Raw genomic sequence first — 56629 nt, forward strand, 5'->3', positions numbered from 1 at the left:
GCCGACCGCCGGACTCGATCCAAAGCAGATCATCGAAACGCGTGAGCTCATCAAGCAGCTCGCCGGAAAGCTGGCGATTAAGGAAAAATCAATTGAGGGCGGGCTCATCGCAGAAACTGCTGACGGAACCGTCAGCGTTAATTACACCTATGAGCATTTCCTCGCAGAAATTCAGGAAAAAAACTTGCAAGAGCTGAACACAATACTGTTCGGGTGAACGAGACACGCATGGTATTTGACAAACTGTTTATCGGCGACCATCCGTACACGTACGCACGCGTGTGCGCGATGAAGGGAAAGCTCATCGGTACTGAACAGTATCATCGGATGCTGAAAATGCGCACCAATGAAATCCTCAAATTCCTGCAAGAAACCACATACAAGCGGGAAATTGATGAGATGACCGTCACCCATCTTGGGCTGCGTTCCGCCGAAGCAGTACTCGACAAAAATTTGGTGAGAACGCTGCGCAAGCTCAAGCGCATTTCAGACGGCAACCTCGCCAGTGTTATTACCAAATATCTTGAACGGTACGACATCTACAATCTCAAGACCGTGCTGCGCGGCAAGTTCACCGGAAGTGGAGAAGAAAAAATTGAGCCCATGCTCCTCAACGTGGGAAAAATCAACAAAGCAGTGCTGCTGAACCTCATCAAGCGTGACCATATTGATGATATGATAGGCGAGATTCCGCACATCCTCGGCGCAGGACTCAGTCCTGAATCTGCGCGCGAACTCAGCATACACGTCAAGGCAGCGCGCGATGCATTCAAAAAACACAACAACCTGTTTGAGATTGAAAACGTGCTCGATCACCATTATTATGCAACCATGCTTGAGTTCAGCAAACGCATCGCCGGGCAGGGCGACGTGTTCAAAACATTTTTGCTCCACGAGATTGATGTGCTCAACATCAAAACACTCCTTCGGCTGAAACGCGAAAAAATGCACCCCGCAGAAATTGAAAAGTATCTGATTTTTTCCGGCGCGACGCTGTCACGAGAAACCCTGCGACGCTTGCTGAAAATAAATTCACTTGAAGAACTGGTTGAAGAAATAAAAAAACGAGGATATTGCAAGCGTGTGGACATGGATCGCCTGAAAAAAGAAGGGTCGCTGATAGATATCGAGACACACCTGCAGCATTACCTGCTTGAAAAAGCAAATCTCCTGCTCCATCAGCATCTCCTCACGGTTAACGTGATTTTGGGGTACATGCTGGCTAAGGAAATCGAAGTGAGAAACCTGAAAATACTCATCAAAGGAAAAGGATTGGGCCTGCCTGAAGAATACCTCGGGCGCGAGCTCATCGCGCGGTGAATGATACAATGGACATCAGTGTTGTGGGCGGAAGCGGATTCACCCTTGGATTCATGCTGGCCGGCATCAAAAAAGTGGTGACGGTTGAAGCAGACGAACACGAACCCGGATTCGCTGTGCAGGCAGAAAAAATAGTTGATGACGCGCTGCTGGAGAAAGACACGGGCATTGTCATCATTGATGAAGCGCTCCTGCGCACGCTGAATGAGCGCATGCGCGAAAAAGTGGAGCGCAGTGTGCGCCCGGTTTTTGTGCCGGTGTCAACCGAAGCATCGCAGGAAACCCTGCGCCGGATGATTATCAAGTCGATTGGCGTGGACCTTATGCGCGAATAACAGGGTAACACTCAAAAAAAGACACAACAAAATACCAAATGAATAACAAACAAAACAACATGACACTCAAGGTGAGATAATGGCAAAAATAACCAAGAAAAAAACAAAACAAAAATCATCCTCAACAGCAGCTACGGCAACTACGCGCGTGGTAAGCAGAGGCGTGCTCCAGCGCATTGCCGGACCAGTGGTTGTAGCAAAAAATCTGGCTGCCAGAATGTATGACGTCGTGCGCGTCGGCAACCAGCGCCTGATGGGTGAAGTCATCCAGATTAACAGAGACAAAACAACGATTCAGGTCTATGAAGATACGTCAGGCATCAAGCCCGGCGAACCCGTTGAAAACACCGGCGAACAGCTCTCAGTTGAGCTCGGCCCAGGACTCCTCACGAGCATTTACGACGGCATCCAACGCCCACTTCCGGTGCTCCAGCGTGAGCAAGGCGACTTTATTGAGCGCGGCGTGCACGCACCCGGCCTTGACCACCAGAAGAAGTGGGATTTCAAGCCGACAAAAAAGAAAGGCGACAAAGTCCACGGCGGCGAAGTCATCGGCGAGGTTGAAGAAACTCCCGGCAATATCCACCGCATCATGATTCCACCGAACGTGCTCGGCGCTGACGAAGAAGCGACGATTACTGACATACAGTCAGGAAACCACACGATTGACGAAACCGTGTGCGTCATCGAAAGCCACGGAAAAAAGAAAAATATCCTCATGCATCACCGCTGGCCCGTCCGAAAGGCACGACCGGTTGCAAAAAAACTGGCGCCAACCATTCCCCTTATTACCGGACAGCGCGTGTTTGACGTCTTGTTCCCGTTGGCAAAAGGCGGCACCGGCGCGATTCCCGGGCCGTTCGGCGCAGGAAAAACCGTGTCGCAGCAGCAAATCGCAAAATGGTGCGACGCAAACTTTATTGTCTATGTCGGCTGCGGCGAACGCGGCAATGAAATGACGGAAGTTCTGGTCGAATTCCCGCATCTGAATGACCCGCGCAGCGGCCATCCGCTGATGAACCGCACGGTGCTCATCGCAAACACATCGAATATGCCGGTTGCTGCGCGTGAAGCATCGATTTACGTCGGCGCAACGATTGCGGAATATTTCAGAGACATGGGATATTCCGTTGCAATGATGGCGGACTCAACCAGCAGATGGGCAGAAGCCATGCGTGAAATTTCATCGCGGCTTGAGGAAATGCCCGGAGAAGAAGGATACCCTGCGTACTTATCAACAAGGCTCGCGGAATTTTACGAGCGCGCCGGACGCGTCATTCCCTTATCCGCGCGAAATAGAAAAGACAAAGAGGAAAAAAAGGAAGACAAAGGAAAAGGACGTGGGAAAACAAAAGAAACCGGCGAAGGATCCGTTACCATGATTGGAGCCGTCAGCCCGCCGGGCGGCGACTTTTCAGAGCCCGTCACCCAAAGTACACTGCGTGTCACCAAAACATTCTGGGCGCTGGATGCGAAACTCTCCCAGCGGCGGCATTTCCCGTCGATAAACTGGCTCACGAGTTACAGCTTATATCTTGACACGCTCGAGCCGTGGTTTGCCCAGAATGTGGCAAGCGACTGGAAAAGCATTGTGAGCACCATGATGGGGATTCTCCAAGAAGAGGAAAAGCTCATGGAAATCGTGCAGCTCGTCGGCTCGGATTCATTGCCGGACAAGCAGCAGCTCACGCTTGAAGTCGCGCGCATGATTCGCGAATTTTTGCTGCAGCAAAACGCGTTCCACGAAATCGACACGTTCTGCACGCTCGAAAAGAGTTATCTTATCATGAAGACCGTGCTCCATTTCAACACGCTCGCAAAAGCGGCGCTTGACCAAGGCACGCGCATGAAGGATATCATTCGAATGAAGTCAAAGGACAAAATTTCAGAAGCGAAATTCACCAAAGAATATGACAAGCTTCTGAAAAGCGTCCAGAAGGACATGGAATCAGAATTCAAACTGGTGTAGGTGAGTCACAATGAAAGAATACAAAACAATCACTCGTATTGCAGGGCCGCTGATTTTCGTCGAAAAAACCGACCCGGTCGGCTACAACGACCTTGTCCAGATTACCATGCCAAATGGCGACGTGAAAAACGGCCAAGTGCTTGACACCAGCGACGAGATTGCCGTCGTGCAGGTGTTTGAAGGCACGAGCGGCATTGACCGCGAAAGCAAAGTCAAATTTTTGGGCGAAAACATCAAGCTGTCGGTTTCCAAGGATATGCTTGGCAGAATCCTCAACGGCGCCGCAAAGCCGATTGACGGCGGGCCGGAAATCATTCCGGAAAAGAGATTGGACATTACCGGCGCGGCAATTAATCCGTACGCGCGCGGCAGCCCGTCAGACTTTATCCAGACCGGCATCTCAACCATTGACGCGATGAACACGCTCGTTCGTGGACAAAAGCTTCCGCTCTTTTCAGGCAGCGGCCTGCCGCACAACGAAATTGCGCTTCAAATCGCACGGCAGGCGAAAGTCGTCGGGCAAGAAAGCAATTTTGTCGTCGTATTTGCCGCCATGGGCATCACGAACGAGGAGGCGCAGTATTTCATCAAGGACTTTGAAGAAACCGGCGCGCTACAGAGAAGCGTCGTGTTCCTCAACCTCGCTGACGACCCGGCAGTTGAAAGACTTGTCACGCCGAGAATGGCGCTGACCGCTGCAGAATATTTCGCGTATGAAAAAGACATGCACGTCCTTGTTATTCTGACGGACATGACGAACTACTGCGAATCACTGCGTGAGATTGGCTCGGCGCGTGAAGAAGTCCCCGGTCGACGGGGATATCCGGGATACATGTACACTGACCTTGCCATGCTCTACGAGCGTGCCGGAATGATTCGCGGGCGAAAAGGCTCGGTTACCCAGATTCCGATTTTGACCATGGTGGGCGACGACATCACTCACCCGATTCCGGATTTGACTGGTTACATAACTGAAGGGCAGATTGTGTTGTCGAGAGAACTCCACCGCAAAAACAATTATCCGCCGGTTGACGTCCTGCCGTCGTTGTCGCGGCTCATGAATTTGGGCATTGGCGAGGGCAAGGGAAAAACGCGCGAAGACCACAAGCAAGTGTCTGACCAGATGTACGCAAACTATGCTGAAGGGCGCGACCTGCGCGGCCTTGTCGCGATTGTCGGCGAGGAAGCACTGTCTGACCGAGATAAGAAACTGCTGCGGTTTGCAGAAGATTTCGAAAGCCAATTTGTCAAGCAGTCACGCAATGAGGATAGAACCATTGCCCAGACGCTGAACCTCGGCTGGAAATTGTTGGGACGCTTTGAGAAGCGCGAGCTCACGAGAATCAGCCCGGCGCTGAAAGAGAAGTACCACAAAGAGACTAAGGAAGAGAAATAACAATGGCCGACATCAAGCCCACGCGGAGTGAGCTCATCAAGCTCAAGATAAGGATTAAACTGGCAAAGTCAGGCCACAAGCTGCTGAAAAAAAAGCGTGACGGCCTGATTCTTGACTTCTTTGAGATACTCAAAAAAGCAAAAACCCTCCGGCAGGAACTCGCGCAAGAATACCGCGCAGCGCTCGAAAAAATAAACATCGCGCGCACGCTGGAAACTGACTTGAAGATTACGTCGCTTGCGATGGCCATCAAGAACAACCCGCAGATTACGGTTGAGACAAAAAATATCATGGGCGTTGTGGTCCCAAAAATTGGGGCTGCCCACCGCACCACCACGCTGCTTGAGCGCGGCTATGGTTTTATGGACAGCACCTCTTCTATTGATGAGGCAACAACGTCGTATGAACGGGTTGTTGCAAAAGTTATTCAGGCAGCAGAGACCGAGACCGCGATGAAAAAAATTCTGGCTGAAATTGAGAAGACGAAACGCCGCGTTAATGCGCTTGAATTTTCAGTGATTCCCAGCATGGAAAAGAGCGGAAAGTTCATTAAATTGCGGCTGGAAGAGATGGAGAGAGAAAACGTCTTCCGACTTAAACGGATAAAGAAATAGCGAAAATAGTTTCACCACAATTTTTTCCCATCTGCGCATTTCGCAACAATAATGCTAATGCGCTTTGTTTTTGTCTCTGGCCGTTTCGCCCGCTCAACAAAGTAGATGAGCGTGCGCCGATATGAAGGGGCAATCCTGCTGAAAAATTCTTCGGCTTTTTTGTTTTTTTGAAGAGAAGCAGTTAAATCAGCCGGCGTATTTGGATTTCGTGGAAGGTTATGGTCTATCGTCGGCTTGGTCAAGCCATGTTTGTATGCAGCAAGCCCTGCCTTGGTCATTTTTCGTTGTTCTATCATCTCGCGCGCGTAGCGCTGCGTATTCCGGCTCCACCTGCTGTTGCTGTTTCTTCTGACAAAACACTGCTGATACCGCTCATCATCAAGGCGCTTGACCGTTGTGTCAATCCAGCCAAAACAGATTGCTTCCTCGAGCGCTTCCTTGTTGGTGACCGTTGGCTTTCCCGTGTGTTTTTTATATTTGATAAGATAGACTTTTGTTTCAGTTGTGTGGTTTTTCTTCAGCCAGTTTCTCCAGTCTTTTCTGGTGGAGGGATGAAAATTGAGTTGGGATGGTTGGTTGGGCATGGTGATGGGATTACTTGTTTTGTGGTTATTAAAGGTTTGTGGATGTTGAAGAGGATAAAGAGATAGAGAGAGTTTTCTAATGGTGATTAGTTCGTTCGTTTCACCAGCGTCCGTATCTCTTCATTTTCGAGCAATCGCACCAACCCGTAGTTTATATTTCCAATAATAGTTGGTATGTTCGCTCCTAATAATAGTTCAGCGGCTTCTAATTTGGTTCTCATGCTACCGGTACCCGTGCCGCCAGTTCTTATCAAGCCTTTCACGTACCCGTTTACTTCAGTGACACGTTGTACGAGTTTATCTTCTTGATCCAACAAACCATCAACGTCAGTCATTATGACTAGTCGATCAGCAACCAGTGCCCGCGTGAGTCGTGCTGCTATGTTGTCGTTGTCTCGAGTAACTTCGGTGGGATCTACCCCATCATTATAATTCACCAGAGGCACTATTTTTCCACCAACATCCAGTCGTATTCCGTCAACAATGTTTCTCATTTCGATGGTGTCGTCTAAATTATGGTAGGTTATTAAATATTGTCCGGTCAATAGTTTGATTTTAGGAGTTGCTTCTCCAGTAGCGTATGTTTCATAGCCTTGGCGTAAACCACGGGTGTATGCCTCCATTAATAACGGTTGCCCGACTCGTGCGCAACTCTGCAAATCTGGCGACTCTTTTGGTTTTTCGGTGAGGCCTTTATCTTTCATCCCTAAGCGGATGGCACCCGAAACAACCAATACGGAGTCGGTGGCTTTCTCAAGAGTGAGTTGAGCGAGATCATAGCCGAGACGGGATAATCTCTCGTAGTCAATTGAACCGTTATGGAACATCGAACTCGTGCCTATCTTAACAACTTGTAATTGCCTCATAGAAAATCACCTGATAAGAGAAATGAAACCGATACCAATGAGGTCATGTCAATTAGGGTATGGAAAAGTAAGAGTTGTATAGAGGTATAATTAGAAAGACAATTACCGACGAGGAATGCAACCAACTCTATTCAGTTTCATAGAAACAGGAATAGTAATCTGTTATATAAACCTTTTGGTTAATGTACCGTGTGCCTCCGCACCTCTCACTCCCATCCACAAACAATTTATAAATCCCAGCCATTCTGGGGGTATATGCTCTCACAAAAAACACTGGATAAATTCAGGCAGGAACTCGATGAGTGCCAGCGCCCACTCTACTTCTTTGATGATGATCCAGACGGTTTCTGCGCGTTCCTGCTCCTGTATCGGTACAAGCGCGAAGGCAGGGGCATTCCGGTCAAAAGCTCGAGTTTGAACACCAAGTTCATCAACCCTATCAAGCATTATGAGCCAGACAAGATATTTGTGCTGGATGTGCCGGTCATTGAGCAGGAGTTTCTTGAACAGATGCGGGAACGGAAAATGCCGGTCGTATGGCTGGACCATCATGGGCCGGCGGAAAAAGAAAAGAGCAGTTTGACACGCTATTTCAATCCAAAAAATGAAGACATGAAAGATACGAGCTCAACAACGGTGAATGCGTACGGCGCAACAAGAAACGAGAAGGATTTATGGATTGGTATGGTCGGCGCAGTGGGTGACTGGCAGCTGCCGGAATATGCCGAAGAATTCACCAAACAACACCCTGAACTTTTGCCAGCGGGGATTACCCAGCCAGAAGTGGCATTGTTCAAAACCCCCCTCGGCAAACTGGTGAAGCGAATCTCATTCATGCTGAAAGGCAGCACCACGGCGGTGCACAAGTGCATCAAAATCATGACGCGTATCGAGCATCCGGATGAATTGATGAAAGAGACAACGGCGCGTGGAAAATTTCTGATGAACCACGCCGGAAGAATTGAGAAACAATACGACGAGTTGTTTGCGCAGGCGCATGAGGCAATCAAAAAAACCAAGGAACATGTTGCTGTCTTTACCTATGAAGATGACCGCACCAGCTTCACGAAAGAGCTGTCAAATGAGTTTATCTTTTTGTATCCAAAAAAGGTTATCATCATTGGCCGCCGGCGCGGCGATGAGATGAAAATGAGCATGCGCACAGCCAAAGAAGACCTTCCGTCACTCCTGCCGAAGGCATTCGAAGGGATTGAGGGATATGGCGGCGGCCACCTGCACGCCTGCGGCGCCTGCGTCAAGATACGCGATTTTGAAACATTCCTGAAACAATTTAAAGAAGCAGTTGAGAAAAAGTAGAAAAGAAAAAAAGAGGCGGAACAATGCGTGAGCGCGTACTGCACCAGAGTGCGGTCTTGACAACCATGCTCTGTTTGAGCTTTATCGGCATCTTTGTCAAGCTCATCAACGGTGGCGTACCGGGCATGACCGTTGGCTTTTTGCGCACGGCAATCGGATTTGTCTTTCTGCTTTCGTTCGTGCCATGGATTGACGCTTCCTGTTTTCATAATTTCAAAAAAGAGATGAAGCACTACGCCTGCATCGGCCTGCTGATGGCAATCGGCTTTACGCTCACTATTTTTGCATTGAATTACGCGCCGGTTTCTAATGTGGTGCTGGTTATGACGACGAATGTTATTTTTGTCTCCCTGCTTGCCTCGCATTTTTTGCATGAGAAGCTCTCGGGCCGCGAAAAAGGGGCGTTGGCGCTTGGCCTTGTGGGTGTGGTGGTCATGAATCCGTTTCAGGGCGGCTATATTGTGGGAAATGTGCTTGCGCTGTTGGTTGCCATTACCGGCGCGCTCCTCGTGGTGTTTATGCGTGCGGAAGAGAAAAACCACACCGCAGGAGCCAGCATGTGGTTCCTGTTTTTTGCCATGCTTTTTTTGTCGCCGGCGCCATTTATCTGGGGCTGGGGAAACCTCCCACAGAATTGGTTCTGGCTGCTCATGCTCGGCGTCTTATGCACTGGACTTGCGTACCTGCTGTTGAGTTATGGAATTCAAAAAGTAAAGGCAGATGATGTATCAATTATCAGTATGCTCACCCAGCCGATTTTTTCGATTACGCTTGCCTATTTTTTGCTGGGCGAAGTGCCAACGGGCAGGATGCTCCTTGGTGGAGGAGTGCTGATTATTGCCGGAATTATTCTTGAGATGAAAAGAATGCCGCCGCCAAACATCATGGTGCACAGCGATTGATTTTCTGTTAATTGTTGTTTTGTTAATTTTCTTCTTTGACTTCCTGCAGAATTCGGTCGAGATTGCTCATGATGTGTGTGAGAACGTCATTGTCTGAAAGCGTTGGATTTCTTGATTTATGCACCAAGGCCTTGTTTGCCGCAGAAAGCATGGCTTGCTTGGTTACCTGCGCGTTTCGCAGCGGGTCAACGCCATTCTGGGGCTTTTTATTGAGCATACGACTCTTTTGGAGAGGGTGCATAAAAAGTTTTTGGTGGTGGAGAAGCATTGCCGAGCCTAAGAAAACTTTATAAAGTTAGTCAAAACCCAATCACTCAACGCACCGGTAGTCTAACGGTAGGATGCCTTCCCCGCATAAGGGCTACCGCCCTTATCAACCCGCGTGCGGCCTACGCGCTTCGCGCTCGGCCACACAAAAACTATAAATAACAAAAAAAGAATACTCCTGAAAAACGCACCGGTAGTCTAACGGTAGGATCTCGGCCTTCCAAGCCGATAGTCCGGGTTCGAATCCCGGCCGGTGCATATTATGGTCCGCGTCAACATCATCCGCCCAAGCCATCTTGCTGACCAGCATCTTGTTGCGGAGTACGCCGAGATTTTGATGATTTTCACGTATGCAAAAAAGCATCCGGACATTGAAGGGATTCCAAAAAAATACTGTCTCGGCACAGGCCACATCAAGTTCTTCAAGAACAAGCTTGCTTATTTGAAACAACGGCACGAGGCGCTGAAGAAAGAGATGCGCAAACGCGGATTCACTCCTCAATTTTCTGTTTCCTATGCTGGCATCAAAAAAGGCCTTATCAAAAACTGGAAACCAACAGCGGCAGACAAGCGAATCATCAAGCAGCGGCTTATCTGGAAACTGAAAAAGAAAAAAGGATTCTACAAATACTACGGCAAAAACAAGGCGACCGCCTTTTTCTTACAGATGATAAAGACTGCATGAACAGGAGGTATTTAAATAGAAAACTATAAATACCCTCCTGATGGCAGGAGCCTCATGGCAGCCAAAGAATCCATCCTCGTGCTCTGCGCCCATTCCGACGACCAAGTCTTCGGCGTTGGCGGCACGCTTGCAAAATATGCTGAAGAGGGAAAAACAAGCAACGTTATTGTTTTTTCATTCGGCGAGAACTCGCACCCATGGCTTAAGAAGCACATCATTGTCGAAACACGGGTGCAGGAAACAGACGAAGCAGGAAAAATTCTGGGCATACAAGAAAATATATTTCTCGGATTGAAAGAAGGAAAATTTAAATCCCAACTCAACCAGGAGGGGATTGAACAACAGATGAAGGCCTATTTCAAAAGGTTTAAACCGACAAAAATTTTCACGCATTCGCCCGACGACCCGCATATTGATCATCGCGAAGCAAGCGCGTGGGTAATCGGTTTTTGCGAACGGAATAAATTTCGCGGGCATGTCTATGGATTTAACGTCTGGACACCGGTAACGATTAAAACCAGAAAACTGCCGGAGATGGTGGTTGACATCAGCGCCACCTTCGGCAAGAAAATTAAGGCGCTTCGCTGTTTCAGAAGCCAGTGGATGGCCATGCTCTCTCTTTTGTGGAGCGTGTACTGGAAGGCAATCAACAATGGCCGGAAACACCGGATGAAATACGCAGAAGTTTTTTACAAGCTTAGATGAGACCATGGAAAAAACAAAGAAAAAAATCGTCATTGTAACAGACAACTTTGCGCCCAAGAAAGACGGCGTCACCCGCTTTTTGGAAATGGTGGTGCAGGAACTTGGCCACCGGTACGAGATTGTTATTCTGGCGCCGTCATATAGCAGTAACGCGTACGAAGAACAGTTTCACGGCGCGAGAGTCATTCGTTTTCCTTCGTCGCGCTTTTTCCGGCTGGGAGGGTATGGTGCAGTACTGGCGCGGCCCGGGCGAATTGCACCGCATATCAAGGACGCCGACATTGTCTGGCTCAACAGCATGTCACCCTTTGCCATTGCTGCACTCCGCGCAGCACACCGGTGCCACAAGCCAGTCGTTGCATACAAGCACTCGGTTGAATGGGAACTCGTCTCGCACATGATGGTGCGGTCGTCAGCATTCACCAAAAAAATAATTTCTTCAATCGTGGCGCACATGGTTAGGTATTTTTACAACCAGTGCGACCTGATTATGGTATCGTCGAGAAACGTGGCAAAAACACTCGAGGAACACAAAATCACCGCACGAAAAGTGATTGTGCCGCTCGGTGTGGAGTGTGACAAGTTCATGCCGCCGCTGTCCAAAGCAACGGCAAAACAAAAGATTGACATTCCGCCACGAAAAATAGTCATCGGCTACTGCGGCAGAATCAGCAAGGAAAAAGACATTCCAACCTTGGCAAAGGCGTTTGCCGGACTGCAGCAGAAGCACCTGAATTTGTTTTTGCTGATTGTTGGTGATGGAACGAGAACTGATGTTACTAACTATGTAAAGAGGGATTTCCGTATCACCGGCTTTGTTGATGACGTCGTACCCTGCTTGCAAGCAATGGATATTTTTGTGATTCCCTCGCAAACTGAGACATCATCCCTTGCCACGCTTGAGGCAATGGGCTGCGGCGTGCCGCCGGTTGCAACGCCCGTTGGCCACATTGTTGAGTATATCGAACACAACTTTAACGGCATGCTATTCCCACGTGAAAATATTGATGTGCTTGAAGCGCGGCTTGAGCGGCTTATTACCCGCCCGGAAATTCGCGAGCAGCTCGGCAAGCTGGCGCGGAAGACGATTACCACGCGGTATAGCTGGGAGAAGACGATTGTCCAGATTGATCGGGTGTTGAGCAGGTATTAAATGAGAGATATTAATTTATAGTACTTCGTGTTTCAGAAACAAAACGGGGCTGTGGTCTAACTTGGTATGATTGGCGGTTCGGGGCCGCCCGATCGGGGTTCAAATCCCCGCAGCCCCATACAACAGTTTTTTGCTTCGCAAAAAACTGTTGTGCAGCGTACGACTCCTCACTTCGTTCGGAGTCGTTGCGCTACGCGCAAAACGAGGAAAAACTTAAAAGAACTACATAAAGTCAGGTGAAACAATGAAACAAATCCACGCATCGCACATTTTAGTGAAAACAGAACAAGAGGCGCAAGCGCTTCTGTATGACGTTACGCACGGCAAGACGTTTGAAGAGGTTGCCAAGGAAAAATCTATGTGCCCGTCAGGAAAAAAGGGCGGCGACCTCGGCTGGTTTGGCAAAGGCCAAATGGTGCCGGAGTTTGAAAACGCCGCGTTCACGCTCAAAACAGGTGAGATTTCAAAGCCTGTAAAGACACAGTTCGGCTGGCACCTTATACGAGTGACTGAAGCACGATGATGCAGACGTTAATTGCTGAAAACGAAATCATCGGAGAGGATTTCAGCGAGGTTGTAGAATTACTTCCGCGCGCACAAAAAATATTCGCCCAGCGTTTTCCGGCTATCACTAATTTCGAGCGCGCGATTTTCTTCAGCTGGGGCTGCACTATTGGCGACTGCCAGTTCTGTTATATGAGTGCCCAGCCAACGTGGAAGAAACCATCTGAAACAAAACGAAGCAGGGAGTCTATTTTTGCTGAAGTGATTCTTGCCAAGCAGCTCGGCTGGGACATCGGCTTTTTTACTGGCGGCATTGGCGTGTTTACACCGAATGAGATTGAGGACATGCTCAAGGTGATGAGCGAAATTGCTGGCGAAAAAATCTGGCTCTCCGTCGGCCCGGTGCCCAAGCCACTTCTTCTCAAATATCTGCCGTATCTCAAGGGAATTGTCGGCTCAACTGAAACAATAAATCCGGAGCTTCACAAAAAAGTATGCCCCTCAAAGCCGCTCGAACCGTATGAGAAAATGTTTTCTGCTGCTCAAGAGATGGACATCCGGCGCGCTATGACTTTTATCGTCGGCATGGGTGAGAAAAAGAGCGACCTTTCACTGTTGGTTGCGTTTATCAAAAAATATGACATCAGCAAAATCCACCTCTACGGCCTTATTCCCACCAAAGGCACGGCCATGGAACACTATCCTGTGCCGAGCGCCGACCAGCAGGCATGGTGGATTGCGCAGCTGCGCATCGCATGCCCAACGCTGGACATCCAATGCGGCATTTGGGAAGACCGCACCGAGCGAATTTCTTATTTGCTCCAAGCAGGCGCCAATTCAATTTCCAAGTTTCAGGCGATAAAATTCTTCGGCACGTCGATTGCGCAGGAGATTGAAGCGCAGGCACACAACGCAGGGCGGGAATTTAAGGGAACGCTGACGAAACTGCCTGATATTGACTGGGAGAATGAAGTGAAACGGCTGTCAGTTGATGAAGCGTTAAAAAAGGGCATACAAGAAAAACTGAGCCAGTATCTGCGTCAGATTGAAAAGAGTGAAAAAAAGAGAAAGAAATAAAAAATTTATTTTTTAATTCTGACATCAGACACATAGGGTACAATTGTATTCATGCTATCACCTGACGAACCTGATCCTGCCACCAGAATTTTACTCACGGAAGGATAACGGGCAAATGATTTTCGGCAGGTGGTATCGGCCCGCACCATGCAGAATTCGCCAAATTGCCAGCTACCGGCCGAGTAGTAATAAAAGTTTATGCGTGCAGATTCAGTGCCCGTAAAGCTTGGATCCCGATACTGCTTTAGGTCAACGGCAATTTCACGTACATTTTGCTGTGCCCCTTGAGAAAAGTCAACAATGAGCGAACGGCCAATGCGCTTCGGTGTGTTTGCGCGCTGGGCACCGCTGAATTCACAGCGATAGGTAGCTTCAGCACCACCTCGAGGATTAGCGGGGCGAGAAAATCCAGGCTCGCATACTGGTGGTTGGCCGTGAAGAACTGCTGTGCTTTGAGTATTTGCAGGCTGTGCATTCAAAGGAAGAGCAATTGCCGCGCCGCCAACGATTCGATTAGCATGCACCGTGACAATAGCTGGTGCTGCAGCAACAAAGCCAGTAGTGCCATCTCCTCCCGTATCTGAAAAGAGCGGAGCTAACATACCAGTTGTGTACATTCCAGTCACCGCAACAGCGGCAAGCAGAAGAAGTATAAAACGATTTGAATCCATGGTATCACCTTTTTTATTTGAGATATTTTAGGTATGAATATAGAATAATTTGGTATCAGACTTTATAAATTTTTTTAAATTGGCGCAACCCATCACACTTTCAAGCTCGTCACTTGGCTCACACCATGCTCGTCCATTGAAATGCCGTACAGCCGGTCTGCTTCAGCGATAATATTATCGTTGTGGGTGATGACGACGTACTGCGCGCTGCTGGTGTATTTTTTGATGAGCTGTGCAAAGCGCTCTGAATTGCGCTTGTCGAGCGCAGCATCAACTTCGTCGAGAATATAGAACGACGCCGGCTCGTGCTCTTGGATGGCAAAGATGAATGATAACGCAGTCATAGTCTTCTCGCCGCCGGAGAGGCTTCTTATGTCGAGGAATCGGGTACCTGAAATGCGCACCTTGACAAACAATCCACCGTCGAAGGGGCTCTCGGGGTTTTCAAGCACCAGCGACGCCTCGCCTTTGGTCGAGAGCGCAGAGAAGAGTGTCTTGAAATTTTCATTGACCACGTCAAAGGTTTTGGTGAACATTGATTTTTTCTTGGTCTCAATCTCATTCATGAGCATGAGCACGTCTTCTTTTTCCCGTACGAGCTTGTCCTTTTTCTTGATCAGCTCACTGTACTCGTGCTCAATGGTGGAATAGATTTCAAGCGCTTTCATGTTGATGCTACCGAGACGAATGAGGGTTGCTTCCCACGAGGTTATCTGCCGCTTCAGCTCGCCGGCCGGCTTGTCGACAACCGCAATGCCTTCGTACTGCTTGAACTCATGCTCAACCGCCGCCAACTCGGCACTGATGCGGGAGATTTCAATGGAAACACTGTTGACCTTAAGCTCGATTTTGCGTGCCCGTTCGCCGACGTCTTCAATTTTTTCTTCCTCTTTTTTGATGCTGTCATCGAGTTTTGCGCGCTTGGTGAAAAGCTCTTTGAACTGCTCGTGGAATTTGCGCTGGTGCTCTTCTTTTTGTTTCAGGTCAACGCCGGTTTCGGTAATAAGTTTTTCAACGGACAGCAGCTCTTGTTTGAAGTCTTCCTCTTCCTTGTCGTGCTGTTTGATTATCTTCGCCATGTTGTCCCGCTCCGGCGCAAGGACGTTGCTAATTTGCGAGTCGGTTGTTTTAATGTCAGATTCCTTTTTGAGTGATGCATCGACGAGCTGCTTGCGCTTTTCCTCAAAGGCATTGAGCTCGGCAACCAGCGCCGGGTTGCGCAGGTCAGCAATTCGGGAGCGAAGCTCCTGTTTGCGAATGCGGTTTTTGGTGAGAGTTTCATTTTCTTTTTCAATTGTTGATTCAACGCTGCGCAGGCTTTTTTGCACATCGTCAAGCGTTTTTTCAAACTCCTTGCGCACCTTGCGTGATGCATCCATGTCCGTGGTGTCAAGGTGGAGAATTTTTTCAAGTGTGATGATGCCGCCTTCAAGGTCGGCTTTGAATTGGCGGAGCCGGGTGATTTGTTCTTCAAGCTTTTTCCGCTCGCCTTCAAGCCGCGCAATGACCAGCTCTTGCTCGCGCATTGTTTTTTCCCATTGTTCCAACTCGGCGGCAACTTCTTTTTCCTGGAAGCCCAGCCCACGGCCTTGCCTGCCACGGTAGCCGCCCTGCAGTGCGCCGGATAATTCTGCGAGGTCGCCGTCGAGTGTCACCATCTTGACGCGGCCAATGCCAATCCGGCGCGCAACATCAATATCATCAACGACAAGTGTGTTGCCAAAAACATAGCTGAACACATTTTTGTACTGCGGCTTGAACTGGAGCAGGTCAATGGCAAGGCCGGCAGCGCCGTTGGTTTTTTTCAGCTCTCCCATTTCCGCCAGAGGCGTGGGACCCTTGATTTTGCTCATCGGGATAAAGCTGGCAATGCCGAACTTGTTTTCCTTGAGGAACTTGATGCAGGTAACCGCTGTTTTGTCGGTGTCAACAACAATGCTCTTGAGCCGGCTTCCGGCGGCAATTTCGAGCGCGAGCGCGTATTTTGACTCGGCAACACCGAGCTCGGACACCGTGCCGTGAATGCCGGGAATTTTGTTTTTCTGCCCCAAGACTTTCTGCACGGCCGTGTCTGCTTCAAGTGATTCTTGGATTGAAATTGTTCGTGCCTGCAGCTTGGAAAGGTGCTCTTGCGCAACACCTATTTTTCCTTTTGCGGTTGCGAGATTTGCCGCGAGCGCGCTGTCGTTGTTGACGAGGGTGGAGAGTTCCATGGTTGCTTTTTTGAACTCCTGCTTTTTCTGCTTCAGCTCATTGACCTGCGCCTGATTTTCTTTTTCAACCTCGAGAATTTTCTGGAGCTGGTCGTCAACTGCTTGGATTTGGAATTCGAGCTTGTCTTTTTCGCGCAGCCCTTCCTGCTGTTTCTGGCGCAGGTCAAGAATTTCTTTTTGCTTTGCCTCGGCTTCCTTGTCCAGCAGGTCAACTTCTTTTTCAACATCCGCGATGCTGTCGAGCTTGTTTTTTTTCTTGAATTCGCCTACGCGCTTTTCAATCTGGCTTTTTTCTTTTTCGATAGATGCGAGCTCCCCTCGGGCGGTTGCTTTTTCCTGCTCGTGCGCTTTGATTTTTTGCTCGAGTTCGCCGAGGCTGGTACGAAGCTGTTCCTTGCGCTGCTTAATTTTCACGATTTCATTTTTGACGGCCTCAATCCTGTTTTTCGACGAGGCAATGTCCACCTTAAGTTTTTCCACGTCTTTGTGAATCTGCACTTGGTCTTTCTCGCCGCGCTGCTCAACTTCCTTGTTGATGCCGTCGATATCAGTTCTGAACTGCCGGATTTTTTCTTTTGAGCCGAGAATCATGCCTTGTTTTTCCTGCAGCTCTTTTTTTTCGCCGGCGATGGCTTGGTCGAGCTTTTCCTTTTCCGTATTTTTTTCAGCCATCTGCTGGTGCAGCAGCGAGGCCTTGTTTATTTTAACTTTGTGCTGAAGGTCGCTGTATTCCTGCGCCTGCTCTTTTTCCTTCTTGAGGTCACGCAGCCGACTGTCACGCTCTTTCATGACAATCTCTGACTCCTTCATTTTTTCGTCAACCTTGCCGAGCTCGTTGAGGGCTTTTTGTTTTTTTTCTTCATACACTGAAATGCCGGCAATCTGCTCGACAATCATTCTCCGCTCTTCTGGCGGCATCTCGACAAAGCGCACGATGTCTCCTTGAAGGATGACATTGTAGCCGTCCGGATTTATTTTTGCGAGGGAGAGAAGCTCGAGAATTTGCTGGCGCGTGCGCACCTCGTCATTGATTTTGTACACGCTGCTGCCGTTCGCCTTGACAATTCTGCTGATTTTCACTTCTTTTTCCGGCGTGGGAAATGTTTTTTTTGTGTTGTCGAAGAACAGCGAGACTTCACCATTTTTCGCCGGCGCCTTGGACTTGCCGCCGTTGTAGAGCAAGTTCGCAGATTTTTCACTGCGCAGGGCTTTTGCCGAGCTTTTGCCGAGCACAAAGCATAAGGCATCAAGAATGTTTGATTTTCCCGAGCCGTTCGGGCCCAGCACCACATTGAACGTGTCGCCAAACGGAATCTCGGTACGCTTGGCAAAGGACTTGAAACCGTGCAAAACAAGCTTGTTTATTTTAGTCATAGTCGCCCCTTTTACTGTGCTCGACTGTCCCGTCCCGGACTGTGCTGGTGCTGCTCTGGGATGAGGAGAAAAACATCGCGGCAAATATATAAAGGTGTTGATTTCGGCAAAGGTTGAGCAAAAATAGAAATATTTATATATAAAAAGCCCTTGAATCGACATAACCTTTTGTTAATAAAGAATCGACAAAAATAACAACAGTTAACGAAAGAATCAAAATTGAGGTGACGAAATGGCTGATGATACTAATCGATACCTGCTTTCTATCGTGGCAGTGGTCGCAATAACCGGACTGTTTCTTTTGTATGGTCAGGATACTCCTACAAGTGCAGATGGCACAACCGGCCTTGCAGTAGGATACAACCCAGCATTAGGAGATGGGCCAACATTTGACGAAGAGGGCAACAAAATTTGCACCGGTCGCGTCAATGGAAATGAAATTGTCCCTGATTATATTAAGGGATGCCACGGCACGCACATGCGAATTAAGGATTGGGCAATGCTCCCCCCCGCAGTGAAGGCGTACTACAACCACAAGCAGGTGGCGTACAAGCAAGTTGCACAAGGCAACCCTGCGTACGACTGGCCTACCGATGTAAAAGGTGCGGGCATCCGTACGGTGAAGGCATCAAAGGAAACCGGCGGTTCAGGACTGCCTGATCAAACCACAACCAACGAAGTTGAGATTGTCGAAGTGTTCGGCGCTGCCGGACAAGGACGATCAGTTTCAACGCTGGTTTAAATTTTTATTTTTTAATTCTCTTTTTTTATCTCTTTGTTGATTGCAGCATAATAAAAAAGAACACTAATTAGAAATCTGCCAGCAGTTTCTGCTTTTTCTTGCTTATTTCACGAGTATATGATGCCCAGCTCTTTCGCATGATGCTGCCGTGCTGCGTGACATAGTCCCTGATGAAATGCTGAGTGAGCGGATCGGCCATGTAGCCGCTGCCAAAATCAATGCCAATTTTCGCCTTGAGTTTTTCAACTTCATCGTCGCGGATAACCTTGGCAAGGATTGACGCAGCGGAGACAATAGGATAATTTACATCCGCCTTATGCTCGGCAATGAGTGGGATTTTCCGCAGCGGCGCATCAAGATTATTCTGCACATACTCTTTGTAGGCACGGCAATTTGGGCTGGGGCAATCAAGAATGATTTTTTCTGGCTTCAGCTCGTTAATCATTTTTGCTGATTTGAGAGCTTCAAGCCAGTTGAGGTTGATGGATGAAGACAAAACCGCTGCGTCAACTTCTTCCGGTGGAATAACCAGCACGCGCAAATCCTTGACAATGGCCCGAATCTGCACACTCAGTTTGTCACGCTGTGCCGCAGTAAGCAGTTTCGAATCCTTAACGCCTATCTGTCTCAGTTTCGCTTCGTCACGGTCATCGACCAGCACGCCCACCATGACCAGCGGGCCGATCACCGGGCCGCGGCCTGCTTCTTCAATGCCGCAAACAAGAACCATACGACAGGCGATTGAACAGCGTTTTATATAGTTTATGGTACGTCTGCCACTATGGCCGGTTATGACGTTGTTTAAGGTTTTTGGCCTGAAGTGATTGCACTAATTCAACCATTACGAAAACGGGTTTTGCAAAACAGGCAAGAACCGAGCAAGATTCGGTGACGTTGCACCTTCTGTTTTTCCCGCGCAGCGAAAACGTGTCGCCACGTTTTCGCCTCTGATAGGCTGGTGCATGGTGCCGCGGCACCGCCCTATTTCCTCAACAGTTCGCTTCTTGCCGTTCCCGTTTGGGGTAGTGGCTCACACAAAAACAGACCAAGGGTGAAAATAGTTTAATCCAGAACAGCTCCTGCTCATCATCACCGACCTACAACAAACTTTAAATACACCGGCGCCACCGCATTAATGAGGTGAGACAATGGAACAAATCCAATACAGTGGACTGCACGATGTTGAAGAGGGTGACCGAAGAATTCTTGACAAGCTGTCAGCGGAATACTACGACAAAATCGCGCGCGAACTGAAAAATGAGACCGCGCTGCAGGTGCATATCAAGAGCTACAAGAAAATTGGCAAGCCAAAATTCTCAATCCATGTCAAGGCAATTGCGCCGACGCGCATTTTTGTCTCAACCAAGGCGCACGACTTTGATTTTGCAACGTGCCTGCACATGGCGTTTCGGGATTTGGAAACACAGATACATCACCGCCTGCACACTGATGACCAGAAACCAAAAAACATTTTCAAGCGCGGAGAAAAACCACTAACGCCTGAATTCGCACGGCGGATTGGGCTGCACGTGAAGAATTTTTTTAGGAGATGAATAACCCAGAACCAAGTCGGAAGCTTTATAAATAAACACCTTCTTTGGTAAATCTTAGAGCGGGGTGGGGCAGCCAGGAGTGCCCGCAGGGCTCATAACCCTGAGGTCGGAGGTTCAAATCCTCCCTCCGCTATTTATTTTTTTATAAGTTGAGAAACAGGGTTATAGTTGCGCGAAGCGCGGTTTTCTCCGGAGGAGAAAACACGTTCGTCGTTCGCAACAGTTTTTTGCGAAGCAAAAAAATGTTGGTTTACATCCTCCCTCCGCTATTTTTATTTTAAGAGTATATGAATCAACACACGAAAAAACTGGATATGGGTACATGGCTGTACATAGGGCTCTTTTTATTGTTGATAGTCTATTATTTGGCTGATCTCCTTCTGTTTTTTAAACTCTTGAGTGCAGGGCATACTCGAAGTGCACTCATACTAAAAGGGGGATTTCATGTCACATGGCTCGTGGTCTTTGGAGTAGCAATAAAAAAAAGTATGAGCGACTATTATAAAAAAAGAAAGTGGGAAAAAATAGTGACCGCAGGATTGTGTAGTTTTTTCTTGGTTGTAGCTCTCGTACTAAGCATAGACCTGTTCTTAGATGGGATAGATGGTAAAAAAGTATGTATGGAGGGTATGGTAACCGAGAGTACGCATGGATGGAAATACGCTCCATCAAAAATAGTTATTAATGGAGAGCTGCTCTACCCGGGCAGAGATATTCAAGAAGGTGGGCAGTATCATGTTTGTTTTTTACCGCACAGCAAATATGTCGTTGAGATCCAGCCGATTGGGTGAGATACGCTCGATTCAACCAAAACATTGATAAAACAAATTCTTTTAAGTTGAATGATGGCAGAGCAGCATTTTTATTTTGATACCTCAATCTGGATGGACATATATGACGAACGAGGGCATAATGGAGAAGTTGCGAGAAAGTTGATGGAAAAAATTGTGATGGACGATGATATTGTTCTATATTCAGATGCTATTGTTGCCGAATTGAAAAAGCTTGGCTTCTCAGAATATGAGATTAATCAGATGTTTAGTATCGCAAAGCCAGACCACATCAGGAGAGTTCAGTCAACAAAAAATCAAATTGAAGAGGCACAACGAGTTGCACAACAGAGAGATGTTCCGCGCCGTGATGCGCTTCACGCAATTCTTGCACGCGACCATGAGGCACAGCTGATCTCTCGTGACTGGGATTTTGAGAAATTGAGAGACATTACGAAAGCGAAAAAACCGGAGGATTTAATTTGACGAAAGACCAAGATTTTTTGCAAGTTCTTTGAATGTTTCTTCTCCCGCGCGGTGTATATCCGCATCCGTAATTTTTCTTCCTTTGTGTTTACCGGCACCGTATGCCCGTTCAAGCCGAAGGAGCGCTGCCCGCTTTTCGATGTCCTTGATTTTGTCTCGAACAGCTTCGCGAATGAATTCTGTTTTTGTCGCATACCGATTTTCTTTCATGACTTTTTCTATGTCGTGGATGAAGCTCTCTTCGAAGCGGAGTGAAACGGTTTCCATTGTATTACATAGTAATGCATAGTAATATATAAAGATTTCGGGAATTATCTCGATTTTGATTTAAAATTGCCGAAGCCCTTCTCTCGGCGGCTGTTCTTTTTTCTCGAACACTGACTTTATTTTGTCCCACACGTCAGAGAGTTTTTGCTTGAAGCCGCCTGCGGCCACTGCACTGGCAGTAGTGTTCGCTGCCGGTTTTTGGACAATCCCCATCTCGCTGAATGTTTTCTCAATCAACTTTGATGGAACATCATACTGTGCAAGGTGTTTCGCCAACATCTCTTTGGAATAGCCGCGCTGGCCGTAGTATTTGATGTAGTCAATCATCTTTTGTTTTTTGTAATCAGGAATTGCCTCGAGCTTTTTGTTTTCGTAATAGTTGTAGCCGGCAAATCCGCCGCCACCGAGCACCGCAAGTGCCGCGAGTGTTATCAAAATATACAGCCAGATGTTGGGCCCTTCTTTTAATTCAGGAAGCGGCTGTTCGCTCGGCCGCGCAGGATAGGGTGATTCTGGCGCAACTTCTTCAACTGGCTGAACCGGAAGTGGTGCATATTCTTGCAACGGCATTGATGGCGCGCCGCTCGGTGCGAGAGCGACACCACTTGTATCAAGGGGGGATGACGCTACGGGTGTTTGGCCGCAATCCTGCGGGCAGTTGAGCTGGTTTTCAGCGAATGCAGATTGGCAGAGTCCGTCGCCACAGATGACTTGTCGACTGGCACGTCTACGACCGCCTCCACTTCCTCCACCACCGCCACCGCTTCCTCCGCCGCCTCCACCACCGCCTCCTCCACTGCTACTGCTTCCGGTGTCTCCACTTGTTGCAGCGGCTGAAGCAGCAGTTTCTGTGACGCAGCGTCCGGCAGCAGCATCGCAGCCGCGCGGACAGACAACTGGCTCTTGCCGGTAGCCCTCGGGCTGCGCAGCATCGCACGTAAACGTAAACAAAATATCAGTGCTCTGGTCACTGCATCGCGGAGTTAATGACTGTATCTGGCCAGTGGAATCCCGCGCCATGACTGAGCCAATAGAAGGAGATGAACATTGTTGGTCTGGTGGAAGAACTGCACTTGCTCCAGCACTGCCTCCTCCGCCTGCAGGCTGGCCAGCAGCCCCTGGACTAACTGCGCACGCGCCATTCTGACAACCGTTCGGGCATTGGAACGGCTGGAGCGCAGCAGCAGTTGCACTGACACATTCGTATTGAGTAAGGCCAGTGGAATCACAGGTGTCGCGCTGCGTCGCAAGCTGGAAGGTGGCAGTATCAAAATAAATAGCGCGCCCTTTTTTCTCAGGAACATTTTGAGCGTCGCTGTCGTAACAGTAGGATGGATTAAACACCGCGTCAAAGCAGGCTGCATTTTCTGGAGCGCCGAGCGCTGCTTTTGCCGCAGCATCGTCGAGGTTGCGTAGTGATTCAACTTTTGCCTGACACTCTGCATCAAGTCCCGCTGGGATGCAGCTGCCGAGGAATGAGCGAATGTGATCGAGGATAGGGCGTGAGGAATGTTGTGCAAGACGGATGTTGAAGGTAATTTGTTTGCATTCTTCGAGTGCAGGGTCTTCAGCATCAGCGCAGACGGAATCGGTGCATACCTGATCGCCAGGACATTCGAAGTCGGTGGCGCACGACTGGCCACCTGCTGCAGGAACAACAGGTGCACCTGCACTGCCAGCAACACACGCGCCGGCTTGGCATTGGTCGCATACTGCTGCTGCTTCACTCATCGCACCAAGTGCATCACACGTGTAGCTCACGGTGCGGCAATTTTCTCCGGTGCACGCCGCGGTTGGAGTAAATGAAGCAATAGTTCCCGAGAGGAGGAATTGTTTGAGCGCAAGGGGAACGAGTTCAGGTTCTGCAAGCCGCGCTGCCTGACACTGTCCGTTGACGCAGCCATTCGCACATTCCAGTGCTTGCTCTTCAACAAAGTTTAATTGCGCGTTGCACGCGTACTGAACAGCCCTGCAATTTCCTGCAGCACAGTTTTCAACAGGAGTGAATGAGGGAAGATTGCCAAGAAGTAATTGTTTCACGTCGTCAGGAAGCAGGACGGGAGCAGGGAGAAGCAATGCAGCAACGGCATTGGCACAATGGTTATTGACACAAACTAAATCAGCTGCGCAGTTAACATCAACTTTACAAAACGTGTTCAGAGCACGTTCGGCATCTTCGATGCATGCATTGAGATTCTCGCACACTTCATTCACACCACATGCTGCGTCATTATTTTCACAGCCAATGGGTGGAACAGCACCAATTTCAAGAGAAGAAACACCGGCAGTTGGCACCTCTTCAATGCCATTAAAAATGTACGAGCCGCTAAAAGAATTTTGCGCGCCGAACGCGTTGTCAGGAACAACAACGGTGTACGTGATATCCATGTCAGGAACACTTCCAGGTGGAAGTGAAATTCCAGGAATCAAACCCCAACGGATTTGTCCATTTAGAAACGCGCCATTGTTTGAAATAACAGGATCAACATTCCATCCTGCTGGAGGTGTTTCAGTGATGAATAACGATTGAGCAGGATTGTTTTCATCGGCGTCAACATGGAGCCGAACCGTGACTCTGCTGTTGGGTGATGCTTGTGCTGGATCAAATGCACGGACAACGGTTCCTGCAGAATGCACGAGTGCACACACGCCATTAATGCACTGCGCGTTTTCAACGCAATCAGCATTTGCTTGGCAAGCGCCGCCGACGGAAATTGTTCCAAAAGATTGGGCGGGCTCTGCAGCAGGAGGTTCGGGAACAGGGGGAGGCACTTCAGGTGGTGGCACTGCAGGAGGCTCGGCAGCTGGTTGCGCAACACATCTTCCTGCCTGACAAAGATCACTTTGGCACATACGATTACTCAAGCACTGCGCACCGTCTATGGTGCGTGGAACACAAATTAATTTATCAGGACTGCAAAAAGCGGCATCATCACAGGGTTCATGTGTTTGAACATTGCATGCTGCAGCAACTCCTGCTGCGGGTTGTTGAGGTACCGGCACCGCGCCAATAGAGAGTATGTTGCTGCCGATAATATTTGCTTCAGCGCCAACGCCGAAAAGATATGTTCCAGCAAACTGATGCCTGCTTTGGTCGAGCGCACCAACTGGTGCATGCGCAGTGTATGTAATGGTCATGTCGGGAACATTTCCAGGAGGAAGTGAAAGTCCAGAAATCAGTCCCCAGCGGATTTTTCCATTTTGAAACGCGCCGTTGTTTGAGATACCATCCGCAGTCCATCCTGCAGGAAGCGTTTCAGTGATGAAGAGTGAATTTTCAGGAGCAGCAGGATCCGCTTTGACAACGAGATTAACAACCGCTGCGCCGCCCGGAGGAATGGTATCTTGAGAAAAGCCACGTGAAACAGCTGAAACTGCTGAAACAAGGGGGAGCATAAGAAGTATTGTAAGAAGTGCAAATAGGGTTATCACGCTCAATTGTTTTTTTCCCATGAACATCAACCTTGGTGTATCCACACGGTAACTGCATTTGCAACATCAGGCATGGTGATTGATTCATCGCCGCCCACCCATTTTTGGACATACGACTCAATTTCAGGCATTGAGATTGCACCATCACAATTCGAATCAGCGCGAGTATTCTCATTGGCGCAGGCAGCAGCAGGAATGGGAGGAGGCGGAATTGTACATGCATCTTTAAGACACATGAAACCGAGTTGTTGCATGCAATCTGCATCTTCATCACAGGCGAGACCATCGCCGCCTGCCTCTTGACAGGTAAACAATTCAGGATGGCCAACTTCATCAATGCTGCCCCTGCATACAAGACCTGCCTGACATTCTTCATTCTTTTGACAGGAAGTAGTAGATGGTTTCAACACAGGAGCAGGTGGAACAGGTGGCTCTGCTTCAACATTTGGAGGAGGTATCGTACATGCATCGTTAAGACATATGAAACCACGTTGTTGTATGCAGTCAGCATTTTCGTCACAGGCAAGGCCATCACCGCCTAGCTCTTGACAGGTAAATAATTCAGGATGACCCACTTCATCAATACTGCCACGGCAAACAAGACCTGCCTGACATTCTGCATTCTTTTGGCAAGAAGTGGTAGCGGGTTTGAGCACAAGAGCTGGAACAGGATCAGGCGCGGGAACTGGTGCTGGCTCGACAAGCGGCGCCGGCGCCTGCACCGTCACTTGGGTATCACCGGCAATCGGCACACTCACTTGCATACTTTCAAAAATGTAGGTGCCGCTGAACGGGTATACCGCAGCTTTTTGCGGCGCGCGCACGATGTAGCCGTAGGATATATTTTGCACTGGCACCTTGGGGTCAAGACCATCAACAATAGTGATGCTTAATAGGTTGCCATCCTGCGTGAGACCACCTGCATTAACAATCGTCCAACCGACGGGAACCGTTTCATCAATAATATAGGCGCCTTCAATACCGACTTCGTTAACCGTGAGCTGTACTTTAATTTCAGCGCCCGGTGCAACGATTGGTGAAGAGAAACTGCGGGTGACTGTTGAGCCGACTACAATCGGTGCGAGAGGCGCAGCAGTGATGAGCGGTACCACTAACAAAAACAAGACTATGCTCAAGATGGTTATTGTTTTTTGTTTTGCCATGGTGGTTGTGATGAGGATTATTTTTTACATTTAGGATCCTTCTTGTCTTTACGCCATTTTTTGATGGTCTTCATCAAATCTTCTGCAGTCTGTTTTTTTCCTTTCCCATGCCCTTCTTTAATGTGACTCTTTAAGGTGTTGTCGTCGTCACATCCAGCAACAGGTGGAGCAACAGCAGCAGGTTGTTTAGCAACAACGTCTACTTGTGGGCACACGCCATCCGTGCAGGTCGTTGCGCAGGGTGTAGCTACTTTTTGTATGAGATTCAGATTCTGTTTGTCGCAGGAAAAGGCAACAACGGAACATCCCGGACCAGTGCACGTCGGCACGGGAAGCTCGACGCTGTGCTGGCGCACATAGTCAAGAAGTTCTGCCGGCAAAAAAGATTGGCCGATAGATGGCGAGGGAGAAATAACAGCAGGTGCAGGAGCGGGTACACGTTGTGCTAATGCTTGAGCTTGAGCACCAAGCCCTCCAAGACCGGGAAGGGACGATGCTGCTGGTTGCGCTGGTTGTTGCGCAGGAGCAGGTGCGGAAGCACCAGCACCGGGAAGATTTGCGGGAACTCTGAGACCGGCAAGTGGATTCGGTTGCGGTGCTGGTTGTGGTGCAGGAGCTTGTGCGCGCTGAACCGCAGCAGCAACACCTGCTGCGACGCCGCCAGGCAAAGAAGCACCGGGTAGTGCAATAGGTGCATCTGAGCAAAGATTACCAATGCAGCTGTTCGATGTACAGTTGGTATTTGCAGTACACGCCTCACCAACATTTTTCTTGGGTTGTACATTAAGAGGGGGAAGGTTTCTCAACGCGCCGAGATTGGGCGGCGCAGCCAGCGCACCACTCAATGTGTCGAGTGCGCCATCAGTCAATCCGACGCCGTATGCTACTCTGCCGGTCAGCGCGTTGATTTCATCCTGCCAGATAACATACAATGCAAAGAGAGAGATAATGAGGAGAAGCGGAACAAAGTATTTTCCGAGCGGATGTTTTTTAGGATGCTGCGCATGCTTGTCAGGCGCGTGGTTCACATTATGGTGGTGGTGCGTGTGCTGTTGCTTCATGGGGTACCTGCGCGAGCGCCGCCGCTAGTAATGACCTCTTTGATCGTGTCTTTCACCATTTTTTCAGCGTTAAATGCAAGAGGATCCTGAAGCTGTTGAGAAAGATCATGCGCACGTGCTCTGGACGGGGAAATCGGATCCAATGTTGCACCTTTTATTGATAATTCTTTGACCGTGAAAACATCGTGCATTTGTGCAAACGGCACTCCAGCATCCGGAGTCTTACCCGTGAGAATATAGAAAGCTGCAGTTCGACCGCTTGTAAATTTCGATTTTGGAACAGCAACAGCGATGGTGGTGTCCTGATTTTCAGCGGTAACACCATCATTGAGACGGTACCAATAGCTTGGTGCATTTCCTATATTAAGACCGATAAGATACGAACGGAATTTTCCCGCTTTGAAATCCGCATTGTTTTTATCCTTAATTCCGTTGGTCTTCAGGATAAAGGTAAGATCGCCTTGAACATCGCTAAAGACCGGAGCAAACGTGATTTCTTGAACAACAACCGCAGAGCTAGCGCCAGAACCGAGCGCAAGATTTGAGGCGAGAACAACTGGCAGCGGTGCGGCACACTTAGTGGCAACACAATTATTTGAAAGGCAGAATTTGTTTTGGTTACAGACAGCGCCGTCAGCGCGCTTGTTGATACAGGTTGCAGTAAGAAGAAGCTCGCAGTATTTTGTTGCCGGACACTCAGCATCTGCACGACATGTTACCGCAGCAGGCTGCGCTTGCTGCACGGGCAATGCACATTTTTTGGCCACACAGTTTTGAGACATACAATCAGTATTTGTTTCGCAGTATGCATCTTTTATTGCCTGTTCAAGGCACGCTTTTGGTTGGCCAAGCACTGTTTTGCGGCATACTTTTATTGGGAGACTACGAGGACACGCGAGATTTGAGTCGCATGCATCACGAGCGGGCTGGGCAGGAACAGGTGCAACAACGGGAGCAGGTTGCGGAGAAGGAACAACAGGCGCTCGTGCAGGAACAGGAATACTAGGAACTAGTGCAACAGCCGGTGCAGGAGCTGGTGCTGGACGAGGCAGATTGGATACTAATTGTTGCTGCGCAGGAACAGGTGGAGAAAGAGCAGGAGAATTTTGAACAGGTGCAGGCGAACGAGCTATTAAAGGAGAACCGACAACAGGTGCAGCAGCGCCACTAGCGCCCCCTACATTTATTATGGGCTGGACAAGCGCATTAGCACCTTGTGCAATGTCGACACCAGTGCCGCCGGCGACAAGAGCGTTTTTGCCAGCGACAACTGGACTTGCTGGAGAAACAAGAGGAGAAGCGCCAGCGGCCTGCACAACTGCAGCAGGAGGAGGCGGGGGAGGAGCAGGTCGATCAGAACAAATACCGGATTCTCCAAGGTGAGGGTTACAAAACCCGGATGAACAATGCACATCCCGACCACACGGACCACCATTTGGCTTGAGCTGAGCTGGAGCAGGAACAGGTTGTTCCGCTGCTTGCCCGCACACACCATTGGCACATGCACAATCTTGAGTTACCAACCGCACATTATTTCCTTCACACGTTCCAAATGCAACACGTTGTGATTCTGCAACAACAACAAAGTTGTCGTCGACACACGACCGTGAAAAGGTGGTTGTTTTTCCTTTGATGGTAGATTGAACTTGATTATTTTGACTGGCACAAGAATCGCCCAACAACAGAAGGTTCAGCGGTTGGCCGAGCAATGAAACAGCATCAGCGCTGGACGAACAGGTCGTTTGTTTTGGAACAGAATTTTCTTCGCCGACCGTAAACCCGCCAACTGAAACAGGGATAACACCAGTCACTCCTGCTACGCCAGCAGCACATTTCAGGTTGTCTGCAACACTGATTGCGTGGCCAACAATACCAAAGTCTTTCAGCACGAAAAAACTGCCGGCAAAAATTGCAAGAATAGCAACTACCACGAACAGCGAATTCCTCTTTTCACGTGCAGCTAATTCTGCGTGCACCTGTTTTACTTTGTCGTCTATCATAAGGGATACGAGATACGCATTAACGGGTAACGGTGATAGTTCCTTTCATGATTGGATGCGTTCTAAACACATTTTTTGTGAACCGAAACGAGGGAGGATACAGGCAAAGCCTTGTTGACATTCAGCATCAGCATTACACGCAACACCGGGGCCCTTAAGCTGTGGAGGGTCATTACCACCAGCAGCGCCACCGGGAGCAGCAAGCTGACCAAGAACACGAATATCAGTCACGTAGGGTGTTGGACTATTTGCTCCCCAACTTGCACGTGCAACCATCACGTAACCAACGGACACCGGAGTGGCAAAGTTTTTGGTACAGGTCATCTCAGATTGGTCGGCTTTTAATATGCAATAGGTTGCCCACGTCCAAGCAGAGGGTTTATCAAACGTAGCGCTGGTACTATAGAGTAGGTGATAACCAACATCACCGGCACCACTATTAGCCAGTTTTTTAACATCAACGGCAATGGACTGAACCGAAGAAACAACCGAGGGTAGTTTGGCAATGAAATGCCTTCCTACCGTCTTAAAATTACCAGGTCCAACCTCAAAGTGACAAAAGTTTGCATCTTTCCTTGAAAGCTTGAAATAATCCCTACAAAAACCAAGATCACCATACCCTGCACTGAATGGAAGTTTTACAAATTCGGATGGTGCGTCAGTAACGGCGGGAAAGGTGAATGGTGAAAAGGGAACCGCACCAGAAGCAAGCAATGTTGGACGAATCATCTGATCGCCGCCGCCAGCAAGTAGTGCAGCCTGAGCACACACATTATTCTGGCAGCTGAACCCCGGAGCGCAGATGGCGTCCACGCCACCACACATTTGACCGGTTGTTCCAAAGCATTTCTTGCCTTGACCAGCAACTTTTTCGATACAAACCGCATTTTCAAGGCATTCGCTGTCTTCTACACAGGCAACCTCGATAAATTTGAGGCAACGCTTGCCCGTGCCTTCTGGTTTTTCCGCGCAGCGCTGGAATTGTTCGCAGTCAGCATCAGCACGACAGGCGGGTGCAGAAATGCACACATCACCCTGACAAACCAATCCGGCATTACAGCTCTTGAGCCCTGCGATATTTGTTGCATCAAATAAGCAGGCACCACCGAGCTCGCCTGGTTGCGGACCTTGAGGAGCAGGATTATTTTCTGCAGGCACCTCATTAACAGGAGGATTATTATCGACTACAATATTCGGTTGTGCACCCGGAACCTCGCATCGTCCGCCGACACAATTCAAACCAGGCCCACATTCATCAGCAAAATTTTGCGGGCACGCAGAACCGGAAAAAGTGATGTAACAGCGTTGCAGAAGCCCGTTGTTTTTATCGACGCAGGAACGCGATGTACCGTCGGGAAGCGCGTTGCATACATCATTAGAATCACAGTGCACCAAATTTTGGCAGTCAGCACCATTGGCGTCTGCGCAGTTACAATTAATGAGATTAACTTGGACATCATTTCCAGAACAAACGTGTTTGACGAGTGTATCTGAATGGGCGATGGTGTTTAATTGAGCATCGGCACAGCCGCTTACCAATCGCTGCGTCTGGCCTGATTCTGTTGTTAGTGTGATGACACCATCGGCGCCCTGTGCGCATTGTTGGCCGAGCAGCAGGAAACTTCGCAACTCGCTAGCCGGCCGCTGGATGGGCACGCCGCACGTGCTTGCTTTGGCTACTTTTTCACCCAGTTGAAACGGCCCGGCGCTGCCGAGGAGCATCACGCCGTCGGTGCCGCCCGCAACAACGCTGCATTCATCCGCCGGACGGGCAATTGCCTTGCCGGTAATGGATGATGGATCTAAAACAGAATAAATACCAAATGCGATAACGAGAAGCGCAACAAGGACAGCGGGGTCTTTTAAGCGGTCTGCTAACCGGAACGTTCTATCTCCCTCTGACCCTCTTTTATTGTTCATGTGTCCTTTAAAAATAATTGGCTTTCCCTTTTATATATTTTGTGGTGAAAAACGGAGCTGTCGTGCGTGGTGTGTCGTGGGCAGTAGGTGATGAACATCAATTAACATCATGAACGGGAACGGCAAGAAACGAACTGTTAAAGAAATAGGCGATGCTGCGGCACCGTCAATCACTTCATCAAATGCGAAAATTCGGCGCCGAATTTTCGCGACGCTGGGAAAAACAGAATGTGCGGACAGCATCAGTATCTTGCTCGTTTCTTGTTTGTTCTGCATAATCCGTTTTGGTAGTTGCTGATTCAGAAGCGTAAAATAAACCAAGTATGGGTAAATTTTATAAACCACCACCCCACAATCACACTCATCAACTGCCGCAGTCGCATAACCCAAGACAACCTTTTTTTGCTTCGCAAAAAAAGCTTGGGCAACGTACGACTCCTCACTTCGTTCGGAGTCGTTGCGCTCCGCGCAAAACGACATAAAACTTAAAAAGCAACGATTAAAACAAGTATAATTAATCATAATGCCGCAGTCGCATAACCCGGTATTGCGCAGGATTGCTAACGCAGACATGAAAAATGTCTCCCGTAAAGATCCTGTTTCCGCAAGGATATCCCGGTTCAAATCCGGGCTGCGGCGTATATTTTTTAACAACAAACATTAAAAAGGAAAGACACCATTAAAAAGAGACATGAAAAAAATAATGTATCTTATTTTGTTTATTCTCGTCTCACTTTCAGCCACCGCCCTCAACGACACTGTCATCTACCAGAGCCAGTATATCATCGTTGACACAGATTTTTTTACCGCGCTCCAGATTGAGCAGACCGGGCCGCGCGCAACAATTGAAGACCTCGCTGCGGAGATTGCCTTTTTTCCCATTCAAACAGAGCATCAGCGCATACTAAGCAGCGGCCATAGCCCGCTGCCAAAAACAATTGATGAGCAGGAGCCTGCCATGCGATTCTCATGGAACAAGCCGTCAGGAACACTTCCGATTCACATCAAAAACCGCGTGCAGGTTGAGAGCACGCCGAAAAAAATTCGTGAAAAAATTTCGTTCCCACTTGCCGGTCTGCCGGACGACATACAAAAATTCACCCAGCCGGCAGCCATCATCGACAGCAACGCTGATATTGTCCGGCTCGCATCTACGCTTGCGCAAGGACAGGACGACACACTGGTTGTCGTCGACAATATCGCAGTGTGGGTAACCGCAAACATCAAATATAATCTCAGCTCTGCTGCGGCTGATGCAACTGAAAAAGCAAGCACCGTGCTCCGCACCCGCGAAGGTGTGTGCGATGAATTAACCGCGCTGTTTATTTCAATGCTCCGTGCGCTGGGCATTCCAGCACGCTTTGTGGCCGGCATTGCGTATTCAAATTCGCCGGAACTTAATGGTTGGGGTCCGCACGGCTGGACAGAAGTGTACTTTCCAAACTACGGCTGGGTGCCCTACGACGTGACGTACGGCCAGTACGGATTTGTTGACGCAAGCCATATCGTGACGCGCTATTCCGCTGACTCGGAAAAAATAAAATCAAAATTCACCTGGAAAGGCCGCGACACAACCGTCACAGTGCGCGATTTCTCGACCAAAGCAACCGTTCAAGAATACGGCCCGCTGCGCGAACCGCACATAGCACTGACCGCAGAGCCATTCAAAGGCAGCGTCGGGTTTGGCTCCTACAATCTGGTGATTGCGCACGTGCGAAATCTGCTGGATTATTACCAGCCAGTTGACGTCCATGTATCAAAAACAACCAAGCTGGAGATTATGGACGAGAGCGCGCCGACAGAAAATGCAAAATACAAAAAACATATTCTCCTTGCGCCGCACGAAGAAAAAATTTTGTTCTGGACTATCAAGACAAGCAGCGAATTAGAAAACAACCTTATCTACACGTTCCCGGTTTCAGTGTACACGCCGACGGGAATGGAAGCAGTAACTGAATTCAAAGCAGTAAAAGACGGCATTCAGGTGCCGCGTGAACGCATTGAAAAAACAATGCAGGGGCTCGCGCCGGCGGACAACAACATGCTGACGCATGGCTTGATACTGAACTGCGCCAGTGCCAAACAAACGTATCAAGAAGATGAGCCGGTAGCGATTTCGTGCGCCATCAAAAATAACGGCAACACGTTTCTCGGACAGGTCAATGTGTGCGCCGACGGAAAACAATGCCAAACCATTGATGTGGGCATTGCGCAAGAGCAGCAGCTGCACTTCGAGCTTACTGGCGCGCACGACGCGGGAGAAAACGCCGCCACGATTACTGCGATGAGTGACGACGCGGTTGCCAAAGCATCAGTTGGTTTTTTTCTTCTTGACAAGCCGCTGCTGAAAATCGAAGCGGCTGAAGCGCCCGCGACGGTGCACTATGGCGACGAATTCACCGCAACACTTCGGCTCACCAAGGGTTCGTCAACAGCGCCGCAAAATGTTCATGTAACGGTTCACGGAGAATTGGTTGCGCAGGAATTTGACCTCGGCACACTCGACAGCAGCCTCGACCTCACGCTGGCAATGCAGGGAAGTGACTTGCAGCCAGACACGAATGTGTTTACCGTGACCGCGGCGTTTACCGATGAAAAAGGAACGCCGTATGAAACAACAAACACATTCACTGTGACACTGGTTGACGTGACGGCATGGCAGCGGATAAAAATATTCGTGAAATCGCTGTTCACCTAAATATTTATAAATTCGCCAACTCATTCTGCCTATATGCTCGACATCAACCTCATTCGGGAACACGCAGAGATAGTCAAAAAAGACTTGCAAAAAAGAAACATGCCCGACAAGATAAAACTTCTTGAAGAAATAAAGCAAAAAGATGCCGAATGGAAAATGATGCAGGGCCAGATTGGCGAGATGCGCTTCCAGCGCAACACCATGTCCCAGCAGATTGCGCAGGCAAAAAAAGCAGGGCAGAACATCGCGAATCTATTGAAACGCGCTGCTGAAATCCCACAGGAGATACAGAAAAAAGAAGATTGGGCGAATGTGCTGCGCACGGAAATCGACGAGCGCATTATGCAGTTTCCCAATGTGCTGCACGACAGTGTGCCGGTTGGTGACGGCGAATTGCACAATGCTGAAGTAAAAAAGTTTGGCAAGAAGCCGGTGTTTTCATTCCAGCCCATTGACCATGTTGACCTGATGGAAAAACTCGATCTCGTGGACTTGCCCCGCGCGGCAAAAATTTCAGGCGCGCGATTTTGGTTTTTGAAAAATGACCTTGCAAAGCTTGACCTTGCGCTCCAATTATATGCAGTTGATTTTATGACGAACCGAGGCTACGAGCTCATGAGCCCGCCGCACTTGATGAGCCGAGCGGCGTATGCCGGCGTAACCGATTTGAAAGATTTTGAAGACGTGATGTACAAGATTGAAAATGAGGATTTGTATTTGATTGCGACCAGCGAACATCCGCTGACTGCGCAGTTCATGAATGAAATTTTCCCGATGGATTGTTTCCCGGCGAAGTTCTGCGGCATCAGCGCATGCTTCCGCAAAGAAGCCGGCGCTCACGGCAAAGATACGAAAGGTATTTTCCGCGGCCACCAGTTCCACAAAGTCGAACAAGTGATTATCTGCAAGCCGGAAGAGTCGTGGAAACTGCATGAAGAACTCGTCAAAAATACTATTGATTTTTTTTCCAGTTTGGGGCTCCATTTCCGGCAAGTGAATATCTGCACCGGCGACATCGGCACCGTGGCAGCAAAAAAGTATGACATTGAAGCGTGGTTCCCGGTCCAGCAGGCATACCGCGAAGTTGCGTCCATCAGCAACTGCACGGACTTTCAGGCGCGCCGGCTGAAAATGCGCTACCGCACTGACCTGCAGAATCCTGAAGCAAAAGCAGTGCCGCACACGCTCAATGCAACCTGCGTCGCGACATCGCGCGCGCTCGCCGCGATTCTCGAAAATTTCCAGAACAAGGACGGCACGATTGACGTGCCAAAAGTGCTGTGGAACTACTTCGGCAAGCAGAAGATAACTAAGAAAATGACTGTTGAAGAAAAGAAAAAAGAGCAAGAAGAAGTCATTAAATCCTTAGCAGGTGTATGGAAATCAAAAGAAACAGGAGCAGAATATACAAAAAGAATAAGGGGACATGGGAAAAAAAGGCCAAAGAAAAGTTCTAAAAAGAATTGAGGTAGGAAGCGTGGTGAATTAATCAGCCGCCATGACAATGGGCAGGTAGTTTTGGATTTTTGGTCGTGTGTAACGTAAGCCAAAGACGAATGAGTTGCACAAGACGGGCACAAGAACCGAGCAAGGGGGGGAATGATGCGGTCACATTCAGATTTTCTCTGCGCGGCGAAAATCCGGCGCCGGATTTTCGCCTTTGATAGGGTAAATGGCTGTGCCATCGTATCGCTTGTTTCCTTAACAGTTCGTCTCTTGCCATTCCAGTCCATAGTGGCTGACGCAACTCATTCTTCCCACTAAATTTAAATACCCTGTGCTTTCTCTTAGATTTTACAGCCCCGTCGTCTAGTGGCCAAGGATAGCGGACTTTGGATCCGTTGACCGCAGTTCGAATCTGCGCGGGGCTATTATTTTCGTACCTCATAATTCGTACATTGGATGTCGTATCGGCACGTGCGGAACGCCGTTTTCTCCGGAGGAGAAAACGTTTTTGGTCAAGCTTTTTTGCTTCGCAAAAAAGGTTGGTTCTGTATCTGCGCGGGGCTATATGGATTTGTGTGCTGAGAACATGGAACAAAACAAAGACAAGAGAGCGTACGTTCTGGGAACCGTTGTGTTAGGCGCAGGGTCACTTGGTTTGGCAGAACGGGTGTATCGGGAGTATCAAAAACACAGCGGCATTGAGCCAACCGTGCACGATATTGAAACTGTGCGCACCTCGGCTATGCTTATGGATAAACCGATAACGTGGAATGAAGTATATTTCCGCGCACAACAGCGCGCACAGGGGCAACACACGCTTGAGATGGGCGTGCTTGTTATTGGTGCGCTTGCCTGCTTCTACGGCGCCTACCGCTGCCTTCGCCGCGCCTTCCGCTAAGTATATAAATCTCCGGCTTTTTCTCGTTGGTATGCTTATCAAACAACTCAAAGAACTCAACAAGAACGAAATTGCTACCGCCGGCGGCAAGGGCGCGTCTCTGGGAGAAATGTTCAACGCAGGCATGCCGGTGCCGGATGGTTTTGTGGTCACGGCATTGGCGTACAAGCATTTTATGGATTCGAACAAATTGCTGGAAGGCATCCATGAGCGGCTTGCCGTACTTGATGTGGAAGACAGCAGGGCGCTTGACATAATTGCGCAGGAAATCCAGCGCATTATTATCGCAGCAGAAATCCCCAAGCACCTTGCGCAGGAAATAAAAAAAGAATATAAAAAAATGGGCGGCTTTGTTGCGGTGCGCAGCAGCGCAACGGCAGAAGACTTGCCGGAAGCGAGCTTTGCCGGACAGCAGTCAACATTTCTCAACATCAAGGGAGAAAATGAAGTTGTTGATGCCGTCAAGAAATGTTTTGCTTCTCTTTTCACCGCGCGCGCGATTTACTACAGAAACAAAAACAACTTTGAGCACGAAAAAGTGCTGATTGCGGTTGTGGTGCAGAAGATGGTGGAAGCTGCCAAGGCAGGAGTTATATTTACCGCCAACCCAGTCACCAATGACCGCAGCGAAATGATAATTGAAGGAGCGTTTGGATTGGGGGAATCAGTGGTCGGTGGAGAAATAACGCCGGACAATTTTATCATTGACAAAAAAAACGGGAGCGTCAAGCAAAGAACGATTAACGAGCAGACGTGGGGCTATTTCCGAGTCGATGGTGAAACCGTCAAAAAGGATATTGATTATGGCAGTGAAACTGTACTTGCCGACCATGAATTAAACGCCTTGTGGCAGCTTGCCAAAAAGATTGAAGCACATTACAACTATCCGCAAGACATTGAATGGGCAGTTGGTGAGGATAAGAAGATTTATATTTTACAATCGAGACCGATAACGACGCTGAAGTGAAAAATTTATAAAAAAGAATAGTATGTTACCCAGGGATGGTGTATAAGGTTTATCGTTCAGTGCTTTTTGACAAGAAGGTTGAACTATTTTCAGATGAGTTTAAGAAACAGATGAGCGGCTTTGAAGATCAGCTCGCAGAAAATCCGTATGTCGGAAAACCATTAGGATTCAAATGGTTTCGAGAGAAAAAAGCTGACAAATTCAGAATGTATTATTTGATTTATGAAGACTTGCGGGCAGTCTATATTTTAACGTTAAGCGAGAAAAAAGACCAGCAAAAAACGATTAACACTATTAAGATGTTTCTTGAACAGTATCGATATGAGATTGAGCAATTGCTCTCACGATAATTCAGCGTACCCGTTTAACATTCCCTGTAATAACATCTTTTAATCCCTGAACAAGTTCGTTGAGAAGTTCTTCATCTACTTCTTTATGTTTTTTAAGTTCGCGATATTCGCTCTCGGAGATGGTTACGGTTTCAGGAGCCATAAACAGAGAGAATGAAGATAGATTTAAATAGCTTTCTGTTTTTTAACGGTTTTGATTTAGTCTTGACGAAACATAGTTTTTGATCCTTCCTGCTGTTTTACTGGCCAGTTCGATTGGATATTTACTCATTCCTAATTGAATTTCTGTTAGATACGCAAGGTAACCGGCGACCCACGTGTGATAATTGATAGCGATGCTGTACAGGTCGGTGTGAGCATCTTTTGGGATGCCTGCTCTTTCAACGAAATGCGAAATAATTGGATATACTAAGCCCATGCGAATGAGGAGACTTCCTTGAATGTTAGGGAATTGAGTAATGTTGAGCGCTGCTCGTTCTTGGAATGTACCATAGAGTCGAGCATTGGCTGGATCAACAAACCCACGAAGGTATTCTTTGCAACGTTCACGTAATGAGGAACGTTTTTGATCCTGCGGTTCCGGTTCAACGAGCGTGTTAAGAGTCTCTACCATTGAGAAGTGCCTCCAATTGGTTATCAATACCCATAGATTTTGCTTTAGATTCCAGACTGATGAGCGTGTGTTCCCAAAATTTAGGATTTGCTTTATCATCTTGGCTATTTCGTCCACAGTCTATCAGCCGCCACCTTCTGCTCAAGTCGGCATACTCATATATCGGTTGAGTTAATTCATCGTGGTGATAGGTTGAAGTTGTCAGTACTAATGGCAATCCCAGTTCAACAGCCCTTTCTGCAACCAATATCCCTAAAGGTTGATTTTCTTCTGACTTCCCAATTGCTCCGATAAGATTTCGACGATAGGATTCAGTATATGGTTTATAATCGTCTCGAACATCATCGGGGTTAGCTATTCTATTAACCACTTCCTTTCCAAGATCCGTTTTCCCACTCCCTGTAATCTCGGGGAAAAAACAGTCTGTAATCACGCGATCCAAGTCCGGACTAGAACCGGATAATCGTGCAATTGCCTCAGAATAGTCTTTTGCACGAACCACCGCAGTACCTTTTGAGGTCAAGTAGTGCTCTGCTGCTTGTGCATACTGTTCATTGTCTTCAACGAGTAATATTCTTGTCATTTCTGTCATTTTTCATCACCCTATGTTCCCTGGCAAGGTCGAAGTATTTAAAATCTATCTTCCCTTAGGGGGGAAAAGATGACTATCCCTTAAGGGGGAAAGCTTTATAAAGAATGGCCGCCTAATAGACAGCATGGAAGTTGAACCGCTTCGCAAACTGGGATTAACTGAGGGTGAGATTAAAGTATATCTTGCCCTCATCAGATTAGGAGAAACAACAACTGGACCGTTAGTGGATGAGTCTGGCATTTCTGTTTCTAAAGTCTACAGTATTTTAGACCGCCTCTCAAAAAAAGGGCTCGCAAGCCACATCGTCAAGAGAAAAACAAAATATTTCAAAGGGGCAGATCCTGACCGGCTTTTGGTTTATTTACAAGAGAAAGAAGCTGAAATGCAAGACCAAGAAAGCAAACTCAAAAGTATGATTTCATTGTTAAAATTAGAGCACCAGACTGCCATCACTGCTGAAACTGCCCAAGTGTACGAAGGCCTCAAAGGAATCCAAACCGCTCGAGAAAGGACATTAAAAATTATGAAAAAAGGAGATGAAATGTGGATTATTGGGATTGCCAAAACACCATACGAAGGCTCGATGACACCATACTTTAAAGAATACCATAAACGGCGCTATGAAAAAGGCATCTTTTGCAGGTATTTGTACAACGAATATGCACGCGTGCCGTATGGTGAAACATCGGCGACGTACCCGTTAAGCGAAGTTCGCTACATGCCCAAAGGACTAGTCACCCACACATGGATGGAAATTTATGCGGATACGGTTACTATTGGAATTAACAAAGGAAAATCATTTTCTGTCATAATCCAAAATCAGGAAGTGGCAAATTCTTTCAAAATATATGCCCAATTATTATGGAGCATGGCGAAGCGATAAAAACCAAAAAGTTTAAATAATACATTGTATATACTAAGTATTACCATGGAAACCATCAGCCTGAAACTGGAAGAGAACATTCTCGGTGAGATTGATGAAAAGCTTGCAGCACATCGATACAGCACGAGGAGTGAATTTATTCGGGATGCCATCCGTGAGAAACTTTCTGACCTTGAGAAAGATGAGCTCTTGAAGCGTATCACCATGCTGCGCGGGTCGTCAAAACGAAGAACAACCGATGCACAACTGCATGCCGCACAAGATAGAGCATTTGAACTACTTGAAAAAAAGATCAAAGGACGACCGCATAGAAGTTGACGCGACGAAAGGTGTTGTACGAATTCTTCATTAATAGCACCACAAGTCTTATAAATCCCGTTTTTTCTGCCGATGAGTATGGAAGCACGCCTCACTGAAGAAGGAGTATGGGAACTGCCGCCGCTCGAGGAGATTCTGGTACAAGGTGACCAGATGTGGGTGCAGAATGGTTTTTCGGAAAAAAAACGCGGCCAGCGGCGTGAACAAGTTACCGAGGAATATGAATTATATCAGCGCGTTGTTGCATTGTGGCAGCAGGGCATATCGTATCATTTTATCGGGAAAAAAGTAGGTAAGAAAGGCACTGTCATTCGTGATTGGATCGGAAAACACAAGCTGCCAAACATCCTTGCAGGAATTGCATACAAGAAAAGACGGGGAAGAAGAATAGATATTCCTGAAGTGCCGAGCAACGACCTGCTGCGCGTCATTGCCCTCTGCCTCGCAACAACCCGCCATAATGATGTGTACAAGAAACGATGGACGTACGAAAAAAATGATCCGGCGGATCCAGCGTTAGAATACGCTCGCACGGTACTTACTACAGCATTTGGCAAGGGAAGTTTTCATGAGCATGTCAAGGGAACGGTGAAAAAAGACTATCTTTTTTATCAGATTATTTTTCAGTCAGTTGCGTTTTTTGAATATTACAACGCAGTCACCCAGAACAGCACGAGTTTGCCGTGGGAGCAGATGCCAACGCTGGAAGCAAAGCTGGCCTTTGCCGAGGCATACTGCCAAGGAAGTCTAACGGTTGAAAACGAATATCGGCGCGCACGGCAACAAGCACCAACTCCTACAGGGGTAGTAATAATAAAAAAGACGACGCCTGAAAATGTTTCAATTCTTGAACAAGTCGCCCTTCTGTTGAATGATGTCGGATGCTACCCGTATGTTGGTGTTCTCGACAAGCTGACTCTCCTGCAGATAACTGACCCTGATGATGTAACACGGCTTCTGGCATATGATGTTGTTCCGGCAGCGTGTTTGAGTGCTGCAGAAAAGATAGCAATTGGCAAAACCGGCCGGAGAATCAAAGGGCAGCACATGATTCTTCAGGCACATCAGGCAACCCGTGCACTGCCCCAAGGCTTGACACCAGACGTGATTGAGCAGAAACAGGAGATTGCAGATCGGTATGGTATCCAAATGAATATGGTAGGTGAATGGTATCGTGATGACAGCACGCCACGCGTTGTGCACCGGCACGCTATTCTGGGAGAATTGAGAAAAAAACACCGGCGTGAACCAGTGCCAGAACCACCTCGCCTGCACGCGATTGACAATGTTGTACGCAGATTCCTACAGACAACCCCAAAAAATGAGCCGATGTGCAGATACAGTGCACAACGATATTCTCATGAGGACGCGACATTTTACGCATTCGCATTTCAACGCGGCCAAATTGAAAAAGAACACTGGACACGATTGCTCATGCTGCCAGAGGAAGTGCTCCACGCACGCCTTGACCGGACCACGCCGATAACTGTGACAACCAACGGCACCACGTACCAGTTGGGTTGGCACGCGCTCCGCGAGTATTGCCGAATTGAAGGGTTCCGGCCATACGCCTCGCCGGCTGATGAATGGCGAAGCCATCTCCGAACGATTCGGAATTGTTTACCGGAGCACGTGACACCGGAACAAACATCGTACCGGCATGATGGGCTCACGTTCACTCTTGCACGCGAAGGAGATATGGTCAAGGTGACGAGCATAGATGAAAAATGAGAAAGGCTTAAAAATGAGCTCTTTCTCCCCTGGGTGTATGGTCATCATCGACTTTATTGTCAAGCGGCATGGCGAGAAGGAATCCGTACCCGGACTTATTTCTTCAACGCCGCAGGATCGCACTGTCCCGCTCTCTGAAAAGGGAAGACTTGAAGAGCAAAGATTTGGCAACGATCATATTCATGCATTTCCGCATTATAAGCATGTGATCGGGATTACTTCTGATTATGTACGTGCAGAACAGACGCTTGGCTTGAACCTCTTCGGCGCGGGTTATAATGTGAAGAACGGCCAGTTGGTTACCACGGTCGCACGGTCAGATATCGGATTAGGAGTGAACAACCACAACAAAGATGCACATCCGGAAATGCCGAAATATGGCAACGAACCGGAAGTTCTGAACGCGTATGTCCGCACGCTTTTCGAAAAATTCTGGCACGCGCGCCCCGGAAATCCGCCGTGCATGGCAGCGTATGCCGCGGCGATGATGGATGCTACGGCTTATGCAATAAAGCGGGCGCAGATACTGCCCTTGCCTGACTATGCGCGTGTGCTGGTTGAAATTGTCACGCATTGTCCAGTGATTGATGCGGCTGCACACGTTTTTTCAAAAGGAAAGAGTCTGGAACAAGGAGCGTTTCAGACGGGTGAGTTTTTTACTGGACATTATGATCCTTTAGGAGATCGCATGGAGGGGTTACAATTTGAAATTAAAGGAAGAACGCATAGACCTTTCTCTACATCTGATCGAGTAGATGCGAGTATCGTGGATACTTTAAGAGGCATGGTTGATTACTACGCACGCGAGGCCCTACCATTGTCCCTTAATATTCCACCCCCACAAACTTTTTAAATAGCGACCTTCTCTCCAAACAGAGGGGTGCCCATGGCAAAAACAGCAGTTAAAAGAAGCCTTGTCATTGTTGAAGACGACGAGAACATTGCACTGGCAGAACAGCTCATTCTCCAAGACCAGTTTACGGTTCACGTCGCCAAAGATGGCGAAGAAGGCCTTGCACTCGTCAGAAAGCACAAGCCGCACGCGGTTGTGTTGGATGTCATGATGCCTCGCCTCAATGGATATGAAGTGTGCAAAAAAATTCGCGAAGACACCACGCTGAAGCACACGAAAGTTGTCATGGTCACTGCCAAAGACCAGCAGAAAGATGAAACCAAAGGGCTGGACACCGGCGCGGATGATTATATCATGAAGCCATTTGAGCCGGCAGAGCTTCTCCACGTTGTTAATCAAGTGTTGGAATAGGGGAAAGCATGCCGTTTTCCCTCATTGCTGCATATCATGGAATCAACAAGTTTCTGGGCACATTCAGCGGCGACCTGCTGAAAAAAAGCATCGAGTTTGTGCTCATACTGATTATTCTCTACATGCTCGCCAGTGAGTACCGCAAGGAAAAAAGCAGCGAGCTGAAATATCTGATTGCCGGCTTTTTTCTGCTGTTGCTGGAAAAAATAGTGATGGTGGCAATTCTGTCGCAAGTGGTATTTGTTGGCCCCTCAAATGCAGCAGTAATAAAATACACGCCTATCATCACCAACATGCTGGAAATTGTTGGGATGTTTATCATAACCACGACCTTGTTGAGTGACCTGTACCGAACAACGGGAACCATTCTGAAAAAAGGAATTATTGCAGGGGCAGTGTTATATGGCATCACACAGGCGGTGTGGCTCGCACATATTTTTTTCTTTCCGCGTGACACGCTCACTATTTCAATTTTATTTATTCTCTTTGAAGTTACCAAGATTGCGGTATTGTGGTATCCGATTGTGTATCTCATCAAGCACCACAAGCTGACTGAATATTACAAGAAAGTCGCGCTTGCGTTTGGCGTGTATTCCGTCACACCCCTGGTGTACCTGCTGAACATTGTTTTTTTCTTTGGCGCGAACAAGTACCTCAAAGTTATTGCGCATCCGTTTCCGTTTCTTGCCATGCTCCTGCTCCTGCGGGTGATGTTTCTCAAGCTGGCAGACAAGGCGCTCATCAAAAAAGACCTTGAACTCACCCAACGCCGATATGAGGAAACAAAAAAAATAAGCAAAATGAAAGACGAATTTGTCAGCACGGTCAACCACGAGCTGCGCACGCCGTTGACCTCGATGAAACTCTACCTGTCGCTCCTTCGGCAGGGAAAAATGGGTGCGCTCAACGCAGACCAGCAAAAAGCAGTCGATGTGGTCAACAAAGAAGCAGGCCGGCTTGCCGAATTAATCAGCGATATTCTTGATGTGTCCAAGCTGGAAAGCGGCAAGGAAAAACTGACACTGGCAAAAACAAATCTGGCTGCGCTCCTTGATTATACTGCGTATGAAAAATTGATCGACGAGAAAAAAATCCGCATCAAGAATATGGTGCCCAAAAAATTTCTTGTTGTAGTTGACGCTGCACGATTCAAGCAGGTATTTGTGAACCTGTTAAGCAACGCCATCAAATTCAGCCCGGAGCAGGGAACCATCACGCTTGATGCCGAGCGAGGGAAAAAAGTATGGCAGTTCTGGGTACAGGATGAGGGGCCGGGCATTGCCAAGGCGCACCACACAAAAATATTTGAGAAGTTTTACCAAGTAGAAGATTACTTAACCAGAACAAAAGGCGGCACGGGGCTCGGGCTTCCCATTACGAAAAAAATTGTGGAGATGCATAAGGGAACAATTCGCGTCGAATCAACACCGGGCAAAGGGAGCAGATTTGTGGTTGAGATGCCGCTTTAGAAAATAATGAATGGGGTTTAGATCAGCCATCACGAAAGTGGTTTGAATTGGGTTTTGGCTTGATGTTTGTAGTTGGGTAACGTTTTGACCAATACAAAAACGGGTTGTGCACAACCGGCAAGAAACGGGCAAGATACGGATGCTACCTGCACGCTCTGATTTTCTTCGCGCGGCGAAAACGTGGCGCCACGTTTTCGCCTCTGATGAAATAGTTGAAGGTGCCGCTGCACCAAAACAGTTCCTTCACAATTCGCCTCTTGCACATTCTCGTCTTTGGCTGATGTAGAAACGTAATAATTTTTTTAACATCTCGAACACCCCCACAAACTTTATAAAAACTCGTTCCATTAAAAAGGAAATGCTCATTATCGACAACAAACGAGAGGTGGTAACGGTCATTCTGCTATTTGCCATCATCACGGGCAGCTTCGTGCTCTACGGGCATCACCAAACAAGAATAGCGAACGCAGAGCTCACGGGCCAGTTGAGCGCCATTCAGGGTGAAATGCGTGAACGCTATGATCGTGTTGATTATGAAATAAAGCGGCTTGCCGAGGATGTTGATGCGAAAACATACAAGATAAAACAAGACCTGTATCAGCAAAAAGAAGCATCGTCAGGCATCAACGAGCAGTTTTCCGCGCTGCAAAAAGAAACCCAGAGCAAAATTGGGGAAATTACTGGCCAGCTAAACCGAGCCCATGAAGATGGCCAACGCATTGACGAATTTGAAAAACAACTCAAGCAGGTGAGCGCGGATTCGAGCGATTTCTCGTCAATAATTCAGAACGGTATGCCATCAGTGGTGAGCGTTGAGACCCTCACCGGAAAAGCCAGCGGCACGATTATCAGCGACGATGGATATATCGTAACATCCAAGCACGTCATCGGCGACGCACGCGCGGTAGTAGTCCAGCTGTACAACAAGAACGCGCTGCAGCGCGACCGATTTACCGCCCGTGTCGCCGGAGTGAACGACGGATATGACCTTGCGGTGCTGAAAATTGAGCCTAACAAAAAATTGAAGCCGCTGCCTATTGGCGACTCAAAAAAAACAGAGCTGGGCGAAAAAGTATTTGCGCTCGGCAACCCGGGGGCAATCGGATTTACCGCAACTGAAGGCATTATCAGCGCAGTTGACCGGTATGTTGGCAACATTCCCTATTTCCAGACTGACAGCCCGATTAACATCGGCAATTCCGGCGGGCCACTCATCAACCGCCGCGGAGAAATGGTCGGGCTGAACACGCTGAAAATTGTCGGCTTGGAAGGAGTGAGCCTTGCACTGCCGTCGTATATTGTTGATGGGATTTCACGTACAATTATCAAGAACGATGCATCGTAGATTAAGAGTATAGTTAGATTTTCTGCTCAATGCCCACAAGAATGTTTTTCTGGTAGTCAAGCAGCCGCTGTGCCGCGCGCTTTGTTTCAGCGGGTGAATACCCGCCGACGTACAGCACCATAGTTTTTTCTGATGTCATAAAGAGCTTAATGAGCCCTTCACCGGGCTTGAAAATCTGGCACTGTCGGGGGTTGGTATTGAAGAACTGCTGAATCTTGAATAATTCTGCGGCTGCCTTGTTATCGCAGGGGTTGCCGATGACAATATAGTCTTTTGCACCGAGCTGTATTTCGCTGGCCAACATACCTTTGCCGACTGAGAGCCCTTCGCTCGCAATAGTGATGAGAATGTGTTCGCCGACCACCACATCTTCCGGTGGCGCCTTGTCGCCGACCACAACGGAAAAGCCTTTCGCAAGGCCGGGAAAGTTTATGAGATTGAGTTTTTCTTGGCTGGAAAAGCTGGTAATGCTGCAGCAGTCTTGGAAGCACGTGTTGCATGTTTCGCCATCTTTGCAGAGCGTGTCGCCGCAGCACTGTGAATTGAGTTTTGCAACGCAGACATTATTTTCACACGCGCCGGCTTTGCACACGCCGAGATCTTTTGCTGTGCAGCTGCCGCAGTCCAGCGGGCAGGTGCACTCGTTTTCATTCGGGCTGCACACGACGTCGCCGCAGGCAGCTTGCAGTTCGTACTTGTCGCACACGCCGGTATTGTCGACGTCAAGGCAGCACTCGTTGTTGATGATTTTTTGAGGAAGCGTGCAAGTCACAATAGTTTCAATGACACCGGTGCCTTGCTCTTCAATGAGTTCTGGTGAAGAAGGAATCGGCGCAGGAGGAACAGAAACGACATTGCTGGTCGTGCCGGAATTGCCGACAAGGTCAACTGAGCAGCCAGTGAGAAATGCCAGAAAAACAAATACACTAACAATGATACGCCAGTTCAGAGTACGCATAGTGCGCATAGTGTACCTCATTTTTTCCGCTCGCGCAGCATGCCAAACAGCAGGCCGATGATGATTATAACCAGCGCAAGAATCAGCGCCCAGATGTTGACTGCTTCAAGCGATTTTCCCTGCGAGCCCATGAAGATGATGAAAATAACCAAGATGGCAAAAATGGCCCAGGGGTAGAGTCGGTTGCGCATTGTTCTTTTCTTTCCTTTTGGCTATTTAAAGTTAACGATACCCAAATCTTTAAATACCCCCTCCGGTTCCTGCATCATAATCAAGGGATACCACAGTGCAAGCTGGAGTATGCCGGCGAGAAGAACAGATATTTCTCGCGCCAAAACAATCAAAAAACAACCAACACAAGGGAGTTGAACGTATGGCACGTATGCATTCAGGGAAAAAAGGAAAATCCGGCTCAAACCGGCCACTCCAGCAGACCACGAAAAGCTGGATACGGCACAAGCCAAAAGAAGTTGAGACGCTTATTGTCAAGCTCGCAAAAGAAGGCCACACCGCATCAACCATCGGCCTCGCACTGCGGGACAATTATGGTGTTCCTCGCGTCAAGGAGATCGCCGGCAAGACCATCACGCACATTTTGAAAGAGCGCGGCGTGGCAAAAGAGCTGCCTGAAGATCTCATGGCGCTGATTAAGAAAGCAATTGCGGTTCGCAAGCATCTTGAAGAAAACCGACAGGACCAAGTTGCCAAACGCGGCGTACAGCTAACGGACTCAAAGATCAGGCGGCTGGTTAAGTACTACAAGCGCAACGAGGTATTGCCTGCTGCGTGGAAGTACGACGTGAAGAATCTCAAGATGTATATCGAATAAAGTTTTTTAGTTATTTTTATTTTACTTTTTTCTTTTTGTATCTCTTTCTTCTGTTTTGTTATTCTTCTAACACAACATTTTTATAATTGTCTATCTCAAGACACCAAAGATTCATTTGTTGGGAACAGAGCCAGGTGCTTGGGTGATACTATGAGAGGGTATAATAGACTGGTATTGGGCGAAAGCGAACAGCAACGCCCCGAGTTCTCTTTGAGAAGCATTGCTTTAGTTGTGGGTATTATGTTTATTTTTGTCCTGCTGGTTGTGCTGTAAAAAAGAGAAACAGAAGAAAAGTTGAACGTCCATAGTTATTCTTAATCATATTTAGATTGTTTTTGGTGCATAATTAGATTAATAACCACATTAAAGTTGATTCAGTGCATTTTTATAACATATTCAGATTGATTCAAGAGTATAATTTTGATTAATTTATCTTCTTGGCATATTCAGTGCAAAAATAGATTAATAATGACAATATTTATAAAAAACAAAAGCAAAGAAGAAATAAAGAGGTGATGGCATGCACAAACTCGACCTTACACTCTATTCGTGGATACTGCGGGGAAGCCAACGCAGGGAGATCATCAAGGTGATGAACGACCTCAAAATTCCTGCCCAAATCTTTCGCGAGGCGCAGCACCACAACCCAAAAATCAGCAGAAACAGCGTCAGCGATGTTCTTCGCAGCTTTCAGGAAAAGAGCATTGCCCGCTGCCTTAACCCCGAGGAAAAAAAAGGGCGGCTGTACCAATTAACGGCAAATGGGCAACTGATTCGCAGTGAGATATTAAACAGTTCTATGCTCCCTGCGCACGAGGACCTGCAGGAGGAAACAGCGTCAGACAGATAGAGAGATACAAGTGAGAGAAGAGAATTATTCCGGCCTGACGTCTCCCCGAATCATGTTCTCAAGGCTTTCGATAAGGCTACGCACCACCAGCAGTTTTCCATGAAACTGGCGCGCAATTTTTTTGCAGTCAATTGCTTCAGGAAAGGGAATGAAAACAGGCGTTACGCCGGCACGCCGAAGATGATGGGCAAACACCTCACTGGGAGGTGTCAGCACGGGCGGATTCCCCTCACGCTGAAAGAGCATGTGGCGGTAGGCAGCCACAACATAGACAAGCTCGTGGTCTGGATAGAGCTCACGGAGCGGACGAACAAGGCGTGTTTCAAGATTGTTTCCCGGACGATTGATATTCCACACATCTGATGACGGCCTCGAAATCGTTTTCGCATCGCCCACCAGAAGATACTTTCTGTCATTGACCGTGAAATACGCAAGCCCGTCAATCTCCGCGCGCTCAAGGCTCAACTCTCCCTTCCGGTAGCGAAATCGATAAGAACCTGCATGCGCTTTTTGCAACAGCACAAAGGTTGTGCGCCGATCAAACTTGAGCAGGTACTCGTTGTCCCAAAAAACAGCATCACCTCTGCCAGTGCGGTATTTTCGCTTTTCGCGCAACACATTTCCGTTGGCAGTTTCGTAGCCAGCATCTTTTGCATCAACAACCAGTTTGTTAACAAAACACTCGAGCAGCAGTGATAATAGCCGTTCGCCAACGCGGCCCTGAAATTGGCCAACAAAACTGTGCGCATCGCCTTTCCACGACAGCAAGTCGCGAATATCACCGAGGGGATACGAACAATCGCCGGCGTATGCCGTCGGTGTCACACGGTTTTTGCCGGCAGTGTGCACCGAGACTGTGGGCATGAATGGTGCCGGCACAACAATCACATCGTTCCTGCAATGCCCGTTATCAACCACAGTGCCAATATCCGGACAATACGGACGAGGCGCATAATTCGCAAACGGGTCATACGATGGCATAGAGGGCATGAAAAAATACTTTTTTGTGGCTATAAAAGATTTGTGGGATTCAAACCTATGTGACAAACTATTTAAACGTACACCGCCCAAAGTAACGCATGGCCCGCGGCAGAAAACCGAACAGCATCGTCCGCCAGCACATGGTTGACATCCTGGCCTGCCTCGGAAGCGCCAGTGGATATGATATCTACAAAGTGCATCGCGAGCTGTTTCCGAAGTGTACGCTCCGGTTAATGTATTATCACCTGAAAAAAGGAGTGGTGTTGGGAGAATTTATTGTTGACAAAATACAAAAAGTCGAGGGAACATATTCATGGGGGCCGCTAACGGAAAAAAAAATGTATGCAATCGGGCCAAAGGCGCATCCCAATCCTGAAAAGCGCGTCAAAGAATATATCACCACATTAAAAAAAGAGGAAGCACATGGACAACGGTAAAATTATCGTCGTGGCTGTGGCAATTCTTGCACTTATCATAATGAGTTACGCTCCTGAAATAACGGGCATGGCATACAGCAGAACATTGGGCAGAACTGAAACACGCATCACACCAGCAGTCAAGGACTGCCAAACAAATGAGGACTGTCCTGACGGCTCGGCGTGCCGCGCGTATGGAGCGGTACAGAGAATCAGGCGAAAAGCACGCACCGGCTGCGTGCCCATCTGTGAGGATGGTGAACAAAACCGGATTCCGTTCGCGGTGTTTGACCAGCTGAAATCGTCCTATGACATAAACGCCATCACCGGCTTTGATCCGCAGAAACCAAAACCAACACGCTACCGGCCAAAAAACAGCTTTGAAACATTTGTGTACTCAAGCAATTGTAAAGATACAACAACGGTTGTTGAGCCGTTCTGCATTGACGCAACAACCGATGGCGCGGCGGTTGCGACCATTGAAATTAATTGCGGCACCATCGGCGATGGATTCGGCTGTGTTGAAGACGACAACGGCGACGCAAGCTGCGGCCAGCCCGGAGAAGGAGACGATGTGCAGAGGATATATACGGCAACCGGAGGAATCGAAGCGCACGAAGAAACAGGCAGCGTGAGCACACCGGAAGAAACCACGCAAGCACCGCCGTCAACACTCCTATCACAAAAAGAAGAAACAATACCAATAGTGCCCATTCCAGAAAAACAAACACCACTACCACCTACTTCAACACCACCAGTTGAAACAAATATCGAGATTCGCGACTTCACGTTTGTTCCATCAACAATAACGGTTTCTGCTGCTGAAAAAATAACCATCAAAAACACTGGCCAAGCAGTGCACACATTCAGTGTTGAGGCACTCGGAATCAATGAAGAACTCAAAGCAGGGGAAGAAAAAATAGTGGTGGTTCATGCACAGCCAGGAACCTATCAGGGACAATGTAATTTCCATGCATCGATGAAGGTGACGATCAAGGTTACCTGAATAACGACAAACAGAGACCGCAAAAAATAAAAAGCAATAAAATAAAAAAGAAAAAGAGGTGTTTTGTGTCTGAAAAGGTCAAAGCATACATTGCCGAAGCACTTCGGCGGCATCACCCTGTAGACACCATTGTGGGAAAACTGATGAGTATCGGCCACGAAAAGGAACAGGCAATCATGCTGGTCAAACACGCCGTACAGCAGCGGATCCACATACTGGAACAGGTGCCAGCAGGAATAAGTGCCGGCAAAACAATAACCGGCATTGTCTTTTCATTTCTGATGCGTGGCGCAATTGGCGCTATCGCCGCATGGTCGCTATATCACGTCATCGTTGCCTGAGTATTTTCTTGAAAAAGCCCATCAGCGCACCTGCTTCGCGCTTAGTGAGAAAACTTTTGAAGATGATTTTTTTCCAGAGTTTTTCTTGTGTACGCTTTTTGGCGTCGGTTGAAAATGAAAGGGCACCGATTGATCGGTGCGCAAGCAGGAGCGCATGCTCATGCTCAAGGCGAGACGCAGGAGTGACATGGGAAAGTGAGGTTTGGTCAGCGCGTGCCGTAAAAAGCTCGTAGAGCACAATAGCACACGCATGGCTAATGTTCATGATGGAGTATGTTTTTGAGGCAGGGATAGAAACAACAAGGTCGCAGAGAGCAAGTTCTTCATTCGACAAGCCATGGTCTTCGCGGCCAAGCACGACGATAATTTTGTTCTTCGGATTTTTTTTGAGCTGTTCATGGAGCTGGCGGGGCGTTGATGGAAGACGCAGAATGTTGTACGCTGTGCCCACTTTTGCTGTGGTGCCGATGATGAGGTCATATTTTTTGAGCACGGCAAAACTGGTTTCGCAACGGGCATTTTTAAGAATGTCCGCGGCATGCGACGCGCGGTCAAGAGCAGTCTTTGACCGATGGTCAATGGAGCTGTTGATGAGGATTAATTCTTCTGCGCCAAAGTTTTTCATCACGCGCGCGATGGCACCGAGATTTCCTTCGTTCTGGATGCCAATGCAGGCGATGGAGATGGTCGAGAGTGCCATAGGAGAAAGGAAAAAGGGAGTGTTTAAAAACTTATCCCGTGCATCCCTTGAACAGAATCATGAAGAGCACGACGATAAAGATGATGCCAACTTTTTTCCAGACCTGATAGGCAAGGTGCTCCTTGCCCTTGCCAAACAGTTTTAGCATGGCAATTTGGAACATTCTGCCGCCGTCGCAAATCGTCATCGGCAACAAATTAAAAAAGCCAATGCCGAGATTGATTGCGTAAAGCCAGAAGAGCAGGCCCATGAACCAGATGATAGCCGTGGGAACAAACGAACCATATTTTTCTTTAAACGACTCTTTGACACTGGTTTTATCGGCGACAAACACGCCGAGATACGGCGCTGATGCATTCATCGGATGGGCACCAAGCGCGATGTCATAGGTTGTGCGGTTTGAAACAACATGCATCATGTCCCCTGGTTTTTTCTCTGCAAGCACCGCTGAAAAATCTTTGATTGATGCAATTTGTTTACCATTCATTTCAGTGATGACTTCTCCGGCAGCCATGCCCGACTGCTGGACGGGGTATACCCCATCTTTAGTAATGCCGTGCACCAGCACGCCCTCGTGCTGGAGCATATGCGAATCAACCGGCACTGCAATGAGGAAGAAGAGGCCCACAACGAGCATGCCAAGCACAATGTTTGAGAACGGCCCGGCTGCAAGAATGCTGAGCTGCTGGTGATACGGTCGTTTCGCCATTTCTTTTTCATCCGGCTCGACAAACGCAACCGGAAGAATCGGGGCAAGCAGGCCAATCACGCCCACGCCGCTGGCTTTTACTTTAAGGTTGTGCACACGCGCCATGACACCGTGGCTGAACTCGTGGATGACGATAACGACAACGAGTGAAATGAGGAAGTAAAAAAACGGAACATACACGGTGCCGGGCAGGTTTTGTGAAAACGGCTGGAGAATGCCGACGCCGGGCACTGATTTTTTTGCAAAATAGAGCAGGTAGAGATTTTCAAGAAGCTTGTAGGCGATAAAAAGCATGCCGGCATACCCAACCACCCACGCCACGGTGCCCACTTTTTTAAGAAGCCGCGGGGCTTTTTTTGCCAGTCGGTCCATTGCTTTGAGGCCGACGCTGGTGCGGTACAAGAGAACGTACACCACGGGAAAGAAGATTTTTTGGAGCACAAACTTTTTCCGCTCGATATAGACAAAAATGGCGAGGAGGAGAATAAAGCCGATTGCGAAAAGTTCCTGAACGCCCATAAAGGACTTTTTGCTTTGGAGTTTTAAATAGTTTGTTATTTTGATAGAGATTGTGTCACAAGATTTATATAAATACATTGCAAAAGATAGAGAAGGAGATAGAGAGACTGACCCATGAAAAAACCGATCATCAAACTCCACAAAGTATGGAAAACATATACGCTGGGCGAGACAAAAGTACATGCGCTATCCGGCATTGACCTTGCGGTGTACCCAGGTGAATTTCTCGCCATCCAAGGGCCCTCAGGCAGCGGCAAGAGCACGGCGATGAATCTCGTCGGCTGCCTTGATATTCCCACAAATGGAGAAATATTTCTCGACGGCCAGGCGATTAGCAAACTCCATGAATCTGACCTTGCACAAATTCGCGGCAAAAAAATAGGGTTTATTTTCCAGCGGTTTAATCTTATAGAAACGCTTACCGCCATTGAAAATGTGATGCTTCCTATGACGTTTCAGGGAATTCCTGAGTATCAGCGGCGGGAACGCGCCCAGAAACTCCTTAATCAGTTTGGCCTTGGTGACCGCATGCACCACAAGCCAAACCAGCTTTCCGGCGGCCAGCAACAGCGCGTGGCGATTGCACGCAGCCTTGCCACTGATCCGCCCGTTATTCTTGCTGATGAGCCAACCGGAAATCTCGACAGCACTATGGGCAAAGAAGTGATGAAGCACCTTCTCGAACTCAACAAAAAACACGGGAAGACTATTGTTCTCGTTACGCATGATGACGCACTTGCCCATCGGGCACAGCGCATTGCATTCTTAAAAGATGGTGTTATTGTCAAAACAAAAACAGTGAGGGGATACGCATGAAACAATGCATGAAAGAATTGAAAAAACTAAATGTCACCACATGGCTCGTACTCGGGTTTGCTCTGTTGATTTTCCTGCCAGCGGTGCTGGCATTGCAGGGGCCGCGGCTCGACGTGTCAGTTCTCCGGTATGAGCCAACACCAACGGAACAAGGCGGCACCGTCGATGTGTGGCTGCAAATCAAGAATAGAGGAACTGAAGCAAACCACCTTTCCCTCAAGTTTGAAAAAGAATATCCGTTCAGCTTGGCAGAAGGCCAGTCCGAGAACATCGATGTCGGGTATCTCACGGCAACTGAAGAGAAAGTTGTAAAATTCACGCTAACGGTTGCGCCGGACGCGCCAAATGGCGAACACGCCGCGAAATTTTGGTACCGGTTTAACACGGACAAAACAGATACAGGCACTGCCAGTTCATGGATCTTACTTGAGGCACCACTTCTTCTGCAAACTCAAAATGTTGGGCTGGTAATTGATTCGTACCATGTAAACCCAACACCATTATTGCCCGGACAAATTGCAACCATCCAGATGGCGTTGAGAAACGCCGGCACTATGCCTGCAAAAAATGTGGATGTCATACTTGATCTCGATGAAAAAACATTCACAACGGTCACGAGCGGAACCAAGAAGCGCATTAGTTATATTGATGCCGGAAAAAGCGAAAATGTCAGCTTTGACATAGCCGCAGCAACCAACACCGAAATAAATCTGTACACGATTCCCATCAATTTTGTGTATCAGGACGCGCGAAACAGCAGGTACAATGACTCAGCGAAAATTAGTGTCATGGTGAATGCACAGCCCGATGTCAGTGTGGTGGTTGATTCAACAAAAGCGCAAAAAACAACAGGCCCGGCAACTGTTTCGCTGAAAATTGTCAACAAAGGAATTGCCAATCTGAAATATGTTACTCTTCGGCTCATGCCAAACAAAGACTATGAGCTCTTGAGCCCCAGCAATGAAGCGTATGTCGGCAACATTGACAGTGATGATTTTCAAACCGTTGATTTCATGCTCAATGTGAAAGCAAAAAATCCGGTGCTCAATGTCAGCCTTGATTTCCGTGACCCATATAATAAACGATTTGAGCAGAAGTACACGATTCCATTTCGGCTGCTCACTGACCAGGAGCTCGGCACGGGAGGCAACGGCTTTGCTGTGGTGCTGGTGATTCTTGCCGCAGGCATTGGTGCAACGTGGTGGTACTTCACCAAGAAACGGCGGAAACACTGAATCCCCATGATTAGCGACTATGCGCTCATTGCCGTTAGAAATCTCCAGAAAAGATTTCTTCGGACGATGCTGACTTTGTTGGGAATTTTTATCGGCATTGCAACGGTCGTTGCCCTTGTTTCCCTTGGGCAGGGCATGCAAAAAGCGATAAACGCACAGTTTGCAAGTGTCGGCACGGACAAGGTTATTCTGCAGGGCGCAAGCCCAGGATTTGGGCCGCCGGGGCAGAACGCTGCAGGAATTGTTGACACGCACGACCTTGATTTGGTGCGGCGAATACCAGGAGTGATGAGAGCTGCCGGAAGGCTGCTGCGTTCAGCGCACGTCGAGTCCGGAAAAGATGCGGATGTTATTTTTGTTGCCAGCCTTCCCACAACAGCGGACGACCGCGCGCTGGTTGTTGAAGCAAACAATGTCCGGGTAATACAGGGGCGCATGCTGAAGCCTGATGATGCACGGCGTGCGCTCGCGGGAAATAATTTGTGGACAAAGGAACACTTCTCTAAAAAAATCGGTGTTGGAAGCACCCTCATTATTAACAAGGCGCGGTTTGAGGTTGTCGGCTTGCTCGATAAAATAGGAGCGGGCCGCGACACCGCACTGATGATAAATGAAGATGACGCGCGGGATATTTTTAATGAGCCAACAGAGTACAGCGCCATTGTTGCACAGCTTGCACCCGGAGAAAAGCCCGCGCTTGTTGCAGAGCGGATGTTGAGAGCAATTCGGCACGACCGCCACCAGAAAGAGGGATTTGAGGATGTTACGGTTTCAACAAGCGAGGACCTTATCAAAAGCGTCAACACTATTCTCGGTGTGGTGCAGGTGGTGTTTATTGGCATTGCACTCATCAGCCTGCTTGTCGGCGGCATTGGCATTATGAACACGATGTATACCGCGGTGCTTGAGCGCAAGCGCGAAATTGGCATCATGAAAGCCATTGGCGCGCGCAATGGTGACGTGCTCACTATTTTTTTGTTTGAGAGTGGATTGCTGGGCATGGTCGGCGGTGCTGTGGGCATTGGTATGGGCATAGGGTTAAGCATGCTCGTCGAGATTGGAGCGCGTGGATTTGTCGGCAGTATCCTTAAAGCGTCATTCCCGTGGTACCTGATTGTTGGTGCGCTTGCCTTTTCATTTTTGACTGGCGTAATCGCCGGTATATTTCCTGCGCGGCAGGCAAGCAAGATGCCACCGGTGGAGGCGATGCGAAGTGATTGAGCTGCTGAAACTCGGATTGGGCAATCTGATCAAGCGAAAAAAAAGAACCGCGTTAACACTGGTCGGGCTCTTTATCGGCATTGCGGCAGTGGTTGCGCTGATTTCACTTGGCCAAGGATTGCAGCAAA

60 protein-coding genes and 5 tRNA genes (1 of these 65 cut by a window edge) are annotated in these 56629 nt (G+C 48.3%); 43 read left to right on the forward strand and 22 right to left on the reverse strand.

From position 1 onward, the window contains the following. The 6 genes from Q7R76_04045 to Q7R76_04070 form a co-directional block, all read left to right on the forward strand. On the forward strand, positions 1–217 hold a 217-nt coding region (locus tag Q7R76_04045; protein ID MDO8642731.1), incomplete at its 5' end, for a hypothetical protein. 11 nt (positions 218–228) lie between these two features. Next, positions 229–1320: a V-type ATPase subunit gene (locus tag Q7R76_04050; GenBank protein ID MDO8642732.1), complete on the forward strand. Its 1092-nt coding sequence runs from the start codon at positions 229–231 to the stop codon at positions 1318–1320. An 8-nt stretch (positions 1321–1328) separates the two neighbouring features. Continuing rightward, positions 1329–1655, forward strand: coding sequence for a V-type ATP synthase subunit F (locus Q7R76_04055; GenBank protein MDO8642733.1), 327 nt, complete (start codon positions 1329–1331; stop codon positions 1653–1655). Between the two features lie 148 nt (positions 1656–1803). Continuing rightward, a complete protein-coding gene (locus Q7R76_04060; protein MDO8642734.1) occupies positions 1804–3624 on the forward strand; it encodes a V-type ATP synthase subunit A in 1821 nt (606 codons plus the stop codon). A gap of 10 nt (positions 3625–3634) precedes the next feature. Next, positions 3635–5020 (forward strand): V-type ATP synthase subunit B, encoded by a 1386-nt coding sequence (locus tag Q7R76_04065; GenBank protein MDO8642735.1) that lies wholly within the window; start codon positions 3635–3637, stop codon positions 5018–5020. Then, positions 5017–5634, forward strand: coding sequence for a V-type ATP synthase subunit D (locus Q7R76_04070; GenBank protein ID MDO8642736.1), 618 nt, complete (start codon positions 5017–5019; stop codon positions 5632–5634). The genes Q7R76_04065 and Q7R76_04070 overlap by 4 nt, the downstream gene beginning before the upstream one ends. An 11-nt stretch (positions 5635–5645) precedes the next feature. Here the strand turns inward: Q7R76_04070 and Q7R76_04075 are convergent, their stop codons facing one another. Beyond that, entirely contained in the window at positions 5646–6218 is a 573-nt protein-coding gene (locus tag Q7R76_04075) for a YdeI/OmpD-associated family protein (GenBank protein ID MDO8642737.1), read from the reverse strand. 86 nt (positions 6219–6304) lie between these two features. Next, positions 6305–7084: a hypothetical protein gene (locus tag Q7R76_04080; GenBank protein MDO8642738.1), complete on the reverse strand. Its 780-nt coding sequence runs from the start codon at positions 7082–7084 to the stop codon at positions 6305–6307. A 255-nt stretch (positions 7085–7339) separates the two neighbouring features. On the opposite strand from Q7R76_04080, the gene Q7R76_04085 reads away from it, so the two are divergent. Next, a complete protein-coding gene (locus tag Q7R76_04085; GenBank protein ID MDO8642739.1) occupies positions 7340–8401 on the forward strand; it encodes a DHH family phosphoesterase in 1062 nt (353 codons plus the stop codon). A 23-nt stretch (positions 8402–8424) separates the two neighbouring features. Further along, positions 8425–9303 (forward strand): DMT family transporter, encoded by an 879-nt coding sequence (locus Q7R76_04090; protein ID MDO8642740.1) that lies wholly within the window; start codon positions 8425–8427, stop codon positions 9301–9303. A gap of 22 nt (positions 9304–9325) precedes the next feature. On the opposite strand, the gene Q7R76_04095 is transcribed toward Q7R76_04090, so the two are convergent. Next, entirely contained in the window at positions 9326–9520 is a 195-nt protein-coding gene (locus tag Q7R76_04095; protein ID MDO8642741.1) for a hypothetical protein, read from the reverse strand. Between the two features lie 237 nt (positions 9521–9757). Between Q7R76_04095 and Q7R76_04100 the strand changes: the two genes are divergently transcribed. The 7 genes from Q7R76_04100 (at position 9758) to Q7R76_04130 (ending at position 13694) form a co-directional block, all read left to right on the forward strand. Beyond that, positions 9758–9828, forward strand: a tRNA-Gly gene (locus Q7R76_04100). Between the two features lie 4 nt (positions 9829–9832). Next, positions 9833–10255 (forward strand): pyrimidine dimer DNA glycosylase/endonuclease V, encoded by a 423-nt coding sequence (locus tag Q7R76_04105; GenBank protein MDO8642742.1) that lies wholly within the window; start codon positions 9833–9835, stop codon positions 10253–10255. A 54-nt stretch (positions 10256–10309) separates the two neighbouring features. Then, positions 10310–10960: a PIG-L deacetylase family protein gene (locus Q7R76_04110; protein MDO8642743.1), complete on the forward strand. Its 651-nt coding sequence runs from the start codon at positions 10310–10312 to the stop codon at positions 10958–10960. 4 nt (positions 10961–10964) lie between these two features. After that, complete coding sequence (locus Q7R76_04115; protein ID MDO8642744.1) at positions 10965–12113, forward strand: glycosyltransferase family 4 protein; 1149 nt, start codon at positions 10965–10967, stop codon at positions 12111–12113. A 45-nt stretch (positions 12114–12158) separates the two neighbouring features. Then, positions 12159–12231, forward strand: a tRNA-Pro gene (locus Q7R76_04120). Positions 12232–12339: 108 nt separating this feature from the next. Then, positions 12340–12636 (forward strand): peptidylprolyl isomerase, encoded by a 297-nt coding sequence (locus Q7R76_04125; protein MDO8642745.1) that lies wholly within the window; start codon positions 12340–12342, stop codon positions 12634–12636. After that, a complete protein-coding gene (locus tag Q7R76_04130; GenBank protein ID MDO8642746.1) occupies positions 12636–13694 on the forward strand; it encodes a radical SAM protein in 1059 nt (352 codons plus the stop codon). The genes Q7R76_04125 and Q7R76_04130 overlap by 1 nt, the downstream gene beginning before the upstream one ends. Positions 13695–13699: 5 nt before the next feature. Here Q7R76_04130 and Q7R76_04135 read toward each other — a convergent pair whose 3' ends face one another. Together Q7R76_04135 and smc are read right to left on the reverse strand one after the other, a co-directional pair. Then, positions 13700–14365, reverse strand: coding sequence for a hypothetical protein (locus Q7R76_04135; protein MDO8642747.1), 666 nt, complete (start codon positions 14363–14365; stop codon positions 13700–13702). 92 nt (positions 14366–14457) lie between these two features. Further along, complete coding sequence (gene smc / locus Q7R76_04140) at positions 14458–17952, reverse strand: chromosome segregation protein SMC (protein ID MDO8642748.1); 3495 nt, start codon at positions 17950–17952, stop codon at positions 14458–14460. Positions 17953–18184: 232 nt separating this feature from the next. Here smc and Q7R76_04145 point away from each other — a divergent pair, with 232 nt between their 5' ends. Next, complete coding sequence (locus tag Q7R76_04145; GenBank protein MDO8642749.1) at positions 18185–18694, forward strand: hypothetical protein; 510 nt, start codon at positions 18185–18187, stop codon at positions 18692–18694. 67 nt (positions 18695–18761) lie between these two features. Here the strand turns inward: Q7R76_04145 and rnhB are convergent, their stop codons facing one another. After that, entirely contained in the window at positions 18762–19424 is a 663-nt protein-coding gene (gene rnhB / locus Q7R76_04150; protein ID MDO8642750.1) for a ribonuclease HII, read from the reverse strand. A gap of 418 nt (positions 19425–19842) precedes the next feature. Here rnhB and Q7R76_04155 point away from each other — a divergent pair, with 418 nt between their 5' ends. The 4 genes from Q7R76_04155 to Q7R76_04170 all read left to right on the forward strand — a co-directional run bounded on the left by Q7R76_04155 (position 19843) and on the right by Q7R76_04170 (position 21503). Next, positions 19843–20247, forward strand: a complete 405-nt coding sequence (locus Q7R76_04155) for a hypothetical protein (GenBank protein ID MDO8642751.1) — start codon at positions 19843–19845, stop codon at positions 20245–20247. Positions 20248–20305: 58 nt separating this feature from the next. Then, positions 20306–20380 (forward strand) — tRNA-Met (locus Q7R76_04160). A 181-nt stretch (positions 20381–20561) separates the two neighbouring features. Beyond that, positions 20562–21038 carry a hypothetical protein gene (locus Q7R76_04165; protein MDO8642752.1) on the forward strand — a complete coding sequence of 159 codons (477 nt, stop codon included), beginning with the start codon at positions 20562–20564 and terminating at the stop codon, positions 21036–21038. Between the two features lie 54 nt (positions 21039–21092). Continuing rightward, on the forward strand, positions 21093–21503 hold the full coding sequence (locus Q7R76_04170; protein ID MDO8642753.1) for a PIN domain-containing protein: 411 nt from the start codon (positions 21093–21095) through the stop codon (positions 21501–21503). On the opposite strand, the gene Q7R76_04175 is transcribed toward Q7R76_04170, so the two are convergent. From Q7R76_04175 to Q7R76_04205, 7 genes are read right to left on the reverse strand one after another with little or no spacing between them, the layout of a single operon-like run. Further along, positions 21495–21770: a ribbon-helix-helix domain-containing protein gene (locus Q7R76_04175; GenBank protein MDO8642754.1), complete on the reverse strand. Its 276-nt coding sequence runs from the start codon at positions 21768–21770 to the stop codon at positions 21495–21497. The two genes, Q7R76_04170 and Q7R76_04175, sit on opposite strands and share 9 nt — an antisense overlap. A 60-nt stretch (positions 21771–21830) precedes the next feature. Then, positions 21831–25223 carry a hypothetical protein gene (locus Q7R76_04180; GenBank protein ID MDO8642755.1) on the reverse strand — a complete coding sequence of 1131 codons (3393 nt, stop codon included), beginning with the start codon at positions 25221–25223 and terminating at the stop codon, positions 21831–21833. A 5-nt stretch (positions 25224–25228) separates the two neighbouring features. Beyond that, positions 25229–26365: a hypothetical protein gene (locus tag Q7R76_04185; protein MDO8642756.1), complete on the reverse strand. Its 1137-nt coding sequence runs from the start codon at positions 26363–26365 to the stop codon at positions 25229–25231. A 17-nt stretch (positions 26366–26382) separates the two neighbouring features. Further along, positions 26383–27426, reverse strand: coding sequence for a hypothetical protein (locus Q7R76_04190; GenBank protein ID MDO8642757.1), 1044 nt, complete (start codon positions 27424–27426; stop codon positions 26383–26385). Next, a complete protein-coding gene (locus Q7R76_04195; GenBank protein ID MDO8642758.1) occupies positions 27423–29426 on the reverse strand; it encodes a hypothetical protein in 2004 nt (667 codons plus the stop codon). Before Q7R76_04195 ends, Q7R76_04190 begins: the two co-directional genes overlap by 4 nt. A 45-nt stretch (positions 29427–29471) precedes the next feature. Then, the gene (locus tag Q7R76_04200) at positions 29472–31346 is read right to left on the reverse strand and encodes a hypothetical protein (GenBank protein MDO8642759.1); all 1875 of its coding nucleotides are present in this window, start codon (positions 31344–31346) and stop codon (positions 29472–29474) included. A gap of 30 nt (positions 31347–31376) precedes the next feature. Then, positions 31377–31622 (reverse strand): hypothetical protein, encoded by a 246-nt coding sequence (locus tag Q7R76_04205; protein MDO8642760.1) that lies wholly within the window; start codon positions 31620–31622, stop codon positions 31377–31379. Positions 31623–31871: 249 nt separating this feature from the next. Between Q7R76_04205 and Q7R76_04210 the strand changes: the two genes are divergently transcribed. The 3 genes from Q7R76_04210 (at position 31872) to serS (ending at position 35511) form a co-directional block, all read left to right on the forward strand. After that, a tRNA-Ser gene (locus Q7R76_04210) sits at positions 31872–31985 on the forward strand. 52 nt (positions 31986–32037) lie between these two features. Beyond that, on the forward strand, positions 32038–34044 hold the full coding sequence (locus Q7R76_04215; GenBank protein MDO8642761.1) for a transglutaminase domain-containing protein: 2007 nt from the start codon (positions 32038–32040) through the stop codon (positions 34042–34044). A 33-nt stretch (positions 34045–34077) separates the two neighbouring features. Beyond that, positions 34078–35511, forward strand: a complete 1434-nt coding sequence (serS, locus tag Q7R76_04220; protein MDO8642762.1) for a serine--tRNA ligase — start codon at positions 34078–34080, stop codon at positions 35509–35511. 22 nt (positions 35512–35533) lie between these two features. On the opposite strand, the gene Q7R76_04225 is transcribed toward serS, so the two are convergent. After that, the gene (locus Q7R76_04225; GenBank protein ID MDO8642763.1) at positions 35534–35767 is read right to left on the reverse strand and encodes a hypothetical protein; all 234 of its coding nucleotides are present in this window, start codon (positions 35765–35767) and stop codon (positions 35534–35536) included. Positions 35768–35842: 75 nt separating this feature from the next. Here Q7R76_04225 and Q7R76_04230 point away from each other — a divergent pair. From Q7R76_04230 to Q7R76_04245, 4 genes are all read left to right on the forward strand, one after another. Beyond that, positions 35843–35915, forward strand: a tRNA-Gln gene (locus Q7R76_04230). A 161-nt stretch (positions 35916–36076) separates the two neighbouring features. Beyond that, the gene (locus Q7R76_04235) at positions 36077–36388 is read left to right on the forward strand and encodes a hypothetical protein (protein ID MDO8642764.1); all 312 of its coding nucleotides are present in this window, start codon (positions 36077–36079) and stop codon (positions 36386–36388) included. Between the two features lie 31 nt (positions 36389–36419). Next, on the forward strand, positions 36420–37355 hold the full coding sequence (locus Q7R76_04240) for a PEP/pyruvate-binding domain-containing protein (GenBank protein MDO8642765.1): 936 nt from the start codon (positions 36420–36422) through the stop codon (positions 37353–37355). Positions 37356–37390: 35 nt separating this feature from the next. Next, positions 37391–37705 (forward strand): hypothetical protein, encoded by a 315-nt coding sequence (locus tag Q7R76_04245; GenBank protein MDO8642766.1) that lies wholly within the window; start codon positions 37391–37393, stop codon positions 37703–37705. Between the two features lies 1 nt (position 37706). Here Q7R76_04245 and Q7R76_04250 read toward each other — a convergent pair whose 3' ends face one another. From Q7R76_04250 to Q7R76_04260, 3 genes are read right to left on the reverse strand one after another with little or no spacing between them, the layout of a single operon-like run. Then, positions 37707–37847 carry a hypothetical protein gene (locus Q7R76_04250; GenBank protein ID MDO8642767.1) on the reverse strand — a complete coding sequence of 47 codons (141 nt, stop codon included), beginning with the start codon at positions 37845–37847 and terminating at the stop codon, positions 37707–37709. A 42-nt stretch (positions 37848–37889) separates the two neighbouring features. Continuing rightward, complete coding sequence (locus Q7R76_04255; protein MDO8642768.1) at positions 37890–38318, reverse strand: hypothetical protein; 429 nt, start codon at positions 38316–38318, stop codon at positions 37890–37892. Next, entirely contained in the window at positions 38302–38910 is a 609-nt protein-coding gene (locus tag Q7R76_04260) for a response regulator (GenBank protein MDO8642769.1), read from the reverse strand. The genes Q7R76_04255 and Q7R76_04260 overlap by 17 nt, the downstream gene beginning before the upstream one ends. 124 nt (positions 38911–39034) lie before the next feature. Between Q7R76_04260 and Q7R76_04265 the strand changes: the two genes are divergently transcribed. The 7 genes from Q7R76_04265 to Q7R76_04295 all read left to right on the forward strand — a co-directional run bounded on the left by Q7R76_04265 (position 39035) and on the right by Q7R76_04295 (position 45920). After that, positions 39035–39793 carry a helix-turn-helix domain-containing protein gene (locus Q7R76_04265; GenBank protein MDO8642770.1) on the forward strand — a complete coding sequence of 253 codons (759 nt, stop codon included), beginning with the start codon at positions 39035–39037 and terminating at the stop codon, positions 39791–39793. Between the two features lie 45 nt (positions 39794–39838). Then, entirely contained in the window at positions 39839–40111 is a 273-nt protein-coding gene (locus Q7R76_04270) for a ribbon-helix-helix domain-containing protein (protein ID MDO8642771.1), read from the forward strand. Positions 40112–40189: 78 nt separating this feature from the next. Further along, positions 40190–41842 (forward strand): hypothetical protein, encoded by a 1653-nt coding sequence (locus tag Q7R76_04275; protein MDO8642772.1) that lies wholly within the window; start codon positions 40190–40192, stop codon positions 41840–41842. Positions 41843–41855: 13 nt separating this feature from the next. Beyond that, on the forward strand, positions 41856–42695 hold the full coding sequence (locus tag Q7R76_04280) for a phosphoglycerate mutase family protein (protein ID MDO8642773.1): 840 nt from the start codon (positions 41856–41858) through the stop codon (positions 42693–42695). Positions 42696–42728: 33 nt separating this feature from the next. Next, positions 42729–43106, forward strand: coding sequence for a response regulator (locus Q7R76_04285; protein ID MDO8642774.1), 378 nt, complete (start codon positions 42729–42731; stop codon positions 43104–43106). An 8-nt stretch (positions 43107–43114) separates the two neighbouring features. After that, on the forward strand, positions 43115–44575 hold the full coding sequence (locus tag Q7R76_04290; GenBank protein MDO8642775.1) for an ATP-binding protein: 1461 nt from the start codon (positions 43115–43117) through the stop codon (positions 44573–44575). A 358-nt stretch (positions 44576–44933) separates the two neighbouring features. Next, positions 44934–45920 carry a trypsin-like peptidase domain-containing protein gene (locus Q7R76_04295; protein MDO8642776.1) on the forward strand — a complete coding sequence of 329 codons (987 nt, stop codon included), beginning with the start codon at positions 44934–44936 and terminating at the stop codon, positions 45918–45920. A 13-nt stretch (positions 45921–45933) separates the two neighbouring features. On the opposite strand, the gene Q7R76_04300 is transcribed toward Q7R76_04295, so the two are convergent. Beyond that, a complete protein-coding gene (locus Q7R76_04300) occupies positions 45934–46887 on the reverse strand; it encodes a hypothetical protein (protein MDO8642777.1) in 954 nt (317 codons plus the stop codon). A gap of 8 nt (positions 46888–46895) precedes the next feature. Beyond that, entirely contained in the window at positions 46896–47069 is a 174-nt protein-coding gene (locus Q7R76_04305) for a hypothetical protein (GenBank protein ID MDO8642778.1), read from the reverse strand. A gap of 182 nt (positions 47070–47251) precedes the next feature. On the opposite strand from Q7R76_04305, the gene Q7R76_04310 reads away from it, so the two are divergent. Both Q7R76_04310 and Q7R76_04315 read left to right on the forward strand, forming a co-directional pair. Then, positions 47252–47707, forward strand: coding sequence for a 30S ribosomal protein S15 (locus Q7R76_04310; protein MDO8642779.1), 456 nt, complete (start codon positions 47252–47254; stop codon positions 47705–47707). Positions 47708–48227: 520 nt separating this feature from the next. Continuing rightward, positions 48228–48557 carry a hypothetical protein gene (locus Q7R76_04315; GenBank protein ID MDO8642780.1) on the forward strand — a complete coding sequence of 110 codons (330 nt, stop codon included), beginning with the start codon at positions 48228–48230 and terminating at the stop codon, positions 48555–48557. A gap of 24 nt (positions 48558–48581) precedes the next feature. Here Q7R76_04315 and Q7R76_04320 read toward each other — a convergent pair whose 3' ends face one another. After that, positions 48582–49547 carry a hypothetical protein gene (locus tag Q7R76_04320; protein ID MDO8642781.1) on the reverse strand — a complete coding sequence of 322 codons (966 nt, stop codon included), beginning with the start codon at positions 49545–49547 and terminating at the stop codon, positions 48582–48584. Positions 49548–49636: 89 nt separating this feature from the next. On the opposite strand from Q7R76_04320, the gene Q7R76_04325 reads away from it, so the two are divergent. The 3 genes from Q7R76_04325 to Q7R76_04335 all read left to right on the forward strand — a co-directional run bounded on the left by Q7R76_04325 (position 49637) and on the right by Q7R76_04335 (position 51301). After that, positions 49637–49975 carry a hypothetical protein gene (locus Q7R76_04325; GenBank protein MDO8642782.1) on the forward strand — a complete coding sequence of 113 codons (339 nt, stop codon included), beginning with the start codon at positions 49637–49639 and terminating at the stop codon, positions 49973–49975. After that, positions 49962–50960, forward strand: a complete 999-nt coding sequence (locus Q7R76_04330) for a cupredoxin domain-containing protein (GenBank protein MDO8642783.1) — start codon at positions 49962–49964, stop codon at positions 50958–50960. The genes Q7R76_04325 and Q7R76_04330 overlap by 14 nt, the downstream gene beginning before the upstream one ends. A 65-nt stretch (positions 50961–51025) precedes the next feature. Continuing rightward, positions 51026–51301 carry a hypothetical protein gene (locus tag Q7R76_04335; protein ID MDO8642784.1) on the forward strand — a complete coding sequence of 92 codons (276 nt, stop codon included), beginning with the start codon at positions 51026–51028 and terminating at the stop codon, positions 51299–51301. Here the strand turns inward: Q7R76_04335 and Q7R76_04340 are convergent. Both Q7R76_04340 and Q7R76_04345 read right to left on the reverse strand, forming a co-directional pair. After that, positions 51288–52001 carry a TrmJ/YjtD family RNA methyltransferase gene (locus Q7R76_04340; protein MDO8642785.1) on the reverse strand — a complete coding sequence of 238 codons (714 nt, stop codon included), beginning with the start codon at positions 51999–52001 and terminating at the stop codon, positions 51288–51290. The genes Q7R76_04335 and Q7R76_04340 overlap by 14 nt on opposite strands. Positions 52002–52032: 31 nt before the next feature. After that, positions 52033–53229, reverse strand: coding sequence for a site-2 protease family protein (locus Q7R76_04345; GenBank protein ID MDO8642786.1), 1197 nt, complete (start codon positions 53227–53229; stop codon positions 52033–52035). Between the two features lie 114 nt (positions 53230–53343). Here Q7R76_04345 and Q7R76_04350 point away from each other — a divergent pair, with 114 nt between their 5' ends. The 4 genes in view from Q7R76_04350 to Q7R76_04365 are tightly spaced (at most 6 nt apart) and all read left to right on the forward strand, a layout consistent with a single transcriptional unit that may run on beyond the window. Continuing rightward, positions 53344–54045, forward strand: coding sequence for an ABC transporter ATP-binding protein (locus tag Q7R76_04350; protein ID MDO8642787.1), 702 nt, complete (start codon positions 53344–53346; stop codon positions 54043–54045). Continuing rightward, the gene (locus tag Q7R76_04355) at positions 54042–55280 is read left to right on the forward strand and encodes a COG1361 S-layer family protein (GenBank protein MDO8642788.1); all 1239 of its coding nucleotides are present in this window, start codon (positions 54042–54044) and stop codon (positions 55278–55280) included. The genes Q7R76_04350 and Q7R76_04355 overlap by 4 nt, the downstream gene beginning before the upstream one ends. A 6-nt stretch (positions 55281–55286) precedes the next feature. Next, positions 55287–56501 carry an ABC transporter permease gene (locus Q7R76_04360; GenBank protein MDO8642789.1) on the forward strand — a complete coding sequence of 405 codons (1215 nt, stop codon included), beginning with the start codon at positions 55287–55289 and terminating at the stop codon, positions 56499–56501. Continuing rightward, positions 56494–56629 carry the beginning of an ABC transporter permease gene (locus Q7R76_04365; GenBank protein ID MDO8642790.1) on the forward strand. Its footprint extends 1079 nt past the window's final position, so 136 of the gene's 1215 nt are visible here — the first part of the coding sequence; it begins with the start codon at positions 56494–56496; its stop codon lies off the right edge, out of view. The genes Q7R76_04360 and Q7R76_04365 overlap by 8 nt, the downstream gene beginning before the upstream one ends.

It is taken from the genome of Candidatus Woesearchaeota archaeon (genome assembly GCA_030651375.1).
Classification (GTDB): Archaea; Nanobdellota; Nanobdellia; order Woesearchaeales; family UBA12501; genus JAUSFM01.

Excerpts from the sequence above, each read along its gene's own strand:
- Q7R76_04265 (MDO8642770.1), top strand. The coding sequence starts at position 39,035 with ATGGAAGTTGAACCGCTTCGCAAACTGGGATTAACTGAGGGTGAGATT.
- Q7R76_04190 (MDO8642757.1), bottom strand. The coding sequence starts at position 27,426 with ATGAAGCAACAGCACACGCACCACCACCATAATGTGAACCACGCGCCT.
- Q7R76_04195 (MDO8642758.1), bottom strand. The coding sequence starts at position 29,426 with ATGATAGACGACAAAGTAAAACAGGTGCACGCAGAATTAGCTGCACGT.
- Q7R76_04115 (MDO8642744.1), top strand. The coding sequence starts at position 10,965 with ATGGAAAAAACAAAGAAAAAAATCGTCATTGTAACAGACAACTTTGCG.
- Q7R76_04055 (MDO8642733.1), top strand. The coding sequence starts at position 1,329 with ATGGACATCAGTGTTGTGGGCGGAAGCGGATTCACCCTTGGATTCATG.
- Q7R76_04090 (MDO8642740.1), top strand. The coding sequence starts at position 8,425 with ATGCGTGAGCGCGTACTGCACCAGAGTGCGGTCTTGACAACCATGCTC.
- Q7R76_04110 (MDO8642743.1), top strand. The coding sequence starts at position 10,310 with ATGGCAGCCAAAGAATCCATCCTCGTGCTCTGCGCCCATTCCGACGAC.
- Q7R76_04305 (MDO8642778.1), bottom strand. The coding sequence starts at position 47,069 with ATGCGCAACCGACTCTACCCCTGGGCCATTTTTGCCATCTTGGTTATT.
- Q7R76_04315 (MDO8642780.1), top strand. The coding sequence starts at position 48,228 with ATGCACAAACTCGACCTTACACTCTATTCGTGGATACTGCGGGGAAGC.
- Q7R76_04225 (MDO8642763.1), bottom strand. The coding sequence starts at position 35,767 with ATGGCAAGAGACGAACTGTTAAGGAAACAAGCGATACGATGGCACAGC.
- Q7R76_04215 (MDO8642761.1), top strand. The coding sequence starts at position 32,038 with ATGAAAAAAATAATGTATCTTATTTTGTTTATTCTCGTCTCACTTTCA.
- Q7R76_04300 (MDO8642777.1), bottom strand. The coding sequence starts at position 46,887 with ATGCGCACTATGCGTACTCTGAACTGGCGTATCATTGTTAGTGTATTT.
- Q7R76_04155 (MDO8642751.1), top strand. The coding sequence starts at position 19,843 with ATGGAACAAATCCAATACAGTGGACTGCACGATGTTGAAGAGGGTGAC.
- smc (MDO8642748.1), bottom strand. The coding sequence starts at position 17,952 with ATGACTAAAATAAACAAGCTTGTTTTGCACGGTTTCAAGTCCTTTGCC.
- Q7R76_04165 (MDO8642752.1), top strand. The coding sequence starts at position 20,562 with ATGGGTACATGGCTGTACATAGGGCTCTTTTTATTGTTGATAGTCTAT.
- Q7R76_04130 (MDO8642746.1), top strand. The coding sequence starts at position 12,636 with ATGCAGACGTTAATTGCTGAAAACGAAATCATCGGAGAGGATTTCAGC.
- rnhB (MDO8642750.1), bottom strand. The coding sequence starts at position 19,424 with ATGGTTCTTGTTTGCGGCATTGAAGAAGCAGGCCGCGGCCCGGTGATC.
- Q7R76_04260 (MDO8642769.1), bottom strand. The coding sequence starts at position 38,910 with ATGACAGAAATGACAAGAATATTACTCGTTGAAGACAATGAACAGTAT.
- Q7R76_04135 (MDO8642747.1), bottom strand. The coding sequence starts at position 14,365 with ATGGATTCAAATCGTTTTATACTTCTTCTGCTTGCCGCTGTTGCGGTG.
- Q7R76_04350 (MDO8642787.1), top strand. The coding sequence starts at position 53,344 with ATGAAAAAACCGATCATCAAACTCCACAAAGTATGGAAAACATATACG.
- Q7R76_04360 (MDO8642789.1), top strand. The coding sequence starts at position 55,287 with ATGATTAGCGACTATGCGCTCATTGCCGTTAGAAATCTCCAGAAAAGA.
- Q7R76_04240 (MDO8642765.1), top strand. The coding sequence starts at position 36,420 with ATGCTTATCAAACAACTCAAAGAACTCAACAAGAACGAAATTGCTACC.
- Q7R76_04095 (MDO8642741.1), bottom strand. The coding sequence starts at position 9,520 with ATGCTCAATAAAAAGCCCCAGAATGGCGTTGACCCGCTGCGAAACGCG.
- Q7R76_04105 (MDO8642742.1), top strand. The coding sequence starts at position 9,833 with ATGGTCCGCGTCAACATCATCCGCCCAAGCCATCTTGCTGACCAGCAT.
- Q7R76_04180 (MDO8642755.1), bottom strand. The coding sequence starts at position 25,223 with ATGGGAAAAAAACAATTGAGCGTGATAACCCTATTTGCACTTCTTACA.
- Q7R76_04065 (MDO8642735.1), top strand. The coding sequence starts at position 3,635 with ATGAAAGAATACAAAACAATCACTCGTATTGCAGGGCCGCTGATTTTC.
- Q7R76_04310 (MDO8642779.1), top strand. The coding sequence starts at position 47,252 with ATGGCACGTATGCATTCAGGGAAAAAAGGAAAATCCGGCTCAAACCGG.
- Q7R76_04085 (MDO8642739.1), top strand. The coding sequence starts at position 7,340 with ATGCTCTCACAAAAAACACTGGATAAATTCAGGCAGGAACTCGATGAG.
- Q7R76_04290 (MDO8642775.1), top strand. The coding sequence starts at position 43,115 with ATGCCGTTTTCCCTCATTGCTGCATATCATGGAATCAACAAGTTTCTG.
- Q7R76_04250 (MDO8642767.1), bottom strand. The coding sequence starts at position 37,847 with ATGGCTCCTGAAACCGTAACCATCTCCGAGAGCGAATATCGCGAACTT.
- Q7R76_04075 (MDO8642737.1), bottom strand. The coding sequence starts at position 6,218 with ATGCCCAACCAACCATCCCAACTCAATTTTCATCCCTCCACCAGAAAA.
- Q7R76_04200 (MDO8642759.1), bottom strand. The coding sequence starts at position 31,346 with ATGAACAATAAAAGAGGGTCAGAGGGAGATAGAACGTTCCGGTTAGCA.
- Q7R76_04275 (MDO8642772.1), top strand. The coding sequence starts at position 40,190 with ATGGAAGCACGCCTCACTGAAGAAGGAGTATGGGAACTGCCGCCGCTC.
- Q7R76_04050 (MDO8642732.1), top strand. The coding sequence starts at position 229 with ATGGTATTTGACAAACTGTTTATCGGCGACCATCCGTACACGTACGCA.
- Q7R76_04170 (MDO8642753.1), top strand. The coding sequence starts at position 21,093 with ATGGCAGAGCAGCATTTTTATTTTGATACCTCAATCTGGATGGACATA.
- Q7R76_04145 (MDO8642749.1), top strand. The coding sequence starts at position 18,185 with ATGGCTGATGATACTAATCGATACCTGCTTTCTATCGTGGCAGTGGTC.
- serS (MDO8642762.1), top strand. The coding sequence starts at position 34,078 with ATGCTCGACATCAACCTCATTCGGGAACACGCAGAGATAGTCAAAAAA.
- Q7R76_04255 (MDO8642768.1), bottom strand. The coding sequence starts at position 38,318 with ATGGTAGAGACTCTTAACACGCTCGTTGAACCGGAACCGCAGGATCAA.
- Q7R76_04270 (MDO8642771.1), top strand. The coding sequence starts at position 39,839 with ATGGAAACCATCAGCCTGAAACTGGAAGAGAACATTCTCGGTGAGATT.
- Q7R76_04235 (MDO8642764.1), top strand. The coding sequence starts at position 36,077 with ATGGAACAAAACAAAGACAAGAGAGCGTACGTTCTGGGAACCGTTGTG.
- Q7R76_04325 (MDO8642782.1), top strand. The coding sequence starts at position 49,637 with ATGGCCCGCGGCAGAAAACCGAACAGCATCGTCCGCCAGCACATGGTT.
- Q7R76_04245 (MDO8642766.1), top strand. The coding sequence starts at position 37,391 with ATGGTGTATAAGGTTTATCGTTCAGTGCTTTTTGACAAGAAGGTTGAA.
- Q7R76_04345 (MDO8642786.1), bottom strand. The coding sequence starts at position 53,229 with ATGGGCGTTCAGGAACTTTTCGCAATCGGCTTTATTCTCCTCCTCGCC.
- Q7R76_04355 (MDO8642788.1), top strand. The coding sequence starts at position 54,042 with ATGAAACAATGCATGAAAGAATTGAAAAAACTAAATGTCACCACATGG.
- Q7R76_04280 (MDO8642773.1), top strand. The coding sequence starts at position 41,856 with ATGAGCTCTTTCTCCCCTGGGTGTATGGTCATCATCGACTTTATTGTC.
- Q7R76_04320 (MDO8642781.1), bottom strand. The coding sequence starts at position 49,547 with ATGCCCTCTATGCCATCGTATGACCCGTTTGCGAATTATGCGCCTCGT.
- Q7R76_04185 (MDO8642756.1), bottom strand. The coding sequence starts at position 26,365 with ATGGCAAAACAAAAAACAATAACCATCTTGAGCATAGTCTTGTTTTTG.
- Q7R76_04080 (MDO8642738.1), bottom strand. The coding sequence starts at position 7,084 with ATGAGGCAATTACAAGTTGTTAAGATAGGCACGAGTTCGATGTTCCAT.
- Q7R76_04340 (MDO8642785.1), bottom strand. The coding sequence starts at position 52,001 with ATGGCACTCTCGACCATCTCCATCGCCTGCATTGGCATCCAGAACGAA.
- Q7R76_04330 (MDO8642783.1), top strand. The coding sequence starts at position 49,962 with ATGGACAACGGTAAAATTATCGTCGTGGCTGTGGCAATTCTTGCACTT.
- Q7R76_04205 (MDO8642760.1), bottom strand. The coding sequence starts at position 31,622 with ATGCAGAACAAACAAGAAACGAGCAAGATACTGATGCTGTCCGCACAT.
- Q7R76_04295 (MDO8642776.1), top strand. The coding sequence starts at position 44,934 with ATGCTCATTATCGACAACAAACGAGAGGTGGTAACGGTCATTCTGCTA.
- Q7R76_04285 (MDO8642774.1), top strand. The coding sequence starts at position 42,729 with ATGGCAAAAACAGCAGTTAAAAGAAGCCTTGTCATTGTTGAAGACGAC.
- Q7R76_04175 (MDO8642754.1), bottom strand. The coding sequence starts at position 21,770 with ATGGAAACCGTTTCACTCCGCTTCGAAGAGAGCTTCATCCACGACATA.